The following is a 57671-nucleotide window of genomic DNA, read 5'->3' on the forward strand; positions in this document are numbered from 1 at the left end:
TTTCAACACACAGCCGCCCGAAGGCGGCTGGGCCATGCCGTGGCCGTCTGCCTGCATCAAATCCGTTTCAACACACAGCCGCCCGAAGGCGGCTGGAGCCTCTCTCAAAAGCCTTACTCCATCAGGTTTCGCAGCCCCGATTTCGCTAAGCTCCTAAGAAAAGTGCGAACGCGAGTATAACACAGCCTTTTCTGTTACACCCACATTCGCAATATCCTGATTGTTAAAGAACAATTCCAATTCGCCAACCCCGCCGTATTTTTATGAGAACCGCAGGTTAGCGATTCACACAATCAACGTATCCTTAAACACATCCACCGCTGGTTTCGCGCCGTGGTGTTCCACTTTGCGTCGCCACTTGCTACCCAGATGGTAAAAGCGCAGGCTGTCGGTTTCGGGGTTGTAGGTTTTCAAGAGTTTGTCCTTTAAAACAACCCACTGGTCGGGCGCGATGTCGCATTCGAACACTGAATACTGCACGCGCACGCCGTAGTCCAAACACAATTTCGCCACACGCCGCAGCCTTGCCTGTCCTTCCGTGTCTTCCAGCGAAATATCGTAAGTAATCAGCATCAGCATTTTTTATTCCCATGTGCAGGCTGCTTTAGAGGTCGTCTGAAAGCATCCAACCCATTTTCAGGCAGCCTGCAAACCTATCTCATCAAAAACGGCGGATATTCCACCAAATCTCCGCGCAAGTGCCGCGCCAACAGCATCGCCTGAATATACGGCAGCAACCCAATTTCTACTTCTTCGCCTAAAAACGGATGAACGATTTTCTCCTGCTTTTTCGCCTGCAAGGCTTGGAACAAGAGCTTACGCGCATCGGCTTTCAGGCTTACCGCGCCACTTGCCTCAGTAACAAAATCCTGCGGTTTGATTTGCCCGCGGTTAATCAGCGACAACACCAATCTGTCTGCCCACCATGCGCGGAATTCTTCCAAAATATCCTGCGCCAAACTGTCGCGACCCGGTCGGTCGGCGTGCAGAAAGCCCACCTGCGGATCCAGCCCCACGCCTTGCAGCGCGCCGCTGATGTCCTTGCCCAGAATGCTGTACACAAACGACAACAGCGCATTCACTCCGTCTCTGGGCGGACGGCGGTTGCGCCCGTCAAAAGTAAAGCCGCTTTTTTCGCTCAAAAGCTGCCCGAACACGCCGAAATAACGCGCCGCCGCATCACCTTCGATTCCGCGCACCACGTCCAGCTCCGCCGCGCCCTTCAACTGCCGCAGCGAAATATTCAAAGCATCGACCGCACTTTGAATCGCCGCATTCTCGCCATAATTGCGAATCTGCCGCTGAAGCACCCGCTTACTCGCCTGAATCTTCGCCGCAATGATATTGCGCGCAATCGGCACGGGATTTTGCTCCGACACCCGATACTGCGCCCGACGCAACAGCACATTGCCGCTCTGCCGCCCCTGAAGCCGTCCCAAATAACGCCCGTTTTCGGTAAAAAACGCCAAATTCACATTATTTTCGCCGCAAAACCCCAGCAGAAACGGCGACACCAGCACATTGCCAAAACAGAAAATATGACCGATGGAATGCACCGGCAACTGCGCCACCTTCTTACGCTCCTGCTCCACCACCAGCGTCTCCCGCTCCTTATGCAGATAGCTGCCTTGGGTGGTGATGTAGAGCGTGTTTTGCAGTTTGCGCATGGGAAAACTCCTTGGGTTTTGACCGCACTTTTTTGGGTATTTAACAGGGTTGCTCTACCTGAAAAACAGTAGGTCGGATTCTCAAATCCGACATTTTTAAAATTACCGCAACAATTTTAAATCATATAAATATCAAAAGGTTGTCGGATGTAAGTATCCGAGCTACACAGACTGAAACACAAGGTCGTCTGAAAGTTTGAGACAATTATTTGAACAGCAAAAACCGCGTGCGTGCGTACCGAACACACCCTACATTTTAGTTTTAAAGCTTGCATCGTTCACAGTAGGGTGTGTGGGCGCAGCCACGCACGCGGTTGGAGGAGATACAGGCTACGGCTTGCTGAAATCATTGCTAGATTTGGTTAGACAGAACCCATAGCACAACAAAATACTTTCTATTTAAATCGTATATCTCCCACCTCTAATGGTAATGCTTTTAATATTTCAGCAAGTGCAAGTAGATCATTTGCAGGCTCTTTCCAAACATATGGTTGTAACAGATTAGGTACAACACCTTTTTCTCCATTTTCATCTGAAAAAACCAATGTAATAATTGAGAATTTTTCATCTTGTCGTTTTCTTGAAATTGCATAGTCAATTTCACTAGCTAAATACTTCTCATCTTTATAGTCTGGGGTAATAAAGAATATAGCAGCACACGAATCAGTCATTCCACTTTGTAAAGATCGTTCTAAATTTGCTCCTGCACTCATTGCTTCTTCATCTAACCACGGGGAAAATCCTAATAGTTCAAGTATAGTTTTAAAGCTACGGACTTTATCCTTATTAATGCTTTTGTGGCTTAAAAATATTTTCATGGGTTCCATATTCATCACCATTTTGTGTTGTAAAAAATTTTCTTTCAAATCTCTTTCTAGATCAGTACGCCAATTACTAAAATTATTAGTTTCATCAAACAAAAATATAGCATCTCGTTTTTTAAGATTTAGCAACCTAAATAATTCCTTCCGAATCATATGTGGATTAGTGCGATCCATTTCATTTAAATTTAATTTAATATTACCAATGCCTAATGTTTGTATGAAAGATGTCGGACCCTGATCTATCAATACTACGACATAATATTTATCGAAACTTCCTAATTTATAATGTGTTCCAGCTATAACAGGCCAATATCCTACTAAGTTTGAGAAACAACTTTCTACATAAATCTTATAAGCTGAAAACGCAATATCTTTTAAGTCCTTATCTCCATTTTCTTCTGCAGGAGCATGTTTAAGTGCTCGATTTAAAATAGATTGAAAATCCATACTAGTTACCCTTAGAATTAAAAAATTGAATAATTTGCATATTATAACAAATACTCGTTAAAAATAAGAGATCGAAAGATATCCCCTAATCCCCAAACAACCCCGCCACATATCCCACACTCCTATCCCGTTTTCCCAACAGCTCCGGCTGACAAATCTCCACCAGCGAGCAGGCTTTGCAGCGTTTGCCGTAGTCGGGCGGAGGTGTTTGGCCGCTGTTTAGGAGTTCGCGCACGGCGGCGATGGTAGCGTGTGTTTGGGCGCGCAGGTCGTCTGAAAACACGACGGGGACGCGGTGGCGGGTTTGCATATACCACAGCGCGCCCTCAGAGATGGTTTGCCCTGTCATTTCTTCCAAGCACAAACCTTGGGCGCAAAGCTGAATTTCGTCCATCGGCTCGGGTTTAGGCTTGCCGCGTTTGTATTCCACGGGTTTCAGACGACCTGTTTTTGTTTCCACTTCCACCAAATCCAGCACGCCGCTGATACCCAGTTTCTCCGCCGACACATGCACCGTCCGCTCAAAACGCACGCCCTTGCGCGTTTCCGGCTCGCCCGAATCCACCCGTTCGTGTAGCGCCTTGCCCTGCGCGGTCAAATAGTTCTCCGCCCACGCCTGCTCGTTGTGAATCAAGGCGCATTGGCGCGGACAGAAGGCGTAGTGTTGCAAGGCGGAAAGGGGAATCAGGCGCATGTCCTGACTTTCCCCTTGGGTTTCGGTTGAAAGTGCGGTCATCTTTTTAAGTGTTTTTACAGCAATTCTTCCACACTCACGCCATTCAGGCCGTCTGAAACCACACTGATTTTGTAATCGCCAAAACCGCTTGCCGGCGTACCTGATTCGCCGTTTACGCGTTCGACTTTTACGGCATCAAACAATTTATGTGCAGGCTGGCTGCCGAGTGCGCTATCGTGTTTGAAAACAATCAGTTTGCGTGCCGCCATTTCGCCACGGGCGGCGGAGCGGTCGTGTTCAAACATCAGCGTCAGGGCTTGCCAGAGTTTGGCTAAATCGTCGTCTGAAAAACCGGTTTTGGCAGCAAGGTTGGCGGAGATAAAGCCGTGCACGCGGTAGAGTGCGTAAGGGACGATGTATTTGCGCCCCATGGTGCGTTCTTTTTCCAAGTCTTTTTCGTTGGTTACCGCCATGCGGGTGATGGAAACTTCCAGCGGCACAATCGGGTCGATGGATTGGGCAAACGCCAGTTGTACCGGGCCGCGCACTTGCCCGCTGTTGACTTCGGTCGTCATAACTGCACCAAAGCTGCGAATATCAAAGAAGTTATTGCACATCCAAGCGGTAATTGCACGCGCTTTAGCTTCGTCTTTGGGCAGTTTTTTGGCTTCCGATTCAATACCGAGTGCTTCATAAGCGCGTTTGTTTTGCAGGTTCAGCACGCTTTTTTCTTTGACGTAGATTTCATAGCCTGCTTGGTTTTCTGCGCTGATTTCGATGAAGTTGCGGATTTTCCGTTTCAGGCAGACATCGGTTACCAAGCCTTTGCTGGATTCGGGATCAAGGCGCGGCATATTGCCTGCATCGGGATCGCCGTTGGGGTTGCCGTTAGTTACATCAAAAAAGTAAACAAATTCATAGCGGTTTTGAATAGCAGACATTTTCTGGCTCCTTAGTTTTCAATGGTTTCAGCGGTTTCTTTTTTAGCAAAATAGCTTTGTTTTTGATGGTAATAGCCGATGGCGAAGCGGCCTTGCTCGTCAATGCTCAAATGGCGAGGAAAGGTTTCGGGCAGTTTGGCAATGATTTCGCCCAAATCTTTATCCAAATTCACCGCCATACCGGCTTTGTCTTTACGCAAGCGCGACAAATGGTGTTTTGCGCCCGACAAAAGACGCGGAAAAACCGAAAACGGCACGGCGGAGGCAGAGCCGTAATAGCGGTCGGCAATACCGGCATTTAATTCGCCCAACGCCTGATATTGAATGCGCTCCAACACGGCAAACAGCCGCCCTAAAAGATAGGCGCGATTCGGGCTTTCATTGTTCAAACTCATAGGAACTCCTTCTTCGATAAAACCTTTTCTAAAACGCCGCTCTAATACGGCTTTCATCATTGCCACGCGCAGACTGTTTACATCGCCGTCGGCGCGGATTCGGGTAATCAGTTGCGACAGCAAACTTAAAGGATATGGCGTGCCGCAAATCACGGCGCGGGTCATTTCACCTGCCAATACGGGCGAAATGTTTTCGCTTTTGCCTAAAACCGCCGTCTGCAACAGCAAACGCCAAACAGAAGGCGGCGTTTTCCACGGGCGCGGTTCAATTTTTAAATCCCGCCAGTGCCATGCCAAATTTTCCGCCAACTGCCCAAATGTGGTGTCCAGCCAAAACCGAACAGAAATCCGCGCGGCATTGGGGGCAAGCCCTAAGATATAAAAACGAGTATTGGGAGAGAGTTCGGGCGTAATTTCTTGCAGCGGACGGCCTTTGTTACTTATTTGTTTCAATACGTTGAAAACTTTGGCGCTTTCTTGTTCGTCATCCGGCGGCGTGAACACTTGCGCGAAGAAGCCCTCGGCAGCCTGCGCCGTTGCGCTATCGTCCGCTTCCGCCCAAAAGACCGTACTGGCATCGCCGATGGTCAAACAGTGATTATTTTCGCGGCGCAAGAGATAGTTCAGCGCGGTGGTGTAGGCAAACGCGGATTGTTCGGAAACGGGCGCATTTGCGCCTTGCTCTTTGCCAAAAGAGGCAAAGGCTTCTTTGTTGAACGAAATAATCGAACCACCGGAGCTTTGCCCGCCAAACACGCCTTTAATCGCCGGATGCAGCCGCGCAATCGGGGCTGTATCACCACTAATCAAGCACAAGCCCTCAAGCGCCTCGTCGCTTTTCAGGCAGCCTGCCCACAAGCTTTGCGCGGCTTCGCGTTTATGGATAAGTGCGGTCGGTTTTTCAAGAGAAAATGCGATGTTGGCATCGAGCATTTCGGCAGGCAGATTTTCGGCGGCGAAATGTGCAGGCTGCCAGTTTTGCAGAAAACGGCATAAGGCTTGGAGGCCTTCATCTTCACTGTTTTGCAGTAAATCGAGATGATATTGTTTGAAGGCTTCAAAAGTTTTTTCAGACGGCGTAAACGGGTTTTCTTTTGCTTCGGCTTTGCTTTTATTTGCTTCCACGCCAAGCGCATAAGAAGTTTTATCCCACAGAAAAAATGGCTTTGGTGTAGTACCAGGGCGTTTGAAAGATTGAGGCACGCTCATCAGTTTCGGCTGCGGCTTTTTATCGGCAGTCAGATTCGGCACAACGGTTTTCAGACGACCTTCTTTATCCAACACCAAAATCCAGCCGATTTTCTCCTCGCTAAAGCCATAAGGCGGCACTTTCGGGTTGCCCATTTCATCGGTTTCTGCTGCCAAACGGCGGTAATAGCGGGCAAGGGACGCAAGAATCATGCTTTCACCTCCTCGGCGTAAAACGGCGGCACATCAATCACGCCGTCTTTCATTTGTGCACGGAAAAAATGCGGCGTGTTGCCGTGGTCAAAATCAATATCGTGCAGCATCCAGCCTAAATCGCGGTTTGCCTCGCTTTCCGATAACGCCGACGGCGGTAGCGGATCACCCTCATCAATCAAAGTAAAATCGGCAGGGAATTCACGCACGCCCAAACAAGGCTGCTGAAAGCATTGCCCCTTTTTCGCACGGCGTTTGAACATCTCGATATGCTTGGTAACGGTCTCATCCGCCCCCGCTTTTGCCGTCAGCACCGCATGGGCTTCAATCACATAAGCCACATCTTTAAGCACCGTCGCCGCGCGCTGCTGGCGGTCGTCTTCAATCAGCGTATATAAATCGGCAACGCTCTTGCGCTTCATCGCTCCGCTAACCTTACCTGCCGAAATCTTGCCGCCCAACTCATTGCGCCGCACCGACTCAAATCGAATCGGCTTCAACACATAAATGCGGTCAATCACCCAGCGAATCGCCGGTTTCCAATGCACCGCCGCCAAAACCCCGCGTGCCGCCGACGGCGTGATGACATCATAAGAAACCCGCTCCACCTTCATCTCCGGACGGGTAAAACAGGCGTAATTGCCCCAAACGTGTAGGCGGATTTGGTTTGCCATACAAACTCCTTAACACACAGCCGCCCGAAGGCGGCTGATCGTCACGTTAAATTAACAACTCTAGTTTCAATCCACACATTTTATAATGTGATATATTAGTCTTCTTTAAATTTTATAATTAAATTATTTGGTAATAGTAGCTTTCGCAAAGTTAGTAAGTATTTGAGTGCTAGGATGTGCAGACAAGCTAACTAATTTATTTGTGAGAGCTATTGGAAGTAAGGCATTTTCATACATATCACAATGTAATGATTCAATGACGCTTAAAATCTCATGTAAATTAGGGATGTCATTTCCATCAGGATTCTTTTTTAAATCTTTAACCGGTAAGGATGCTACATACATTTGACCAAATTTAGTTTTAAAAATAATTTTGTGTCCATAATATGAAGTACTGGCATAAGGTCTATTAGCATCCTCATGTCCAGGTGAAATATAAGAATAAATATATTTGTCGTTTAGAATTAAAATAGAACCATTTTCCATCTTACTTTGAATTTGAGATGCGTGTTCAACAAATGCACCACTCTTTTCCAATCCAATCAAAAACAAATTGTGATTTTCAAATAACCAATTATTCAAATCCAGCATAAGTCGGTGCATTCCTGCTGTTACACCAAACCATCCAGTTGGTCGATCAAGAATAAAGATGGTTTCATTAAGAGTTTGACGATTTTTATCCAATAAACTCCTAATAATATGCAAAAGCATGAGATGCTCTACTAATCCCGTAACGTACCCACTAATACCAGATGCACCTAAATCATCATCTATAATTTCATGTAATCTGAAAATATCACTCAGGTATATATCTCCATCATTTGATGAGAAGGTATAATTTTGCATTTCATTTTCTTCTAAAAGAATATTTCTAGTATCGGAATTACAAGGGTGAGAAGCTAAATTCCAATGTTTTTCCTCTACCCCCCTATGGTGTTTATACCTATGAAACACAAACCATGCTAAGGTATCCAATAAACTACTGTTTTCCCCCATATTTTCTGATTTAAGAAATTCAAATAGACTTCTTCTTACCGAACTTGTTAGTGAGGAGCAATCTTTTCTTTTTACACCTTTAGTGCATAGCGGCAATTTAATCCGAGCAATATTCCTTAATTTTTGCATATCTTCAGGGGCTATATGCTTCTGCTGCTTCATATTCTTTAAATCTTCTGTTTTAAAATATAAAGCTCCAAATTGAAAAAAATGTAATGACGCACTTGGATATCCTATTTTCAGTGGTATTTCAGTATATCCTCCATCGATTGCAACAACATGCTTCAAGGAATGTTCACAAGAATTATGAGGAACTGTTAAACTTGATATCGATACCTCAGGCAAAACATCAGGTATATAAAAATTACTCAAAGCTGACTGTACAACCTCATCGTTTATAATATGATGATGAGATGATTTGCTTGCTTTTTCAAAAGGTTTTTTTCCTACGCTAGAGTAGCTCATAATTATCCCAATCTATTTGCCAAATTTATCTATTTGAACAGGTACAACAAACGAATTTGAGTACGTTTTTACTCTTACAAAGCCTTTATCTGTATTCTGGCTAAACCGAATTAAACTATCGCTAAAGTCACTAAAATCATAATATTTTCTCAATTCTTTGATTTCATCTTCATTATTAAGATGAGAAATAAACCAGTTTTGAGTAGCTTTCAAAATATTACTGCTGATAGAACTAACTTCCTGAGTAGCATATACCAAACCTAAATTTAATTTAGCGCCTTCTTTTGCTAGCCGATTATAAATTTGACTTAAATCCTTATCGTCTTTTTTAGGAAAAAGGTTATGTGCCTCTTCAAAATAAAATTGAATGAAATTATTAGGTTGAGCATTAGTAAATCTATTCATAGAATCTCTGAAGATACGACGCGTAATTCTTTCCGAATACATTCTTTGTAATTCTTCATCTCCACTAGATAAATCAGCAATAACAATTTTTCCTTGACGAAGAGCTATTAAGATTTTATCTTCAAATGGTTGGTCAGATATGCTAGTATGTTGGGGTATTATTGGTCTTAATGTGCTATAACCACTATTTTTATAGCCATCAAAACTTTTCTTAGATAAAATTCCCAATAAAGATTTCAAATCTTCATCAAGATATTCATTTCCATTTTTTCTTTTATAATCATCAAGAAATTCCTTTACTGTTTGAGTTACAGTGTTGCCCTCCCTCTCAGATCTAGGTTTTATGTCATTGTGATACAAATCACAAAGCTTAGACCACCATTTCGTAGCTAGATCCAAACTAATTCCTTTATCTAAAGAGTCAGTTGTAACCTCATCAATACCAATTATTTTCAATAAATTTTTATCTATTTTAAATTTAACTTTTTCATTACCTGGCTCTTTGAATCCAGCAGAGGATAAGATGCATTTATAAACTGCTATCTTTCTATCATATCTATATTTAGCAGAATAATTTTTCTCATAATCATGCGGAGTCTCTAAATTTACTGATTTAAATGCTATCATAAATCTTGAATTATCATCAGCAATTAAAGGGTATGATTTAATCAATTCAAATCCAGCTTCAATTTCTTTATAAAAATTAACCTTCATTACTTCAAAACCTTCTTTTTCTACAATAGAATAACGATCGGTTTTATCTTGATATATATCAAATATAGCTGTTCCCTCATCTTGAAGATTGGCATTAGCATATTCACCATTAATATCAAAAATAATCTGCCCGATGGGATACTTGGGTGCATCACCTACAAATTGCTTTAAAATCTCTTCGGGACTTTCATTCTGTTTATCTAACTGATATTGAGCTAATTCACTCATCTGTTCATTAGCCTGAATAATCTTTTTAATACTATTAGATTTACCAGTACGAGTCATACCAAATAAAGCCGTGCGTTTTCCTGCAAAATCTTTTGCTTGTATATAAACAGGAATATTTCCAATATCATTATTAAATCTTTGGCTTGAGCTATAACGGATAGAACCTATTCGAATATCACCATTTCCTCCAGGTACGCTATTTTCTCTGTAATTCGCAATTAAACCTAAAATTTCATTTGATGGTTTAATTACTGAATAATTATGAGCAGCATAGAAATTTTCTACATCAGCACCAAATCTCAAATTCTTTTCAGAATCTAAATAAAATGATCCCAAGATAGAGCAACGTAATCCAGAAAATCCAAATTCATATCTGGAATATTCATCTAACTGGCTTTGTTTAGTGTTTCCAGTTCGAATATGATCCTTATAATAATCAACCATAGAACTTACTATATCTTTATCTGTTGGAAGTTCTGCTGGTTCAATAACTCTCAATAGCAAAGCCTCTTGAAGGTTATCCTTTCCTGGATCACAATCATAATATGCTAAAAGAAAACATCCTTGTGGAACCCCGTTTGCTCGTTCCTTCCATGCATCAGCCATTAGAATTGAGCTACTTGTATAAGAAATCTTAAAAGGTCTACCTACAAATATACCTGTATTCCAACTCCAATTTGTTTCAGGATCACCTTCACGTTCAAATTTACGTTCAAATAAATTAATATTTGCAATACTTGATGAAATACTCAACATTATTTATACCTCTTTATAACTCAAAATAGGGTCTTCAAATCTAATTTTGGCCTGCTCTATATAACTCTCTTGAAGCTCAATAGAAATCCAATTTCTGTTTAATAGTGCGGCTGCAAATCCTGTGGTATTGCTTCCAGCAAACGGGTCTAAAATCAAATCTCCTTCATCTGTTAAATATTGAATAAAAAATTTTACAAGGCCAATGGGCATTCTTGCTGGATGAACTGTTATGTTCTGTCTTTTGCACTCTCTATGAAAAAAATCGTTCGATACTGAATTAGAGAAAGAAAAGGCATTAGGTAACCTAGGTTTTCTATTTTCATCAATACTTTCTATTTCAAATAAATTGTGAGAAATTGCACCACCTCTATCATTTAGGAAACTTTTCTCCCCAATACTATGTTCCGATGGTCTCTTTCCTGCATTATAAGACCCTCTTTTTAATAAACTTTTCATAGCTTCACTGTAGGGTCTTAGTACTTTTCTGTTATCAGCTTTTGGATAGTCTGTTTTTGAAAACCACCATACATGTGTGTAGCTATCAACAGTACGAAGAGGATTAACTGTGACCCATTGTGCAGGAGAAGGTAATCGAGAAGGGTTATAGCAAACAAATTCTTGTATAAGTCTTAAATTTGTCCCTGCAGATTCTGCAATAGACATTAATGCCTTCAAAGCCAACAAGCTTTGAACGGGTCTACCAGGCTCCCAACTATTACCTAATTCAACAACTAATGAACCATTATCAGCTAATTTTTCAGCTAGCAATGGAGTCAACTCTTTAATCCAATTTAAGTATTCTTCTCCTGTTTTATTACCATAACTCTTCTTTTGATTAAGAGGATAAGGAGGGGAAGTAATGATTAGATTTACTTTGCCATTTAGATTGCTAAATGATTTACTCTGCAAAAGATCAAGAGAATCGCCTAAATATAAAGCTCCACTTTTTCTTTCGAAAACTTTGGAGGTATTTCTGGGGAATTTATTTTTTTTCATAACCTTTTTTATTTAACTTATTACATTTAAAAAAATCTTGGGAGGTATGATAGCCTTTTCCTTACACCATATCAATTCTATAGATGTTAATTTAAAATACCAAACTCTCTCTCTTCAAAAACTCCATATCCTCCCAAGAAAGTCCCGCCACGTCATCATACAAATCCCGCCCAATCAGCGTATAAAACTGTTTGCCGAAGTTTTTCTCATTTATCGGTTCGATACGCCCTGCTTTATACAAAGCGGCGAGGGCTTTTTCAGGGATTTGGACGGTGTAGGGTTGCAGTTTGCGTAAGAGTCCGCCGATGTGGTCGGCGTGGTGCAGGCTGCTAATAAGGTTTTCGGCATCAACATCGAACGGAATAATCAGCGGCTGCATGTAGCTTTCGATCATGCAGAATTTGTCGGCGATGGTTTGGAATGGGAAATCGAGGCTTTGCCCTGTATCGTTGTGCATTTTCAGGATTTTTTTATTGTCTAGTTCGCTGCCTTTTAATTGATAAAGTTCGGCGAAGTAAGCTGCGACGGCTTGGGTGGATAAGAGGTCGTCTGAAAAGCTGTCAGCGGTCAGGCGCATAACGGCGGCTTGGGTGGCAAGTTCAGGCGGGGCTTTCCATTGTTCTTCGGGTGCGAATATCCATACAAAGCTGTTTTCAGGCGGCCTTTTGCCTTCGCGGTTGCAGCGTCCGGCGGCTTGGGCAACGCTGTCTAAACCTGCTTCGGCGCGCATCACCAGCGGAAAATCCACATCCACGCCTGCTTCGATTAAGGAGGTGGCGATAACGCGGCAGGGTTCGCCGTTTTTCAGACGGCCTCGGATCTCATCAAGCTTTTGGCTGCGGTGTTTGGCGCACATTAAGGTGGTCAGGTGGAATGTGCCGTCAAGGTATTTGACTTGGTCATACAGGCTGCGGGCGTGGCGGCGGTTGTTGACGATGATAAGCATTTGCGGGTGCTCGCCAAGTTTGGCGAGCAAGTCGGCGTCGGTTTGTGTGCCGATGTGTTGCACGGTGGTGCGGCGCAGTTTATCGAAAAGTGCGGTCGGTTTTGGGGCGATTTCGCGCACGTTTTCAAAGCCGCGATAGAAGCCGTTTTCGGCTTGCACGGCTGGCTGGGTGGCGGTGCACATGACGACAGAGCAATGATAGTTTTGCGCCAATTCTTTGATGGCTTGCATGATGGGCAGCAAAAGATTGAGCGGCAGCATTTGCGCTTCGTCTAGGATGATGACGGAGCCTGCGATGTTGTGCAGCTTGCGGCAGCGGGAGGAGCGGTCGGCAAAGAGGGATTCGAAGAATTGCACGGCGGTGGTCACGACAATCGGCGCGTCCCAATTTTCCGAAGCAAGGCGCAATTTATCTTTGGTGGCGTCGTCTTGCAGTTCGCCGTCGTCGAAGGTGCTGTGGTGTTCCAACACGGCTTGTTCTCCCAATTCGCCAAAGGCTTTGCGAAACTCGGCGGCATTTTGTTCGATGATGCTGGTGAACGGGATGACGTAAATTACGCGCCGCATATCGTGCTGTTTGGCGTGTTCCAGCGCGAACGCCATGGAAGTGAAAGTTTTGCCGCCGCCGGTCGGCACGGTAAGCGTGAACAGCCCTTGCGGTTGTGCCGCTTGTTCTACGGCATGATCGAGAATTTCACTGCGCAAGCGGTTTAAGGCGGCATTGCGTTTTTCAGCTTCAGTTTGCTCTGGAGCTTGGGCGATACGTCGTCTGAAATCGTTGATAAATTGATTGAAATTGTGTTGTAGGGCGTTTAGATCGGGATAACCGCCGCGCTCGCTGGCTTTGTTTTCTAGGCTTGAATAAAAGGCTTCAGTATCAAGATAATCGGCATCCACCAAGCAAGAATAAAGCATTCGGGTGAAGAAGGCGTAGGAGAAAAAAGGATGATGCGCGTCGGCTTTGAGTGGCGGTGCTGACAGGTTTTGAGGGAGTTTGATTTCTTGTTGCCACAGGTTATCGAGGGCGGGAATATCTGCGCCGAATTGCAATGCTAAACGCTGCTTTAACGTACGGCGGTTATCACCTTCGCCATTGCCATTTGCAAGCCCCGCATGATGCCCCGCAATGCAAAACGCCATCAGCTTGCCGATAACATCCCCCCAACGCTTGACAGCAATTTTTGCTCCGGCGGTAGCGTGATCGACTGGAGGGCCGCCATGCAATCGGTGATTAAAGGCTTCTGAATATTTCCCCAAATCATGCAATTTCCCCGTCTGGCAGGCAATCTCCTGCGTACCAAATACCCGAGCAAACTCCGCCGCCATTTCACCAACATTTACCGAATGGCTTTGCAAGGTTTGCCAATGTTCGTAAGGTAAGAGATTGCCGAGTTTGTCTTGCGCGGAATGGGCGTAGTAAATTAGAGATTTCATATTGAAATTCTAAAAAATTCAAACTGATATCATGCAATGATAATATGATATTAAATTTAATATGTAAATAGAAAAAATGCCGTCTGAAACTTTTTCAGACGGCATTGTCATTGATTAATCTTTATAACTTGCTTCTAATATCCTCCACCGCTTTCACTAATGCTTCGGAAAGCAAGGGATCAAAAGAAGAGTGGCCTGCTTGGACGATTCTTAATTCCGCTTCAGGGAAGGCTTGCGAGAGTTCCCACGCGCTTTGCATCGGAGTGCATAGGTCGTAGCGGCCTTGAACGATGATGGTTGGGATATGGCGGATTTTATCGATGTTTGCCAAAATGGCTTTATCGCCCTGTAACCAGCCTTCGTTCACGAAGTAATGATTTTCCATTCTTGCGATGGCAAGGGAGGCTTGTGGGTCTTCATCCACGTCTTTAGGTTCAAACTGAATAAGGTAGCTTTCCCAATCTGCCCATGATTTGGCCGCTTTGAGGCGTGTGGCTTCATCTTCGCTGAACAGCATTTCATGATAGGCTTTAATTAGGGCTTGGCGTTTGTTTTCGGCCACGGGGGCAATGAATTTTTGCCATTGCGCCGGATAAATTTGGCTGACGCCGCCTGCTTCGTTCAACCATGCCATTTCAGACGGCCTGCACAGGAAAATACCGCGCAAAACTAAGCCGCTGACGCGATCGGGATGGGTTTCGGCATAAGTCAGCGACAAGGTGCTGCCCCATGAGCCTCCGAAAACCAGCCATTTTTGGATACCGAGCATTTCGCGTACTTTTTCAATATCGGCAACCAAATCCCATGTGGTGTTGTCTTCGATACAGGCATAGGGTTTGGAACGTCCACAACCGCGTTGGTCGATTATGACGATGCGGAAATGCTCTGGATTGAAAAAGCCGCGACAGGCAGGTGATGCGCCTGCTCCGGGGCCGCCATGCAGGAAAATCACGGGGTGGCCATCAGGATTGCCTGATTCTTCCCAGTAGATTTCGTGAATGTCGGATACGCGCAAAAGGCCGCTATTGCGTGGTTCTTGAATCGGATACATGAGCTTTCTCCTTTGTCTGATGAATATGTTGATTGTAACACTTTGCCTGCTGATTTTTCAGACGGCCTACATAGGTTTATCGCTATAAATGACGTAAAATAGCAATTTTTTGACAGGATTATTTATGGCTGACAACAAACAAACACATGCTGCACCCGAAGGACAACTTTTATTGCGTACGGTAGCCATGCCGCGCGATACCAATCCTAATCAGGATATCTTCGGCGGCTGGATTATGTCGCAAATGGATCTGGGCGGCGGTATTTTGGCGGCAGAAATCGCACAGGGACGAATTGTAACCGTGGCCGTTCAAGAAATGAATTTTATCAGGCCGGTAAAGGTCGGCAACGTTGTATGTTGCTACGGTCATTGCGTCCGCGTAGGCAATACTTCTTTGCAACTAAAAATCGAAGTATGGGTGAAGACTTTGATGAACGATATGGTAACGGAAGACCGCCAACTGGTTACAGAAGCCGTGTTCACTTACGTCGCTATCGATTCACAAGGCAATCCACGCCCTATTCCTCGCGAAAGCAATGCAAAGCTGGCTCATTTGTAAGTTTAAAAAATCAAAACAAGGCCGTCTGAAACCTCAACGTTCAGACGGCCTTTTTTAATACAGAAGCAAAATGTAATAATATTTCTTTTGAGCTAAAGCAAGGTGAAGTATCTGTTTTTTATGTTTAATTCAGGCTGATTGATAAAACAAAGACCGTACACCGGCTCCTTATAACACTGCCCTACCGCGACAGTTTGCGCCACATTTAAAACGGCGTTCCCTCCTCAACCCACTTTAAGGAACATCATGGCTTCGCGCGATTTATACCCACAGGAAATTTTACAGGTTGTTCTCGACAAAAGCTGCGCCAAAGCACAATCCAGCATTCCCACACTGGCAATCTTGAGCGTTTTAGCCGGCGGATACATCGGCTTTGGATATCTTGCCTATTTAAAAGTAGTCAGCGGCATACCTCATGAATGGAGTGGTTTTGCCACTTTACTCGGCGCAGCCGTGTTCCCTATCGCCTTGATTTGTATCCTACTTGGCGGCGGCGAGCTGGTAACCAGTAACATGATGATCATGTCTTTAGGCAGATTGGCCGGACGGATTTCCTCCAAAATGCTGCTGCGCAACTAGGTTATCGTCTGCATGGGCAATTTGGTGGGTACGCTGGCGATGGCGTTTTTCCTCGGATACTATGTCGGCATGATTGAAGGCAGCGTAGCAGAAAAAAACATTGTCGTCGCGGAAGCAAAAGTCCATATGGATTTCGGTCGCGCTTTTGTATCGGCGGTCGCATGTAACTGGATGGTCTGCATGAGCGCGTGGCTGCACTTTGCTGCTAAAAACACAACCGGACGAATGCTGGCCATTTGGTTCCCCGTCATGATTTTCGTATTAAACGGCTTCCAACACCTTGTCGCCAATATGTTCGTTATCCCCGCAGGTATTTTGGCAGGCGCAAACATCACATGGGGACAATTTTTCTTCAATATGATTCCCGTATTTCTGGGCAATGTCGTCGGTGGCGCATCATTTGTTGGTGCATCTTATCTTTATACTTATCGAGACACGCTGAAAGATAGTACCGAATAGCCTGCTTTATAAACAACAAAACCTGCTTTTGAGAAAGCAGGTTTTGTTTCAGACAGCATTGGTATCAAGTTTTAAAATCCATTCGGACACATTATTCAGATAAATCATCCAAACAAAAAAAGAGCCGTTTTTAAAACGGCTCTTTCCAATTCTTTGGTCGGAGTGAAAGGATTCGAACCTTCGACCCCTTGCACCCCATGCAAGTGCGCTACCAGACTGCGCCACACTCCGACTCGATAAGCCGTGAATTTTAGTTTCAAACGCTGATTTTGACAAGTGCTTTTTAGAAAGGGAAATTTACTTGTTTGAAAACATTTGAATTATTTGCAAGCAAAAAAGGCCGTCTGAAATCGTTCAGACGGCCTTTGATTATTCAGTCAAATATCAAGCTTCAACCGGAATAATACCGATTTTGGCCTGCCATTGTTTTGGCGCAATGGCGTGAACCGATTCGCCGTTGCTATCCACCGCAACAGTCACAGGCATGTCTTTGACTTCAAATTCGTAAATCGCTTCCATACCTAATTCTGGGAACGCCAAGACTTTAGATGCTTTAATGGCTTTGGCAACCAAATATGCCGCGCCGCCGACAGCCATCAGGTAAACAGCTTTGTTATCGGCAATGGCTTGACAAGTCGCTGCGCCGCGTTCGGATTTACCGATCATACCCAGGAGGCCGGTTTGTTCCAGCATTTGGCGGGTAAATTTATCCATACGAGTGGAAGTAGTCGGACCGGCCGGGCCAACAACTTCGTCACGGACTGGATCAACCGGGCCGACGTAGTAAATCAGTTTGTTGGTGAAATCTACCGGCAATTCTTTGCCTTTATTGAGCATATCAACCAAACGTTTGTGCGCGGCATCGCGGCCGGTCAGGATTTTACCGTTTAGCAACAATACGTCGCCGGTTTTCCATGTGGCCACTTCTTCTTTGGTCAGGTTGTTGACATCGACTCGTTTGCCGTTGTCAGGGCTGTAAGTCAGATCCGGCCAATCTTCCAAAGATGGGGCTTCCAGTTTGGCCGGGCCTGAGCCGTCCAATTCAAATTCGATGTGGCGGGTAGCTGCGCAGTTTGGAATCATGGCAATCGGTTTGGAAGCCGCGTGGGTTGGGTAGTCAAGGATTTTGACATCCAGCACGGTGCTCAAACCGCCCAAACCTTGTGCGCCGATGCCCAAAGCATTTACTTTTTTGTAGAGTTCCAAACGCAGGGCTTCGGTTGTAGACAATTCTGCACCGGAATCGGCTTTTTCTTTAAGCTCCTGAATATCGATATGGCTCATCAGGCTCTCTTTTGCCATCAACACTGCTTTTTCAGGCGTACCGCCGATACCGATACCCAAGATGCCCGGAGGACACCAGCCGGCACCCATTTGAGGAACGGTTTTCAATACCCAATCAACGATATTGTCTGAAGGGTTGAGCATGGCAACTTTGGTTTTGTTTTCAGAACCGCCGCCTTTGGCTGCGCAAGTGACTTCGACTTTGTCACCTTTCACGATTTCCATATGTACAACGGCAGGCGTGTTGTCTTTGGTATTTTGACGTTTGCCAGCCGGGTCAGCCAATACAGAGGCGCGCAGTTTGTTGTCAGGATAGGTGTATGCACGGCGTACGCCTTCGTTAACCATTTCCTGTACGCTCATCTCGGCATCCCACTGCACATCCATACCCACTTTCAAGAATACGGTCGCAATACCGGTATCCTGACAAATCGGACGATGGCCTTCAGCACACATACGGCTATTGACCAAAATTTGCGCCATCGCATCTTTGGCGGCAGGGTTTTCTTCTTTTTGATAAGCCTTATACAAAGCCTGAATGTAGTCTTTAGGATGGTAGTAGCTGATGAATTGGAAAGCGTCAAAAATACTTTGGATAAAGTCTTCTTGCTTGATGACGGTCATGATTGTGTTCCTTTTCGGAGTCATGGTAGGGAGGATTTGTTTATTTCTTTAAGAGACCGATTTTTTCAGACGGCCTTCAATAGTGTAATAGTGCTTTCAAATGAATGACCCAGACAATATCATTTTCATACCTTATTGATTTAAATGAAATTTAATATCGCATTAAATTACTTGGTTATTGATAATCTATATCCACTAGCCATTCACTTAAATAGAAGTAAAATTACATTGTTTTTAAATGATAATCTTATTGCACGGCCGTCTGAAAATATTTGCCTTAAGTATCTGAGAAAGAAATTTAGTAGCTTGTATTTAAAAGGAAACTAACAAAATTTCAGACAGCCTTTCTTATTTTCCAATACAATACACAATTGTAAAATCCGTGTCATTTTTTGTTTACAATCATTCCTCTATGAAACCTTAGGTTATCCCTATCATCAAAACCACTAAATTCTAATACACTTCGACTCATACAGATAAATATTGATTTTAAAAGAATTTCTGAGTAAATAACTTGGATATTCCCTCACACGCAATAAATGTAATAAAAATACAATTAATTAAATTATCCACTATTCCAACTTCCAATTTCACAGGAACAAACCATGAATGAAAATTTGTTAACCCTGACCATAGACGGCCATGAAGTCAAAGCTTCCGCCGACTCGTCAATCATTCAGGCCTATGCCCGTGCCGGCAGCGCGATTACTGCCAACGTCGGTTGTATGGGGCAAGGCATGTGCGGTTCGTGCCGCTGCATGATACGCAAGGAAGGCGAGCGTGAGGTAACGACTGCGTTGGCGTGTGAAACCAAAGTCGAAGAAGGGATGCAGGTCAGCTTCTTGGACTACTTCATTCCCGAGCATATCCAATATTACGACGTGAGCGAGGTCGGCGACGGCTGGAACTGTTTGGACGATACCGCCAAAGCCTTTCCTGAAGCGCAAAACTGCCGCCATTGCGGCGGCTGTAATCGCGCCTGTCCTAAAGGTTTGCAAGTGGAAAACGGCGTAGCGCAAGTAGTTTCCGGCGATTTCGGCGCGGCTGCTCTGACCTTCGACCAATGTGTGATGTGCAACCTCTGCACCCTCTCCTGCCCCGAACACATCCGTCCGAACCACTTGGGCTTGTTCGCACGCCGTATGAAAGCGGCGCGTACATTACGCCCTGTGGATTTGATGCGCCGCCTGCAAGAAATCGACAGCGGCAAAATGAAAGTCGAATTTGAAGAGGAGGCAATGTGATGGCGAAAAAAATCCAAGGCATAGACTACGAAACCGCCCTTGCCAACCTGCGCGCTTCCTCATTGGAACTGCGTGGCGACCTGCCGGAAAAAAACGAATTGTTGAGCCAGTTTCACCCCGACTATCAGGCCAATGCGCGCGTCAAACTGCCCATCGGTCCGAATACGGGCGATTACTGCCATCCTGATTTGGCGAAACTGCTGATCAGTCATCCGCTGATTGACGACTATGATTTGTCGGGCGCGGAACATTTGAACACCGACGTGCTGGTTATCGGCGGCGGCGGTGCGGGTGCGGCGGCGGCGTTGTCTGCGACCGAAGCAGGCGCGCGCGTGATTATGGCGAACAAGCTGCGTATCGGCGACAGCAATACGGTAATGGCAGAAGGCGGCATTCAGGCTGCAGTCGGCGCGGAAGACAGCCTGCAACAACACTTTGATGACACCATCAAAGGCGGCCACAACGCAGGCAAGAAAGAATTGGTGGCGCAAATGGTTACCGACGCGCCGTCCGCCATCCGCTGGCTGATCGGTTTGGGCATGACTTTCGACCTTGCCAAAGGCGCGGACAGCAACGGCATGTTGAGCCGAAAACGTGCAGGCGGCACGACCGTGCCGCGCATCCTGAGCTACCGCGACTTTACCGGCCTCGAAATGATGCGCGTACTGCGCGAGGCGGTCGAACTCGACGAAAACATTACCCAGCTCAACCGCCACCCCGCCATCGAATTATTGTCGGACGAACACGGCCGCTGCGTCGGCGCGATTTTGTATGATTTGGAAAAAAGCTCTTTGGTATTGGTTCACGCCAAAGCCGTGGTCTTGGCAACCGGCGGCAGCGGACGGCTGCATTTGCAGGGTTTCGCCACTTCCAACCACTACGGTGCAACCGCCGACGGTCTGGTGATGGCATACCGCATCGGCGCGAAACTGCGCGACATCGATTCATTCCAATACCATCCGACCGGCGTCGCCCATCCGCCGCACTTGGCGGGCGCACTGATTTCCGAAGCCGTGCGTTCCGCAGGGACCAAACTGGTCAACGGCTTGGGCGAACGTTTCGTTGACGAACTGCAGCCGCGCGACGTTGTTGCCGCCGCCATTTTGCGCGAGTGCCGCGAAGGCCGCGGCGTAGTACGCGACGGACAGGTCGGCGTGTTCCTCGACACCCCGCGCCTGATTGAAAACGATCCTGATGTGTTGAACCGTTTGGTTACGCTCGGCCACGTCGCCCATAAATGCGGCATCGACCCCGCCGTCGAGCCTGTAATGATTCATCCGACCCTGCACTACCAAAACGGCGGTGTCGAAATCAACGGCGACGGCGCAACCTGCGTCGAAGGCCTCTATTGCGCCGGCGAAGTAACCGGCGGCATCCACGGCCGCAACCGCCTGATGGGCAACGCGCTTTTGGACATCATCAGCTTCGGCCGCCGCGCAGGTAAGGCTGCCGCAAATTGCGGCCTGCCGCTGAAAAAAGTACGCGGCGGTGTCGGACACGTCCACGATCTGCAACGCGAAATGACCCGCGCCGGACTGACCAGCGACATCAAAGCCCCCGTTTTATATCCCGACTACGGCAAATTCGATTTGCGCGAACACGCCGGTTTGCAGGAGCAACAATCATGAACCAAGCCAATCAAAACTTACTGCACTCGTCCCGTCAAGTCGGCGCGGATTTGGCCGCGTGGCGCAAAGTCGGCGGCGGCGAAGGCCTGCTGGCGGCACTTGCCGATCCTCAAAGCATCGTTTCCAAGCTGCAAGACGCCAACCTCTGCGGCATGGGCGGCGCAGGTTTCCCGACCTGGCGCAAATGGGAGGCGGCCGTTGCCGCACAAAGCAAACACGGCGACAAATACGTCGTCTGTAATGCCAACGAAGACGAACCGGGTACGTTCAAAGACCGCGTGCTGCTGGCGAAAACGCCGCACCAAGTCATCGAGGGCGTACTGATTGCCGCCGTCGCCTGCCGCGCCAACAAAGCGATTATGTATGTCAACCCGCACCAGACCGAATCCATTGCCGCCATCGTACCCGCCATCGAGCAGTGGAAAAAAAGCGATTTGTTCATCCGCATCGAAAACTATCTGGGCAAACCTTTAGACCTGAAATTGGTCGAAACTTCAGGCCGCTACATCGGCGGCGAAGAAACCGCCGTGATTTCATGGTTGTAAGGCGGTTTCCCGTTCCCGCGCCGCAAGCCGCCGTTCCCTGCTGAAAGCGGCGTAGAAGGCGAACCGACCTTAATCAACAACACCGAAACCTTCGCCAACATCCCGCAAATCCTTGCCAAAGGCGCGGAATGGTACAAATCGCTGGGTCTGGGCGATGCTGCAGGCACGAAACTCTACTCGCTCTCCGGCGACGTATTGAATCCGGGTCTGTACGAACTGCCGATGGGTACGACCCTGCAATCGCTGATTTTCGACCACGGCGGAGGTATGCTCGAAGGACGGACGTTTAAAGCTGTATTTACCGGCGGTCCGTCAAACACGCTCCTGACCGTAAAAGATTTGGATGTGCCTTTGGACTTCGTGTCCGTGCGCGAACGCAAATCCAGCCTCGGCACGGGCGCGATGATTGTGATTTCCGAAGGAACCAGCGTCGTGCGCAAAGTGGCTGAGTATGTGGAATTTTTTGCGTCCAACTCATGCGGACAATGCCCGCCATGCAAAGGCGGCACGTTCCAACTTTCACGCCTGCTCAACCGCGTGGATACCGGCATCGGCACTTCAGACGACCTCCGCGCCTTGCAAAGCCTGTGCCAACTGTTGCCACGAAGCGGCCGCTGCGGCCTGATTGACGGCGCGGTTACCGTGTTGCAAAGCTCGCTGCGCACCTTCCCCGAAGAATACGGCCTGCCGGCGGAGCAGGATTAATCCGATACGGCGTTTCAGACGACCTTTTCTATATAGGAGGTCGTCTGAAAAATGCTCGTAGGTTGGGACATGAACCAACATTTAATTCTTTGTTGGGTTTCACAACCGAACCTTCCCAAACTACTTACCAAATGCTTCGCCAGCAGAAAAAAACGATACGGTGTATCTTGAGGTTTTGCCCTCTCCCTAACCCTCTCCCACGGGAAGAGGGGACGGATTACAGAAAATCCGATAACGGTTGATTTCAGCACCATTATTCCCTCTCCCGCGGGTAGAGGGGACAGATTGCGAAAATCTGATAACGGTTGATTTCAACGCCATTATTCCCTCTCCCCGTGGGAGAGGGTTAGGGAGAGGGCAAAACGTAAAAGCTCAAGAAACGTCGTCTGAAAAAGATGGCAACACAAAAATACGCATGACACAAACACCCAAAAGAAAAACATAAAAACAACCACACCCAAATACGTTTCAGACGACCTCTCCCCGCCAAAATCAGGCACACGTCGTCTGAAATCCGATTTCCCCGATACCTCAAACTAGGAGACTCAACATGGGCTTCAAGCCAATTCCTGCTGCGGTCGCACTTGTGCTGACGCTGCTTATCTGGTTCGTTATCCCCGTTCCTCAAGGCGTATCGCCTGACGCATGGCATCTTTTGGCATTGTTTGTCGGCATCATTGCCGGCATCATCGGCAAAGCCATGCCTATCGGTGCAATGGCGATTTTGGGCATTACCTTGGTCGCGCTGACCGGCGTGACCAACGAAAAAGCCGCCGACGCAACCAAAGACGCTTTGAGCAGCCTCAACAACTCACTCATCTGGATGATCGGTATCGCCATCATCATCTCGCGCGGCCTGTTGAAAACCGGCTTGGGTATGCGTATCGGCTACCTCTTGATTTCCCTCTTCGGCAAACGCACGCTGGGCGTAGGTTACAGCTTGGCATTGGCCGACTTGGTCATCGGTCCGGTAACGCCGAGTAATACCGCGCGCGGCGGTGCGATTGTGCATCCGATTATGAAATCCATTGCCTTAAGCTTCGACTGCGATCCTGAAAAAGGCACGGAAGGCAAAATCGGTAAATACCTTTCTTTGGTCAACTTCCACTCCAACGTGATTACCTGTCTGATTTTTATCACTGCTACCGCACCCAATCCGCTGGTAGTCGAATTGGTTGCCAAAGCCACCAATTCGCAAATCCAACTCTCTTGGGGTACTTGGTTCTTGGCGATGGTCGTACCCGGCCTGCTTGCTATGCGGCTGATGCCGCTGGTGCTGTATTTCCTGTATCCGCCTGAAATCAAACAAACCCCTAACGCCACTGCATTGGCAAAAGAGCATTTGGCTGCCATGGGACCGATGAAGCGTGAAGAAAAAATCATGCTGGGCATTTTCCTGGTTCTGCTGCTGTTGTGGGCGGGTATTCCCGAGATGCTGTTCGGCGTGAAAGTTGATGCTACGAACGGTTTATAAAATTCCGCCCACTCGTCCCAATCCCGAGATGCTGTTCGGCGTGAAAGTTGATGCTACCGCCACCACCTTCCTCGGCTTGAGCCTGTGTCTTTTGACCGGCGTACTGACTTGGGACGACGCGCTGAAAGAAAAAAGCGCGTGGGACACCATCGTTTGGTTTGCGGCCTTGGTGATGATGGCAAACTTCCTCAATAAACTGGGCCTCATCAGCTGGTTATCCGACTCCATGCAAAGCGGTATCGCCCACATGGGCTTGGGTTGGGAAGCCGGTTGTGCCCTGTTGATGCTGGCCTACCTCTACGCCCACTACGTTTTCGCCAGCGGCACGGCACACGTTACTGCCATGTTCGGCGCATTCTACGGCGCAGGCTTGGCCTTGGGTGCACCACCGATGTTGTTTGCCCTGGTTATGGCATCCGCTACCGGCATCATGATGTCGCTAACCCACTACGCCACTGGTTCCGCTCCTGTCATTTACTGCTCCAACTATGTGACCATGACCGAATGATGGAAAGCCGGCTTCATCATGAGCGTGCTCGAAATCCTGATTTTCGGCACTGTCGGTATATTGTGGTGGAAAGTTTTGGGCTACTGGTAACCCTCTGGCTTATTTAAAACACAGGCCGTCTGAGAACTCCAATTTCAGACGGCCTTTTGTTACAATTCCATTTTTACCGAACACACTCAATTACCGTGAAAATACTCATCCTCGGCAGCGGCCAAGTCGGTTCGACCGTCGCCCAAAACCTTGCCTCCGTTCCCAGCAACGACGTCACTATTATCGACATCGACGAAAAAGCGCTCAACCGTATCAGCAGCCGCCTTGATGTCCAAACCATCGTCGGCAACGGCGCATCGCCCTTTACCCTCGAACAGGCAGGTGCGGCGGACTCCGACCTCCTGCTTGCCCTGACCCGCAGCGACGAAACCAACATCGTTGCCTCCAAAATCGCCGCCGACCTGTTCAACATCCCCAGCCGTATTGCACGCGTACGCTCAAGCGAATACCTCGAATATCCGGTTGCCGGCAGCGACAAACCCGAAGAAGGCAGCCTCAACATCTTCGGCATTACCGAAACCATCAGCCCCGAACAGCTAGTTACCGAACAACTCGTCGGCCTGCTCAACTACACCAGCTCATTGCAGGTACTCAGTTTCGCCAACGATAAAGTGCGCATGGTGATTGTTCAAGCCCGCAAAGGCGGGTTGCTGATCGGGCGTGAAATTGCCGACATCAACCAGCACCTGCTCGAAGGCGTTGACTGCCAAATCTGCGCCATCTACCGCAACAACCGCCTGATCGTCCCCACCCCGCAAACCGTCATCATCGAAGGCGATGAAGTCCTGTTTGCCGCCGACATCAACAGCGTTGAAGCCATCATGCGCGAATTGCGTCCGAAAGAAGCGCGTACCCGCCGCATCATGATTGCCGGCGGCGGCAACATCGGCTACCGCCTCGCCAAGCAGCTCGAATCCAAATACGACATCAAAATCATCGAATACAAACCCCACCGCGCCGAATGGCTGGCCGAGAATCTGGACAACACCCTCGTCCTGCAAGGTTCAGCCACCGACGAAACCCTGCTGGACGAAGAATACATCGACGAAATCGACGTCTTCTGCGCGCTGACCAATGATGACGAAAACAACATCATGTCCAGTCTGTTGGCGAAAAACCTTGGTGCCAAACGCGTAATTACCATCGTCAACCGCTCAAGCTACGTCGATTTGCTCGAAGGTAACAAAATCGACATCGTTGTTTCTCCCCATCTGATTACCATCGGCTCCATTCTGGCCCACATCCGCCGCGGCGACATCGTTGCCGTCCATCCTTTGCGCCGCGGTACGGCCGAAGCCATCGAAGTGGTGGTACACGGCGATAAAAACACTTCCTCCATCGTCGGCCGCCGCATCAGCGGCATCAAATGGCCGAGCGACTGCTACATCGCCGCCATCGTCCGCGGCGAAACCGGCGAAGTCATCATGGGACACCACACCGAAACCATCCTGCAAGACGGCGACCACATTATCTTCTTCGTCTCACGCCGCCGCGTCCTGCCGGAGTTGGAAAAACTCATTCAAGTCAAAATGGGCTTTTTCGGTTAAACCTGAAATCCGTTTGCTTGAAGCCATAAAAAGGCCGTCTGAAAAGGTTTTCAGACGGCCTTTATTTATTGTTTTATTTATGCTTTGGCAACACTGTTTTTACGGCCAAACCAAACAAAACCAATCACACCCAATACAATCATCGGTACGCTCAACCATTGACCCATGGACAAGCCCAAGGTCAACAGACCGAGATAGTCGTCAGGCTGGCGGGCAAATTCGGCAATAAAGCGGAACAAACCGTAACCGCCCAAGAACAATGCTGCTGTTTGACCGGCCGGACGCGGTTTTTTAGAAAAAATCCAAACAATGACAAACAGGCAAATGCCTTCAAGGGCAAATTGGTAAAGCTGAGACGGATGGCGCGGCAGCATACCGTATTGTTGCAGCCATTCGGCCCACAAAGGATTGTGCGCCGCAGCTTCCGCATCTTCGTAACGCGCTTGCGGGAAACCCATCGCCCAGAAAGCATTGAGTTCGGTCACGCGACCCCAAAGTTCGCCGTTGATAAAGTTGCCGATACGGCCGGAAGCCAAGCCCAGCGGTACGAGCGGCGCAACGGTATCCATCAATTTCAAGATACTGATGTTGTGCTTGCGGCCAAACAGCCACATGGCAACGACCACGCCCAAGAAGCCGCCGTGAAACGACATGCCGCCTTCCCAAACTTTGAAAATATCCAAAGGGTTGGCAAGATAGTCGGAAAATTTATAAAACAAAACGTAGCCGATACGGCCGCCCAAGATGACGCCCAGGATACCCCAAGTCAGGAAATCGTCGAGTGTTTCTTTAGTAAACACAGAATTGCCCTGCGCGATACGACGGCGGCCCAAAATCGTAAACAGGATAAAGCCGACAATATAGCTCAAGGCATACCAGCGGATGGCAAGCGGGCCGATGCTGATCAGCACCGGATCAAACTGGGGATGTATCATCATAATGTGTGTTCCTTATCTCAAAGGCCGTCTGAAAGCCTGAACTTTCAGACGGCCTGTATGCAGTATCGGACGATTTAACGCAAATCGCCAACCACATTCAAAATAGCAGACAACATTGCCTCACCCAAGCGCAGCGAGCGTTGACCGTTCCAGCCGAAATCGTCGTCCGGCAGGTTGGCATTGTCTTTAAACGGCATTTCCAAAGTATAGGCAAGGCAGTTGAAATGATTGCCGACCCAGTTGGTCGCCAAAGTCATGTTTGCCTGACCCGGCGCATCTTTGTCATAGCCGTAATCGTCTTGGAAATCTGGGCTGGCATTGAGCAACGCCAGTTTGAATTGATCTTCTAAGGCTTCGATGCGCTCGTTGTAGTTCGGCACGCCTTCGGTACCGGCCACAAAGACAAACGGCAGACCTTCATCGCCGTGAATATCCAAGAACAAATCCACACCGGTTTCCATCATTTTTTCGCGGACGGTAAAGACTTCAGGACTTCGCTCCAAAGTCGGGGTTTCCCATTCGCGGTTGAGGTTGGCGCCGGCGGCATTGGTGCGCAGATTACCCAAAACCGAACCGTCCGGATTCATATTCGGCACAATGTAGAAAGTCGCGCGGTCAAGCAGCATACGCGCGGTCGGATCTTGCGGATCAAGCAGGCGGCCCAGCAAACCTTCGACAAACCATTCCGCCATGGTTTCGCCCGGATGTTGACGGGCGATAATCCAGACTTTCATATCGCTTTCGACTTGGTTGCCGATGGTCAGAAGATTGATGTCGCGGCCTTGAACAGTGCTGCCCAAATCGTCGATACGGCACAAGCCGCTGCCCTGCGCATCGCCCAAAAGGTTCAAATGCTGCTCGTGGGAATAAGGCTCGAAATAAGCGTAGTAAACGCTGTTGGACAAAGGCGTATGGTTGATGGTCAACACGCCGTTTTCGTAGCTGGTCGGCACGCGGAACCAATTTTGGCGGTCGTAAGAGGCGCAAGCCTGATAGTCCTCCCAGCCCAAAGGATACGCAGCGTCCGCCGCATTTTCAAAATGCATCACGCAGTTTTGATAGGCCGCACCCTGCAAACGGAAGTAAAACCATTGGGCAAACTCCGAAGCATTGTCGGGACGCAGGGCGAGGCGGATATCGGCAGGGTTGCTCAAGTCTTTGATAACGACCGAACCGGCATCGAATTGGGTGCTGATTTTCATCATGGGTATCCTTAGTAATCGGCGAAGAGGCCGAAGCAAACCGTCATTTTACCGTTTGCATGAGGCTGGTTTCAACCATTTAACTGATTTAACAGGATTTCAAGCGCTTGGAAATATTGTTTCAGACGGCCTTTGGGATTAAGATAAGGCCGAAATCATGAAACAAGGTTGAAACCATGACCCAGCAACAATCTGTCTCCCCTGCCATCAAGGCGCGTGTCCTTGCCGAATCTTTACCTTATATCCGCCGTTTTTCCGGCTCCATCATCGTCATCAAATACGGCGGCAACGCCATGACCGAACCTGCCTTAAAAGAGGGTTTCGCACGTGATGTCGTCCTGCTCAAACTAATCGGCCTGCATCCCGTCATCGTTCACGGCGGCGGTCCGCAAATCAATGAAATGTTGGAAAAAGTCGGTAAAAAAGGGGAGTTTGTTCAAGGTATGCGCGTGACCGACAGCGAAACCATGGACATTGTGGAAATGGTTTTGGGCGGGCACGTCAATAAAGAAATCGTTTCCATGCTTACCACCTTCGGCGGTCGCGCCGTCGGCATTACCGGTCGGGACAACCACTTCATCAAAGCGGAAAAACTCCTGATCGACACGCCAGAACAAAACGGCGTGGACATCGGCCAAGTCGGTACAGTGGCAGACATCGATACCCGTTTGGTGGAAGGCTTGGTCGAACGCGGCTGCATTCCGGTCATCGCACCCGTCGGCGTAGGTCAAAACGGCGAAGCGTTCAACATCAATGCCGACTTGGTTGCCGGCAAACTGGCGGAAAAACTTCAGGCCGAAAAACTGCTGATGATGACCAATATCCCCGGCGTACTGGATAAAGAAGGCAAATTACTGACTACCCTGACACCAAGCCGCATTGACGAACTGATTGAAGACGGCACGCTGTACGGCGGTATGCTGCCTAAAATTGCCTCTGCCGTCGAAGCTGCCAAAAGCGGCGTCAAAGCCACGCATATCATAGACGGTCGCGTTCCCAACGCCCTGCTTTTGGAAGTGCTGACCGATGACGGCGTAGGCTCAATGATTTTGGGCGAAGGCTAATCCGCTATTCAGACGGCCTTATGCCTTATTTAATCAGCTTTTCACCCTAAAAAGGGTAAAAAATGTTACACTATACAGCTTATGTTTGTTTGAGCGATATTGACGTGAAACAAACTTACAGTCAGTTTCATACCGACTCCGATACCATACTTGGCAAAGACGGTATAATGTCTGCATTCATCAGACTTTGGCAATCATCCTTAAGGCCGTCTGAAACGTAACAAAGCTACTTTTCTTTTACCATCCTATTTGGAGATATTCATGAGCGCAATCGTTGATATTTTTGCACGCGAAATTTTGGACTCCCGCGGCAACCCTACCGTAGAGTGTGACGTATTGTTGGAATCCGGCGTCATGGGACGCGCAGCCGTACCTAGCGGCGCATCAACCGGCCAAAAAGAAGCTTTGGAACTGCGTGACGGCGACAAATCCCGTTACTTGGGCAAAGGCGTATTGAAAGCCGTTGACCACGTCAACAACCAAATCGCACAAGCCCTCATCGGTATCGATGCCAACGAACAATCTTATATCGACCAAATCATGATCGAATTGGACGGTACTGAAAACAAAGGCAACTTGGGTGCCAACGCCACTTTGGCCGTTTCTATGGCCGTAGCACGCGCAGCCGCTGAAGATGCAGGCCTGCCTCTGTATCGATACTTGGGCGGTGCAGGCCCAATGGCTCTGCCTGTTCCAATGATGAACGTTATCAACGGCGGCGAACATGCCAACAACAGCCTGAACATCCAAGAATTCATGATCATGCCTGTCGGCGCAAAATCTTTCCGTGAAGCCCTGCGTTGCGGCGCCGAAATTTTCCACGCACTGAAAAAACTGTGTGATGCCAAAGGCTTCCCAACTACCGTGGGCGACGAAGGCGGTTTCGCACCTAACCTGAACAGCCACAAAGAAGCCCTGCAACTGATCGTCGAAGCAACCGAAGCCGCAGGCTACAAAGCAGGCGAAGACGTATTGTTCGCCCTGGACTGCGCATCCAGCGAGTTCTACAAAGACGGCCAATACCATCTGGAAGCCGAAGGCCGCTCTTACACCAGCGCAGAATTTGCCGAATACTTGGAAGGCCTGGTTAACGAATTCCCAATCGTTTCCATCGAAGACGGCATGGACGAAAACGACTGGGAAGGCTGGAAACTGTTGACCGAAAAATTGGGCGGCCGAGTTCAATTGGTCGGCGACGACTTGTTCGTAACCAATCCAAAAATCTTGGCTGAAGGCATCAAAAAAGGTGTGGCAAACGCATTGCTGGTTAAAGTAAACCAAATCGGTACTTTGAGCGAAACCCTGAAAGCCGTTGACTTGGCAAAACGCAACCGCTACACCAGCGTGATGAGCCACCGTTCCGGCGAAACCGAAGACAGCACCATTGCCGACTTGGCCGTTGCCACCAACTGTATGCAAATCAAAACCGGCTCCCTGTCCCGTTCTGACCGCATGGCGAAATACAACCAATTGTTGCGCATCGAAGAAGAATTGGCCGAAGCCGCCTACTACCCTGGCAAAGCCGCATTCTACCAACTGGGCAAATAAGCAGAATATAGGATATTGATTGTATGAAGTGGGTGACTTTTGTTTTAACCTTCGCACTTTTGTGCTGTCAGTACAGCCTTTGGTTTGGCAAAGGCAGCGTCGGGCATACGGAAGAATTGCAGGAGCAGCTCGTCCGTCAGGAGGAAAAAAACCAAACGCTCACTTTACGCAACAATTTCCTCAATGCGGAAGTTGAAGATTTGGCACACGGACAAGAGGCCATCGCCGAAATTGCCCGCGTCGAATTGGGCTATGTCCAAGACGGCGAAGTGTATTACCGAATCATCGACCGCCGCTAAAGCCTGCAAAACAAAGGCCGTCTGAAAACATATGTTTCAGACGGCCTTTTTTATCGCAATCGCTATATAATCACATATCCCAAAATCAAATTACACCCATCATGTATGACGTAAACACCCACGATGTCCGCCGATTCTTTGCCCACGTCTGGCAACACAGGCTCGCGCCGCTCCAATTGGACGGCCTACAACAAAAAGCTTTGCGCATTATCGAAGCCCATCCCGAATACGGACACTATCTCAAAGACATCGAACAATATTTAGATAAAGAATGGTTGCCCGAAGACGGCGAAAGCAACCCATTCCTGCACATGTCGCTACACCTTTCCCTACAAGAACAAAGCGCCATTGATCAGCCCTCGGGCATCCGTGCCATCCACCAACAACTTTGCGCCCGTTACAACGGCGACTGGGTCAAAGCCGAACACGATATGATGGAAGCCTTGGCAGAAACCATCTGGGAAGCACAACGCTACGGACGGGGCCTTGATGTCAACGCCTACATGACCCGCTTGCGGAAATTGGTCGGCTTAGGTCAAGAAGAAAAAGCCCGCCTCAATCCCCATGAAGTCGGCTTGATGGATACAAAGTAACTTCTTTTCAGACGGCCTCAACCCATACAAATCCTTACGCTTGCCAAAGCCAACGTTTCCATCTTTCATGCTAAATTACTTTTTTGAAATCCGCATCACAAGGAAAACAAAATGCTCCGCCCAGCCCTTACCGCCCTACTGCTAGCCGCCTCCCTGCCCGTTGCAGCAGAAAGCCTCAACTACAACATCGTTGAATTTTCCGAATCTGCGAATATGGAAGTGCCGCGGGATACCATGACCGCGCATTTCAGCGTCAACGCCGAAGGCAAAGACCGTCAAGCCGTCAACCAAGCCTTCATGAAAAAATTCAACCAGTTCAACAAAATCTCCCAAAACAGCAAATTTAAAGCCGAGCTGATGGAGCGCAACGCATCCCCGCGCTATCAATACACCAACGGCAAACGCACCCAAACCGGCTGGGAAGAACACGCCTACTTCAAAGTAGAAAGCAAAGACTTTGAAGCACTCAACCGCCTGATTGCCGACAGCATCAATATCGCCGTTTTGGAAAGCTCCTCATTTTCCGTATCCAAAGAAAAACGCGAAGAAACCGTCGACCAACTGAGCAAAGCCGTCATCCTGCGCTTCAAAGACCGCGCCCAAAATCTCGCCCAAACGCTCGGCTTCTCCAGCTACAAAATCGTTAAACTCAACCTGGGCCATATCGGCAACCGCCAAGTCGGCGGCGACTTTGCACACGCCAAAATGCTGCGTGCAATCCCCGCCGCAGAGATGGCGGCAGGAATAGAAGATGGCATACCTGCCTCCCCCGGTTCGGAAGAGATCAGCCTGACCGTCAGCGGCTCGGTGCAAATGTAGGATTTTCTTTTAAATCATTTAAAAGGCCGTCTGAAAGTATATTTTTCAGACGGCCTTTGTATTTGTTCAATGATTAGAACGGAATATCGTCGTCGATATCATCAACCGGAGCAGTCGGTTGTGCCGGAGCAGGACGACGGGCTGGGGCGGCTGGGGGTTCTTGAGCCGGAGCAGATTGGTATTGCTGTTGTGGCGCTTGTTGGTAGCTGCTTTGGCTTGAATGACCGCCTTGGTTGTAGCCGTCATCGTATGGTGCGCCGCCGCTGTTGTCGTTGCGGCCGCCGAGCATTTTCATTTCGTTGGCGATGATGTCGTAAGCTGTACGCTCGATGCCGTCTTTGCCTTGGTATTTACGGCTTTGGATACGGCCTTCCAAATACACTTGGCTGCCTTTACGCAGGTATTGACCGGCGATTTCGGCGAGTTTGCGGTACATGGTGATGTTGTGCCATTCGGTACGTTCTACGCGTTGACCGTTGCGATCGTTCCACGTTTCACTGGTGGCAACGCTGAAGTTACAGACGGCCTCGCCGTTGGGCATATAGCGGACTTCCGGGTCACGGCCGAGGCGGCCGATGAGGATAACTTTATTCAATGACATTTTACACTCCTGTGATAATTTTTTCGGCGGCCTCTTGGTCGAATCCTTTTTGCAAGGCCTTGATATAAATGGTTTGTTTGTCTGCGCTAAAGCTGATGCTTTCAACGCCTTCAATTTCGGTCAATTTTTGGTAGAGCAAATCCGGATTTTGTTGCCATTCGGCGTTAAGCGGATAGCTGAGGTTTTTGACAGGTTTCGGTGCCGGCGAAATGACTGCCAATAACAGCCACAGCAACATCAATACGCTACAAAAGGCAAATACGCCTACAAAACCGTATTTTTGGAACAATAAACCACCGGTTGCGCCGCCGACAAACAAGCCGACCGACTGCATGGTGTTATACACGCCCATCGCGGTGCCTTTCAAATCGGACGGAGCGATTTTCGACACCATAGACGGCAGGCTGGCTTCCAATACATTGAAACCAATAAAATAAACAATCAGATAAGCGGTAATCAACCATACCGAGTGCATTCCAAACAGCAGACCGATTTGCGCCGCGGCAATGCAGACGATACCCAGGATAAACACTTGTTTGAGTTTGTTGCGCGTTTCGCCGACGATAATCAGCGGCACCATAATAATCAGGCCGGTAATGGTTGACGGCAGATAGACTTGCCAGTGATGGATTTTTTCCAAACCCAACTGCGTCATGGCAAACGGCAATGCGGTAAATAAAGCCATTTGCGCCGTATGCAAGGCAAAAATACCGAAATCGAGATTGAGCAGTTGGCGGTTTTTCAATACCTCGCCCATACGCGAAGGCTGCGCCTGCGTATCTTCGTGCATTTTGGATACTTCAGGATCAGGCGTCATCCATGCAACCACGCCGATACTGATTACAGTCAGAATACCGGTCAGCGCAAACAGGCCGGATACACCGATAAAGCTGGCAATCATCGGCGCAAGCACTAGGCTGACGGAAAAGGTCAAGCCGATACTCAGGCCGATCATCGCCATCGCACGCGTCCGCACTTCGTTACGGGTCAAATCCGCCAGCAAAGCCGTTACCGCCGCACTGACGGCGCCCGCGCCTTGAATGGCACGCGCAGCAACCAACATCTGCAGGCTGTCGGCAACTGCGGCCAAAAAACTACCCGCCGCAAACACAATCAGGCCGGCATAAATCACTTTTTTACGGCCGAACTTATCGGAAGCCATGCCCAAAGGCAGTTGTAGCAAAGCCTGTGTCAGCCCGTAAATACCCATCGCCATACCGACCAGCGCTTTATTGTTTTCTGCGCCGGGCAACGAAGCGGCATACATCGCCAAAACAGGCAATACCAAAAACATCCCCAACATACGCAGTGCGTAAACGCCGGAAAGTGTGGTACTGGCACGCCACTCGTGCGGAAACATTTGAATGCGGTTATCTCTTGCCATAAATAATGTTTCAGACGGCCTTAAGTTTGCGAAAGACCGTCTGAAAGTGTGAATTAACAGATTTTCTGATTATACAGGATTCAAAGGAATTGCATGGGGTCAAATCGCAAGCCGTTTATCGCAAACCTGCTTCATCGGTATAAAACGGTTTCAACTGAAAACCAACGTCACGCAAAATCTGCCCTATCCCATTTATCCAGAATCAACCCCACTGCCATCTATTTCTCCACGCGCCTAACACGGCATTCGGATATTTGTTACTGCCCAAGCTGCCGTTAAACCTTGCCAAAGCGCGGACAATATTGCCTTTTTCGATATTGTTGTAATGGCGAAGAATGGTGCAACCATAGCGCAGATTGGTGCGGATATCGAAAAGGTTGTGCGACGGATTGCCGATATAGTTTTTCCAAAACGGCATCACCTGCATCAAACCGCGCGCACCCACGCCGCTGATGGCATATTGGCGAAACGCACTTTCCACTTCAATCAAGCCCAAAATCACTTGAGTATTGAGTCCGGCACGACTGCTTTCATATTGAATATTAACCAACAGGCGGCGGCGCTCGCCCTCATCGGGAATAAAGCGTGCCAATCGAGAAGACATCGCTGTCAACCAACGTTCCCCTTCCCTCGAATCGGCAAACACCAGCCTCGCAGGGCTGGCGCTATTAATCGAACTGCGCATCACGGAAGCCACATCATCGGCCAGCGTTTCTTCACGTTGAGCCCCCGCCCATGCGGTCGCAGGCGTCAAAAGCATGGCTCCGCCGACTTGCAACAGGCGGCGGCGCGATAAAAATAAGGAATCTTGGTTTTCCGATTTCATGTGTTTTCTCTTTTTAGGCCGTCTGAAAAGTTCAGACGGCCTTTGATATACTTGCTTAAAGTCAGCATTATAAAATACATCTATGAGCAGAATCAAAGAGCTGTATACCTTTTATTGTCAAGTAATACCGCCTCAAGTAACATTTAGGTTTTTCTAATCAACCGGTATTTTTTATGACCACCACTCCCGCCAACGTTTTAGCCTCCGTCGACTTGGGTTCCAACAGTTTCCGCTTGCAAATTTGTGAAAACAACAACGGCCAGCTGAAAGTCATCGACTCGTTCAAACAAATGGTTCGCTTTGCCGCCGGCTTGGACGAACAAAAAAACCTGAGCGAAGCCTCTCAAGAACAAGCCTTGGAATGTTTGGCAAAATTCGGCGAACGCCTGCGCGGATTCCAACCTGAAAACGTGCGCGTGGTGGCCACCAACACTTTCCGTGTCGCCAAAAACATCGCCCAATTCCTGCCCCGTGCCGAAGCGGCGCTGGGTTTTCCCATCGAAGTCATTGCCGGCCGCGAAGAAGCGCGTCTGATTTACACCGGCGTAGTGCATACCCTGCCGCCCAAAGGCGACAAAATGCTGGTTATCGACATTGGTGGCGGCTCGACCGAATTTGTCATCGGCTCGGATTTGCAACCGCTCACCACAGAAAGCCTGCCTTTGGGCTGCGTAACGTACAGCATGCGTTTTTTCCAAAACAAAGTGACCGCCAAAGATTTCCAAGCCGCCGTTTCCGCCGCGCGTATCGAAATCCAGCGCATCAGCAAAATGATGAAGCGTACAGGTTGGGATTTCGCCATCGGCACGTCCGGTTCGGCAAAATCCATACGCGACGTTTTGGCGGCCGAATTGCCGCAAGAAGCCGACATTACCGCCCAAGGCATGCGTTATCTTGCCGATAGGATTATCGAAGCCGGTTCGGTTAAAAAAGCCAAATTTGAAAACCTCAAACCCGAACGCATTGAAGTTTTTGCGGGCGGATTGGCCGTGATGATGGCGGCTTTTGAAGAACTCTCGCTGACTAAAATGACCGTTACCGAGGCCGCACTCCGTGACGGTGTGTTCTACGACTTAATCGGCCGCAGCCTCAATGTCGATATGCGCGAACAGACAACGGCAGAGTTCCAAAAACGCTACCACGTCAGCCTCAACCAAGCCAAACGCGTTGCCGATACCGCGCAAGCCTTTATGAACAGCCTGTGCCACGCCAAAAACGTAACCGTTCAAGAGCTTGCCCTGTGGAACCAATACCTCAGCCGCGCAGGCCGTTTGCATGAAATCGGCTTGGATATTGCCCATACCGGTTATCACAAACACTCCGCCTACATTCTCGAAAACGCCGATATGCCGGGCTTCTCACGCAAAGAGCAAACCATTTTGGCGCAACTGGTTATCGGCCATCGCGGCGACCTCAAGAAAATGGCGGACATTATCGGCAACAACGAAATCATGTGGTGTGCCGTATTGTCCCTGCGCCTGGCCGCCCTCTTCTGCCGTTCGCGCCTGCCGCTTGATTTGCCGCCGCAAACCCAGCTTCGCGTCGATGAAAACAACCACAGCTTTATCTTGCGCATCAACGCCCAATGGCTGGAGCAACACCCCCTTATCGCCGATGCGCTGGACTACGAAAGCGCTCAATGGCAAAAAATCGATATGCCTTTCTCGGTTCAAGCACAATAAACCGCACTCCGTTATAATAGGCAGCTTTTCAAAATCCAAACCGCAGGCCGTCTGAAAATGACAGCCTGCCATACATCAAGGAAAACCATGAGAAAACCCCAACGCGGCTACGCCCGCCAAGACCGTGTCAAAGAACAAATCATGCGCGAGCTTGCCGAACTCGTCCGCACCGGCCTGAAAGACCCGCGCGCTGGTTTCATCACCATCAACGAAGTCGAAGTCACCCGCGATTACAGCCACGCCACCGTGTTCTATACCGTCCTCGACGACAGCACACGCGACATTACTGAAGAAGCTTTGGAACATGCCAAAGGCCATTTGCGCAGCGAATTGGCCAAACGCATCAAACTCTTCAAAACGCCCGAGCTGCATTTCAAATACGACGAATCACTCGAACGCGGCATGAGCATTTCCAGCCTGATCGACCAAGTGGCGGCGGAAAAACCGGTTGAAGACTGATTGATTAAAACACGCAGGCCGTCTGAACCCTTTCAGACGGCCTGAACATTAATATTCCCTAATTAATATGACCAATAAACCCACCAAACGCTCGATCAACGGCGTCCTTCTTCTCGACAAACCCGAAGGCCTTTCCAGCAACACTGCCCTGCAAAAAGCGCGGCGTTTGTTCCGTGCCGAAAAAGCCGGGCATACCGGCGTACTCGATCCTTTGGCCACAGGGCTTCTGCCTGTTTGCTTCGGCGAAGCGACCAAGTTTGCCCAATATCTGATTGATGCAGACAAAGCCTATACGGCCACGCTGAAACTGAGCGAAGCCAGCAGCACAGGCGATGCAGAAGGCGAAATCATTGCCACCGCACGCGCCGATATTTCATTGTCTGAATTTCAGACGGCCTGCCAAGCGTTAACAGGCGACATCCGCCAAGTGCCGCCTATGTTTTCCGCCCTTAAACACGAAGGCAAACCGCTGTACGAATACGCACGCAAAGGCATCGTTATCGAACGCAAAGCGCGCGATATTACGATTTACTCCATTGATATTACTGAATTTGATGCACCCAAAACCGTGATAGACGTACGTTGCAGCAAAGGCACTTACATCCGCACCCTCAGCGAAGACATCGCCAAACACATCGGCACATTCGCCCACCTGACCGCCCTGCGCCGTACCGAAACCGCAGGCTTTACCATTGCCCAAAGCCACACGCTCGAAGCTTTGGCAGAATTGGACGAAGCCGAACGCGATGCCTTGTTGCTGCCTTGCGATGTCTTGGTACAACATTTCCCCAAACTGAAATTAAACGACTACGCCGTTACCATGCTCAAAAACGGCCAACGTCCCCAGTTTACCGAAGACATTTCCGCCGAGCAGCCCATCCGTGTGTACAGCAGAGACGGCACATTTATCGGACTGGTGGAATATCAAAAAGAAATAGGCCGTCTGAAAGCCTTGCGCCTGATGAATACCGCCGACAAATAACTTCCTGCAAAGAGAGCCAATCATGAAAGTCTATACCGCCGCCCAGATGCGCGAACGCGAACAAGCAGCCGTCGATAAAGGCACAAGCTTCGACCAACTGATGGAAAACGCCGGCAGCTCTGCCGCGCAAGACCTGATGCGGCGCCATCCTCAAGCCGGACGCGCCCTGATCGTTTGCGGCAAAGGCAACAACGGCGGCGACGGACTAGTCATGGCAAGATATATGCAGGCGCAAGGTTGGCACATCGACATTCTGTTTTCACTCGGAGAAAACCTCTCCCCCTTGGCTCAAACCAATCGCGAACGCCTCAACGGTTTGCCCCATATTGAATTGATATCCGCACAAGAACTGGAAGGCCGTCTGAAAAAAGGTTACGACATCATTATCGAAGGCATATTCGGCACAGGCTTCAGCGGCGCGCTTCCAACCGAAATCGCCGCCCTCTGCCGCCAACTCAATCATTCAGACGGCCTGAAAGTCGCCCTCGATATTCCCACCGGCCTCAACTGCGACACCGCCGAAGCCGATCCCGACACATTCCGCGCAGACCTGACCTACACCTTTGCCGCCTACAAACCGGCACACTTAAGCGAGTCCGGCAAAACCTATTGTCAAGAAACCGTCTGTTTGCCTATTGGCATTGATTAAATGCCTATAAAAAACAACAGGGTGCAATTTTGCACCCTGTTATTTTTGCTTACTTCCAAATCTGCGCCAATTTAATCCCCAGCGCCGTCAAACCAAACGAACCGAAAACATGCAGACAGGTTGCCATCAAAGCCATGCCCCAACGTTGCGCCTGCATCAAACCCACCATTTCCACTGAAAAACCTGAAAATGTGGTCAAGCTGCCGAGAAAGCCGGTAATCCAAAGCAAACGCCATTGCGGATCGGTTAAGAGTTCCGCCAATACACCGATCAGCAGCGCGCCCAGCCAGTTTGCCGCCAAAGTACCGATAGGAAAAGGTGCAGAAGACACCAGCACCAAGCCAAACAGCCAACGCAATACAGCCCCGACAGCGGCACCGCAAACAATGGGAAAAATATAAGCAAACATAACAAGTTAAACATTCAATTCAAAAAACAGGCCATCCGGTCATTAGGCCGTCTGAAAACCAAGCAAGGATATCTTCATATCTTATTGCCAAATCTTAGGCGCGGATTTCAAATACCTGTCGTCATCGAAAGTACAAATCCATTGCGGCTTGAGCGCGATAAAAATGGCTGTTGAAATACCGCTCAAAAATGCCTCCGCCCAAGCGATTAAGAAGAAAACAGGAAAAGCGGTTCTCCATAATACCGCCGTATCAAACACATCTACCCAGTCCAACAAACCGACCAAAACCACACCGGTAAACACCATTCCGACCGCCGCAGCCCAAAAACCATTCAGAAAAATAAAGATAAAGATATTGGCAGGCAAACGCGATACCCAATGGAGGAAACCCAAGTTTACCAACAAAGGCGGAAGCAATACGGACAAGGCATTAATGGGGAACATATGCCAATCGCCCCAAAGCCACAAATACGGAAAAAACAGTAAAACGCCAAGGCAGAACGCGGCAGAGGTGCCCAGCATTAAAGCCGTCAGGTTTAAAGCAAGCAGATGATAGCTCATGCCGGCCAGTTGTCCGCTTTCCGGGGAAGCATTCAAACTCCAAGCCAGCGGCAACACCACGGCAGCCACCAAGAATGCGGAACGATGCTGCGATACCGACACCCATGCCTGCTTTGCACACAAAGCAAAAATCACCAGCAACACAGGCCATGCCGCCATCACGACACCAATGGGAAACCATCCGTTTTGAAAAATCATCATCTCATCCGCAAAATGTTCAGACGGCCTATTATACGCGTCTCAAGCCACAGCTTTGACAATCCTGTTTGCCTTTGCCGTTAAAGCTTGTTTCGGCTGGTTTTGTTTACCCGAAAAAAGCGTTAAAATAACGGACTTTGCCGTTTAATTAAGGGGATGGACGCATGCTTTGGACAATATTGGCTTTAATTCTGCTGGCTGTCATAGCCGGCTTGTTCTGGTGGCGCCAGAAACAAGAGCAAAAGTGGCGCCATGAATTGGCCCGACTCAGTGGCGACGAACAAGAAATAAACGAAGAAGACAGCCCGGTCGGTTTTTTCGACCAACTGGACAGCCTGAAACGTTTGTTCAGCATGAACAAGCGCACTGCCGACAACCATAAAATTGCCCGCATCCGCCTGCTTTCCGTGCTCGAACACAATAAAATGAAACGCGCCGAAACAAACGAAGAGCACGCAGTAGAACCGTTTACCGAAGAGCTGGAACACATCACAGCTACCGAAGAAGAAATCAAAGTTGCACCTAAAACCCGCAAATCTGCCAAACCGGAACGTATTCCTAAAATCACGCCGTTTGCACAAATGGAAACGCCCGAATACAGCCCATCTTTGGTGCAAAACAGCAATTTTGAAGAAATCACATTAGAAGAAGCCACACGTTCCCTGCATGAAGCAGCGGTTGAAGAATGGAACGAGCATTTGGCCGAAAAAAATGCGCCAATTTACAAAGACGAAGTCGAAACCCCATTATTGCGCGCTTCATCCCTGCCGATGACCGGCATGGAAATCATCGACTATAACGACCCCATCTTGCGACGCACACGCGAGCGTGCCTTGGCGCGCGCCAATAATGTCCGCGTGGCAGAAGCCAATGCACCACATATCGAAACCGTTCAGACGGCCTTAAGAACTGCCGAAAAAGAAGCCATCCTCCCCTATACTTCCATGCAAGCATTCCCTTCTGAAATCCAAGCGGAAGATATTCACGACAACCTTGCCCGCCGCACCGCCGCCCGCCACAAACTGGCCGAGGCCGTCGCCCCATTACGCGGCTACTCTCCACGCACCATCGAAAATGACGAAATTTTGGCCAACTTGGGACAAATCAGCCGTCCTGCCAGCTTGCGCCGTCAAGTTCGCTATACCGAAGCGGCCGCCGAAAGATGGGCGCGTAAACAAGCTGCCACGGAAGCTGTTGCACCACGACCTGCCGCACCGGCAACGCCGTCCCGTCCGAAACCGGCTGCGCCTGTTAAAAAATCCCCTTATATCTCCCGACCTGCCACGCCAAACGCAACCGTAGTCGAGCCGCCTGCCGTACCGGTTGTCCCTATGGCTAAAACCGATATTCCTGAGCCGCCCGTTTTCCAAACCTCGATTGCGCCAATTGATATCCCCGAGCCGCCTGCTTTTGAACATAAAATCCAAGTACCAATTTTTGATGCACAAGTCAATGCACATGTCAGCAATCAGCCTGAACGCAGTATCCGTGATTATTTAATCAGCGAATCTGCCGTCGAAGAAGCGGAATTCGATAGTGAGCCGGAAGCTCCTGTACAACCGGACACAGAAGCTATTCAAGCGGTTGAAACCATTAAACCCGTTGAATCTGTTGAAACAATCGCAAGGCCGTCTGAATATACACAGACAGCCGTTGAAACGCCTGTTCAAACCGTAGAACCAAGCGTTCAAGAGAGTACGCCAAGCGTAGTTCATCCAACTTCGGCAACACTTACCGATGCACGCCTGCCGACTACCGCCCTGCTTCTGCCGCCGCAATTTGACCCAAGCGCATCGCAAACTGAAGAACAGTTGTTGGAAAACAGCATTACCATCGAAGAAAAACTGGCCGAGTTCAAAGTTAAAGTCAAAGTGATGGATTCCTATTCCGGCCCGGTCATTACGCGCTACGAAATCGAGCCTGATGTCGGCGTGCGCGGCAGTGCCGTTTTGAACCTCGAAAAAGACTTGGCGCGCTCGCTTGGTGTGGCTTCTATCCGCGTGGTGGAAACCATCCCCGGCAAAACCTGCATGGGTTTGGAATTGCCTAATCCGAAACGCCAAATGATCCGCTTAAGCGAAATCTTCAATTCGCCTGCGTTTACCGAATCTAAATCCAAACTGACTCTCGCACTCGGCCAAGACATTACCGGCCAGCCTGTTGTGACAGACTTGGCCAAAGCACCGCATCTGCTGGTTGCCGGTACGACCGGTTCGGGTAAATCCGTAGGCGTGAACGCCATGATTCTGTCCATGCTCTTCAAAGCAACGCCTGAAGACGTGCGCATGATTATGATTGACCCGAAAATGCTGGAGCTGAGCATTTACGAAGGCATTCCGCACCTGCTCGCCCCCGTCGTGACCGATATGAAGCTGGCAGCAAACGCCCTGAACTGGTGCGTCAACGAAATGGAAAAACGCTACCGCCTGATGAGCTTTATGGGCGTGCGCAACCTTGCCGGTTTCAACCAAAAAATTGCCGAAGCCGTCGCGCGTGGCGAAAAAATCGGCAGCCCGTTCAGCCTCACGCCTGAAAACCCTGAGCCATTGGAGAAACTGCCGTTTATCGTGGTCGTGGTAGATGAGTTTGCCGATCTGATGATGACTGCAGGCAAGAAAATTGAAGAACTGATTGCCCGTCTTGCCCAAAAAGCGCGTGCAGCCGGCATCCATTTAATTCTTGCCACCCAACGCCCAAGCGTGGATGTCATTACCGGCCTGATTAAAGCCAATATTCCGACACGCATTGCCTTCCAAGTGTCCAGCAAAATCGACAGTCGCACGATTCTCGACCAAATGGGTGCGGAAAACCTGCTCGGCCAAGGCGATATGCTGTTCCTGCCGCCCGGCACCGGTTATCCGCAACGCGTACACGGCGCGTTCGCATCCGACAATGAAGTACACTGCGTAGTGGAATACCTGAAACAATTCGGCGCGCCTGACTATATCGACGATATTTTAAGCAGCGGTTCGACCGAGGACTTTACTGGCACCAGCCGTAGCAACGACAGCGACCTTGACCCCATGTATGACGAAGCCGTTTCCGTTGTCTTAAAATCGCGTAAGGCCAGCATTTCTAATATCCAACGCCAACTGCGCATCGGCTACAACCGCGCCGCCCGCCTGATTGACCAAATGGAAGCCGACGGTATTGTTTCCCCGGCGGAAAACAACGGCAACCGCACCATCTTGGCGCAAAGCAGCGAGCATTTAGATTAACTTATCTCCATCAATAAAAGGCCGTCTGAAAACTTTCAGACGGCCTTTTTAAATCAGATAATGGGTTCAGAGATTCCAATTAAATAAACAAGCAAATAAGTAATCTGTAAACGGCATTTCTTACAAAACCAAATGCTTTTACATTAACGGCATTTGCTTCATCACTATTAAATAAACCCAGCCTCAATAAACAAAACTCGACCTGCCAGATATATCCCTATTCATTTGTCGCCATTTTCAAACGGCCTTTTATCAAGACCGGAAAAAACAGGTAAATCCGTTTTTCGATTAGAAACAATATTATCGATTAGAAACAATATTATTATGATTCATGCCTTCGGCAACACCCCACCCTTTACGAGGAAAAATAAATGAAAAAATATTTTGCAGAATTTTTCGGCACTTTCTGGCTGGTATTCGGCGGCTGCGGCAGCGCAGTTTTGGCAGCAGCTTACCCTGAGCTTGGCATTGGCTTTGCCGGTGTCGCTTTAGCATTCGGTTTGACCGTACTGACCATGGCTTACGCCGTTGGCCACATTTCCGGCGGCCACTTCAACCCTGCCGTTTCCGTCGGCCTTTTCATCGGCGGCCGTTTCAACGGTAAAGACCTGTTGCCTTACATCGTATCCCAAGTGATCGGTGCGATTGCCGCTGCGGGCGTTCTGTATCTGATTGCTTCCGGTAAAACCGGTTTTGATGCTGTTGCTTCCAGCTTTGCCAGCAACGGTTTCGGCGAGCACTCTCCTAACGGTTACGACATGATGGCCGCTTTGCTGATCGAATTCGTCCTGACCGCATTCTTCCTGATCATCATCATGGGTTCTACCGACAAACTGGCTCCAGTCGGCTTTGCCCCTATCGCCATCGGCCTGGGTCTGACCCTGATTCACTTGATCAGCATTCCTGTCACCAATACTTCCGTTAACCCTGCACGTTCTACCGGTGTTGCCTTGTTTCAAGGCGGCTGGGCTGTTGAACAGCTGTGGTTGTTCTGGTTGGCTCCTATTGCCGGCGCAGCAGTTGGCGCAGCTATTTACCGCTTCGTTTTGGCTAACGACGACAAATAATCTTGACGGAATGACATTCCCGGTGCGGCTGACACTCTAAACTGACCGCACCCAAGTTGCAGAGACACAAACGCACCGCTTGACTCAGACGGTGCGTTTGTTTTTGCCATGTTACAATACTTTCTTTTCTCACATTCTCAAACCATCATGCAAACCTTACCTTTTCAAACCGATATCGCCGCCAGAATGCTGGTCAATACCGAAAACGAAACCATCCATCCCGATGCCGTATTCGTACAAACGCAAAACAGCTACTGGATTGCTTGGCACGATCAACAAGCCGCCCTGCTTGCCCCCGACACACCACCCGATATCCCCTGCTTTTGGGTAGAAGGCGCAGAAAGCTTGGGAGAGCTGGTAAGCATGGTAGAAAACGGCGAATTTGACGAAGTTGAAGAATTTGACGGCGATGATGATGCTTGGCAAGAAGCACTCGGATGCGGCCATCATCATGAAGGACGCTGCGGATGCAGTCATTGAGATGCACAAAACGCCTGATTCCGGCACTTTCCCTTTGTCTGACGCTTAACGGCTGCGTTGTAGGTGCGGCTGTCGATTTGGCTGCTACAACCATCCTGACTGCCGGAAAATTGGTTGTCAAAGGAACGGGGGCAGTGATTGATGCCGCCATTCCCGACGGTAAGAAAGACAAGGATAAAGAAAAAGAGAAGGAAAAGAGCAAAGAAAAGCCAAAATCGGAAGAAATCATCTATAAGGAAGAGTCCTCCAACGAAGTAACGCAATAATCCTTCAGACGGCCTCAGTAAGGTAACCAATCCTACTGAGGCCGTCTGAACATTCATCCTTACATATAGCCCTGTTCGCGCAAAGAGCAGGTTTCTTTTGCCGTCACGATAAAATGGTCCAACAGCGTAATATCGACCAAACTTAAAGCCTGTTTCAAACGCTCTGTAAACTGTACATCAGATTCAGACGGCCTTGCCGAACCGCCCGGATGGTTGTGTGCCAAAATCAAACTGTCGGCATATTCATCCAATGCCAATTTGACGATTTCACGGATATAAACCGTATTTTCCGCTACCGTACCGCGCGACAATTCCCGTACCGCAATCAATTGATTTTGACGATTGAGCAGCAAAGCAACACTGACCTCGATTTTTTCATGCCCAAGGTGCAGGCGCAGATAATCCGCAACCGATTTCGGGTTTGACAAAACAATCTGCTCCTGCAAATCTTCACCCAAAATCCGCCGCCCGATTTCTTTGACCACTGCAAACTGAGTATAACTCGCCAAGCCCATGCCCTTATAAGCAGAAAGTGTTTTGGCATCCGCACTCATCAGTTTCCCCAAGCTGCCAAACTCACTCAACAAATAACGCGCTAAATCGACCGCGCTCATACCGCGCGTTCCAACACGCAATAAAATTGCCAGCAACTCCGCATCACTCAACGCCGCCGCACCATGCGCCAAGAGCTTCTCGCGCGGCCGCTCCCCCTCGGGCCATTCTTTGATACTCATATTTTCCCTTTTATTTTGCGGCTGACGTAGATTAGCCATAAATTCCACACCAATCCCGCAGGATTTTAAGCTGTTGAGACGGTGTGCCGAAGTTAAATCGAAATTCGCATTCTTTCAAGAACAGCGGGAAAGATTTGCGATCGATTCCGTTGTATTTTCGTAAGACACGTTTTGCCTGATTCCAAAAATTCTCAATGCCGTTAATGTGGTTCTGGCGGTCTGCAAATTCCTTGGAATGGTTGATGCGGTGATGGATAAAACCGCTCACGTCCAACTTGTCGTAGCTGCTCAGGCTATCCGTGTAAACAATGCTGTCTGGCATAATTTTCTGTTTGATAACAGGCATCAAAGTATCAGACTTGGCATTATCTACGACAACGGTATAGACCCTTCCGTCTCGTCTCAGAATAGCAAAGCAACACTTTCCCTGCCGCACCGCGACCACGTCTGCCTTTACGCCGTCCGCCGAAATAGCTTTCGTCCAACTCGACAGGGCCCTCAAAAACCTCATCGGCAACCAAGGCCAGATAATGGCTGATAACCATACGAATTTTGCGGTAGAACAGAATAGCGGAGTTGGGCTGAATGCCCAAAATATCGGCAGCGGAACGGGCGGTAACTTGGAGTACAAAAAATTCAAGTAGTTTCTTTTGAACTCTCTTGCTTAATTTACAATTGGTTATCTGCATTTTCGTAGCCTAGCATAACTGCTAATCTACGTCAGTCCCTTTATTTTTTATATAGCGGATTTAGTTTCAATTTTGAGCAAACCGCCCCGCCCGATATAAAACGTAATCCATTATGGTTTTAGCAAATAAATGCAATTTGCGTATTTTATTCTATTTTGAATAATTATTTAAGACATATAAATAACAATTAAGCCACTTTGTGCAGAAAAACAACGTTACCCATTTTTACTATCGTGTTTCCCTGCCTGCCTTTCCTTTCATATTTGTTTCAAATCAGCCGATACAAGCAATTTCATATTGCCCCTATGAGGCTTAGGCTAATATAATATCGAGTTTGCCGAGAGCAAAAGCTTAGGCTTAAACTGCTTTCTATCCACGCTGCCCGTGCGCTTTACAAGAGTTTCAGACGGCCTCCGTCCGACTCCCGCCAGCAATCAAACAGCTTTTTATCACCCATTCGAAAATCCGTTTTGCCGGTACTCGTCTTTCTTTTTGGAGTATTGCCATTATGACCGCAACCACTGCGTCTTCAGCCAAACCTTATCTGCAAATCCAAGGCTTGGTGAAAAAGTTTGGTGACAATTACGCTGTCGATAACATCGACTTGGACATTTACCAACATGAAATCTTTGCCCTTTTGGGCAGCTCAGGCAGTGGCAAATCCACGCTGCTGCGCATGTTGGCAGGCATGGAAAGCCCAAATCAGGGCAAAATCATTCTCGACGGCCAAGACATTACCAAGCTTGCTCCGTACGAGCGCCCAATCAACATGATGTTCCAAAGCTATGCCCTGTTCCCGCACATGAGCGTTGAGCAAAACATCGCTTTCGGTCTGAAACAAGACAAAATGCCTAAAGGCGAAATCGACGCCCGTGTGGAAGAAATGCTGCGCCTAGTGCAAATGACCAAATACGCCAAACGCAAGCCGCACCAACTCTCCGGCGGTCAGCAACAACGTATCGCTTTGGCACGCAGCCTGGCGAAACGTCCTAAAATCCTGCTGCTTGACGAACCTTTGGGCGCACTCGATAAAAAACTGCGCCAACAAACCCAACTGGAATTGGTCAACACGCTGGAACAAGTCGGCGTAACCTGCATCATGGTTACCCACGACCAAGAAGAAGCCATGACCATGGCTACCCGTATCGCCATTATGTCTGATGGCCAATTGCGCCAAGTCGGTACGCCTAGCGACGTGTACGATTATCCTAACAGCCGCTTTACCGCCGAATTTATCGGCGAAACCAATATTTTTGACGGTGTCGTCATTGACGACCGCGCCGATTTCTCCATCGTCAAATGTGATGGCTTGGAAAACCACGTCCGCATCGACCACGGTTTGGGCGTTCCGAACGACCATGAAATTTGGATCAGCATCCGCCCTGAAGACATTGATTTGCACAAAGAAAAACCAGAACACTTAGGCGCGCACAACTGGGCTCAAGGCACAGTCAAAGAGATTGCCTACCTGGGCAGCTTTGCGATTTACCACATCAAACTCGCCAACGGCCGTGTCGTCAAGAGCCAAGTTCCCGCACCTTATTGGTATGTGCGTAACATTACGCCGCCGACTTGGGATGAAACCGTCTATATCAGCTGGCCTGAAAACCAACCGACACCTCTGTTCAGTTAATTTGAGGGAAATGCGATGAACCTTAAAAAACTGAAAAATAAACTGTTCCGCCGCCCTGGACAGCGTGCAGTGATTGCCGTGCCGTATATCTGGCTCTTGGTGCTGTTTCTGATTCCGTTCGCCATCGTCTTGAAAATCAGCTTTGCCGAACAAGAAATCGCCATTCCGCCATTTACGCCGTTGACAACGATTGATGAAGATTTAGGCCGTCTGAACATTGCCATCAGCTATCAGAACTACGCCGACATCTTCCAAAATTTTTGGAATACGCTCAATCCGTTTGGCGACAGTGAAAACAGCAATATCTATCTGATGACCTACTGGTCTTCGATTAAGACTGCGCTGACAACGACTATCATCTGCCTGCTGATTGGTTATCCGACCGCTTATGCCATTTCACGCGCCAATCCGGCTGCGCGCAACGGCCTGCTGTTGGCAATCATGCTGCCTTTCTGGACCTCTTTCCTGTTGCGTGTTTACGCATGGATGGGTTTATTGGGACACAACGGCATCATCAATAATTTCTTAATCAAATATGGAATCATCAGCGAGCCTTTAGACCTGTTCTACAATTCTTTCTCGCTGAATTTGGTGATGGTTTACGCCTATCTGCCGTTTATGATTTTGCCGCTGTACACACAACTGGTAAAACTGGACAACCGTCTGCTCGAAGCTGCTTCCGACTTGGGCGCAGGTCCGATCAAATCCTTCTTTACCATTACCCTGCCTTTATCCAAAACAGGCATCATTGCAGGCTCTATGCTGGTCTTCGTGCCGGCCGTCGGCGAATTTGTGATTCCTGAATTAGTGGGCGGTTCTGAAAACCTGATGATCGGTAAAGTATTGTGGCAGGCATTCTTCGACCAAAACAACTGGCCGCTGGCTTCTGCCGTCGCCGTCGTTATGGTTGCCCTGCTGGTTGTACCGATTGCCCTGTTCCAGCACTATGAAAATCGCGAATTGGAAGAAGGAGGCAAATAATGCAGAAAACCAAATTATCCTGGTTCTTGAAACTGATGCTCCTGCTCTCGCTGGCATTCCTCTACATTCCGCTGGTGGTTTTGGTCGTCTATTCTTTCAATGAATCCAAACTGGTTACCGTTTGGGGCGGTTTCTCAACCAAATGGTACGGCGCATTGATGGAAAACGACACCATCTTGGAAGCGGCCTGGCTGTCATTGCGTATCGCCATCGTTTCCTCGCTTGCCGCCGTAGCACTCGGCACATTGGCTGGTTACGCCATGGCGCGTATCAAGCGCTTCCGCGGCAGCACCCTGTTTGCCGGTATGATTTCCGCACCTATGGTAATGCCTGATGTGATTACCGGTTTGTCCATGTTGCTGTTGATTATTCAGGTGCAAATGTTCCTGCAAGGCAGTGAATTGCTGCAATCGCTCTACTTCGATCGCGGTTTCTTCACCATCTTCCTCGGACACACCACGCTTTGCATGGCGTACATTACCGTCGTTATCCGCTCGCGCTTGGTGGAATTGGATCAATCCTTGGAAGAAGCGGCTATGGACTTAGGCGCCCGTCCGCTGAAAATTTTCTTCGTAATTACCCTGCCGCTGATTGCCCCTGCGATTGCTTCCGGCTTCCTCTTGGGCATTACCCTGTCTTTGGACGACTTGGTGATTACCTCCTTCCTGTCAGGTCCGGGTTCATCAACATTGCCGCAAGTGATTTTCTCCAAAATCAAACTTGGCCTTGATCCTCAGATGAACGTTTTGGCAACCATCCTGATCGGTATCATCGGTACGCTGGTGATTGTCGTCAACTACTGGATGATGCGTCAGGCAACCAAACGGGAACGCGAGGCTGCCGAAGCCTACCGCCAAGAAAAATTGGCAGCCGAGAAAGCCGCCTAATATGCAGACAGGCTGTCCGATAAAGCGTCGGAACAGCCTGTTTTATTAACTGCACTTATCCTTTCAGACGGCCTAAATCTAAACCCACATTTAAGGCCGTCTGAAAACCAATTTCAATGAAGTGAAAACTAACCTAAAGCTCAAATCATGATTAATCCCAGCTTCAAAGAATATCTTCCTTCCTACTATGTCAGCACGGCCAATCCCCATCCGTCTTATCCGACGCTTGAAGGCCGTCTGAAAACTGAAACCTGCGTTATCGGCGGCGGCCTGTCCGGCTTATGCACCGCCCTACCGCTTGCCGAAAACGGCCATGAAGTCATCGTACTTGAAGCCGCCCGTATCGGTTTCGGCGCATCAGGCCGAAGCGGCGGACAAGTCATCAGCGACTTTGCCTGTGGCATGGAAGAAATCGAAAAACAAGTCGGTTTAGAACAGGCCCAATGGTTCTGGCAGCAATCTCTGCAAGCCGTTGAACTGGTTGACTCGCGTATTCAAAAACACAATATCCAATGCGATTGGCAACGCGGCTACGCTACCGTCGCCGTCCGTCCTCAGCATTGGGAAGAATTGCAACAATGGCATGAGCACGCCCAAAAACATTATGGCGCAAGCCATTACCAGCTTTGGGATAAAGCCACTCTGAAGCAGCAACTTGCCAGCGATATGTATCAAGGCGCGCAATTTGATCCTTTATCCGGCCACTTGCACCCGCTCAATTACACCCTAGGCATTGCCAAAGCGGCAGCCGATGCAGGCGCACAACTTTTTGAGCAATCCCCGATGACGCGTATCGAGCCATGCGATAACGGCTGGCTGGTACACACGCCCAATGGCAACGTTGAGTGCAAAAACCTCGTTTATGCCGTCAATACTTATGCCGGTTTACATCCGAAATTCAAAGTATTGGAACAAAAAGCCATTGCAGTCAGTACCTTTATCATCGCCACCGAGCCTCTGGGCGAACGCGCCAAAGACCTGATCCGCAACAATATGGCCATCTGCGACAACCGCCACGTCCTCGACTACTATCGCCTCAGCACTGACGGCCGCCTGCTCTTCGGCGGCAAAGACAACGAGTTTATCGATGACCCTGACCGCATGACCGAACTCGTCCGCCAAGACATGTTGAAAGTTTTCCCGCAACTTGCCGATGTCAGAATCGAGCATTCTTGGGGCGGCGAATGCGACATTACACGCAACCTCGCCCCACATTTCGGCCGCCTCGCCCCTACCGTTTTTTACGCCCAAGGCTATTCCGGACACGGCATGGCGATTACCGGCATTGCCGGTTTGGCAATTGCCGAAGCCATCATGGGCGATGAGGGCCGTCTGAAACCTTTTGAGCAACTACGCCACAGCAACATCATTACCCAGCCTTTCCTGCGCAAACTCGGCTCTTTCCTCGGCTCAAAATACTATCAATGGAAAGACAGCCACTAAACCCAAGCAACAAACATATTTCAGACGGCGGCAGATTCAAGTAAAATTCAGGCCGTCTGAAAGCTTAGATACGACAAAATTCAATCATTCATCAGCAAGGAAACCATCATGAGCAACCATCATAAACTCATCATCCTCGGCTCCGGCCCTGCCGGCTATACTGCCGCCGTCTATGCCGCCCGTGCCAACCTCAACCCTGTGATCATTACCGGCGTTGAGCAAGGCGGACAACTGATGACCACCACCGAAGTGGATAACTGGCCTGCCGATGCCGAGGGCGTACAAGGTCCTGAACTGATGGCTCGTTTCCAAGCTCATGCCGAACGCTTCGGTACTGAAATGATTTTTGACCAAATCCACACCGTTGATTTGCAAAACCGTCCGTTTACCCTCAAAGGCGATATGGGCGAATACACCTGCGATGCGCTCATCGTTGCCACCGGCGCATCCGCCAAATATTTAGGTTTGCCAAGCGAAGAAACCTTTGCCGGAAAAGGCGTTTCCGCCTGCGCAACTTGCGATGGTTTCTTCTACAAAAAACAAGATGTTGCCGTAGTAGGCGGTGGCAATACCGCAGTAGAAGAAGCCCTCTACCTTGCCAATATCGCCAACACCGTTACCCTGATTCACCGCCGCGACAGTTTCCGTGCCGAAAAAATCATGGTGGATAAACTGATGCAACGCGTCGAAGAAGGCAAAATCATCCTCAAGCTCAACAGCTCGGTTGATGAAATCTTGGGCGACGAAAGTGGCGTTACCGGTGCACGCCTGAAACACAATGACGGCCGTACTGAAGAAATCGCCGTCAAAGGCGTTTTCATCGCCATCGGCCACAAACCAAACACTGATATCTTCAAAGGCCAACTCGATATGGATGAAACCGGCTACCTGAAAACCAAAGGCGGTACCGGTGACAATGTCGGCGCAACCAATATCGAAGGCGTATGGGCGGCAGGCGACGTCAAAGACCATACCTACCGTCAAGCTATCACCAGCGCAGCTTCCGGCTGCCAAGCCGCGCTTGATGCCGAACGTTGGCTCGACCGCCACGGCGTATAAGCCTCTAAGCTACGCCCTATTCTTTAAAACATAATAAAAGGCCGTCTGAAATCTCAGACGGCCTATAATCTATCTACCACACTCAAATATTCATTTTAAAAGCAAATTTATATCAAATAAGAACTTTTGCTTTATAATAACGACAAATACCCAACAAACAGGGAACAAACATGAAAAAAACACTAATGACACTTATCCTTTGCGCACTGACTCCTGCCGCCCTGGCTGCCGATACTTACGGCTACCTGGCCATGTGGCAAAACCCTGCCGACAGCAATGAAGTGCTGCAAATCAAAACCACCAAAGAAAATGCCACCCAACTGGATGCGACAGCCGAACTCGAAACATTCTGTAAAGGCCAAGATGCCTTAGCCGGTATCAGCGCAGGCCAAGCAACAGGCTGTAAAACGGTTGTCCCTCTGCACAACACCTGTATCGCTGTTGCCTATCCTAAAGCCATGGGCAAATTGACTGCTCAAAACGTAGTAGCCATTACCTCCCCTCGTTTCAAAACCGTGCATCAAATTGCCTTGAACCAATGTATCAAAAAATACGGCTCACAAGGACAATGTGCTTTAGAAACAGTCTATTGCACTTCCGAAACCTACTATCAAGGTACGGTCAAAACCCTTTGGGAAAAAATCAAATCCATTTAAGGCCGTCTGAAAATAAAACCGGCTTGCCCGATATTCTCTATCACGGCAAGCCGGTTTTTTATTCTGGCTTTTATTTGCTGTTTTTTTCCAACAATTTGGCCACAACGCCTTCAGCCTGTTTCACCAAATCAGGATTGGTTCGGAAGTGGTTTTCATCATTCAAAGAGTAGCTGACAGTCGAAACCGCGTACTTCGTGCTTCTCAACACAAATACACCTTTACGCAAGATTTCATTATTGCCTTTGGTTTTATAACGCAGATTATACGGGCAAGAAGAATCATACAGTTTGCCACGGTTATCCGCTGTCACAATCGTGCTGCCGATACCGCGTTTTGCCAAAGCTTTAGACAAAGCACGATCCAAATCATGCGGCCTTACTTTTGCATTTTGAATGATGCAGACATGTTTGATGCTGGTCAGCTCTTCAGGTTTCAATACTCGTTGTTCCGTAGTGGAACACGCACCCAACAACAATACGGCAGAAGCCGCCGCTAAAATCATAGTTTTCATCTGTTTTCCTTTTTAAAATTTTCAAACAATAAATATTCAGACGGCCTTTATAAAAAGGCCGTCTGAAAAAATCAACGTACGTTTTTCATTAAACGCTGTTTCTCACGCTTCCAATCCGCTTCTTTCAGGCTTTGGCGTTTGTCATGCTGTTTCTTACCCTTGGCCAAACCGATTTCCACTTTGATTCTACCTCGGGTGTAATGCAGGTTTAAGGGCACAATCGTATAACCGGCACATTCGGTTTTGCCGATTAACTTGTTGATTTCCGATTGTTTCAACAACAACTTACGCGGACGGACAGGATCGGGTTTGACGTGTGTCGAGGCAGTGGGCAATGCGGTAATGTGGCAACCCACCAAATAGAATGCGTCTTTTTTCCAGTAGATATAGCTTTCTTTTAATTGAACGCGTGCAGCGCGGATGGCTTTGACTTCCCATCCCTCCAATACTATACCGGCTTCGATTTGGTCTTCGATAAAGAAATCGTGAAAGGCTTTTTTATTATTGGCAATACTCATTGTGCTGATTCTTTACAAACTTTTCAGACGGCCTATTTTATCAGGCATGCTTAAAAAATAAAACGGCAAACGGTTTTGAAACGTTTATTCGCTTAAAACATGGCGGCGGTAAAAACGGTCGATATCGGCAATGGCTTTTTCATCTTCAGGGCGTAAATCCAGTTTCAAATCGGCAAGGCGGATCAAGATTTGGTCTTCACGCTCGGCAACGGCGCAGCTGACCTCGCCTTCGCTGCGAAAATGACGGATAAGCTCGTCCAACTGGTTTAAAGCATTTTGATAAGATGAATTTTGATTCATAATTTTTGACCCGAACGCCCATAAAAAATGGCGGGAAACCCCGCCATGATTTTACGGCTTACGCCGCGCATTTGATTAAGCAGCTTGAATATTAGCAGCTTGTTTGCCTTTAGGGCCGGTGGTTACGTCGAAAGATACGCGTTGACCTTCTTTCAGGGTTTTGAAACCATCCATGTTGATCGCTGAGAAGTGAGCGAACAAATCTTCGCCACCTTCATCAGGAGTGATGAAACCAAAACCTTTAGCGTCGTTAAACCATTTTACGATACCGGTTGCCATTAGAAACTTCCTATACTTAAAAATTAACAAAATCAGCAAAACAAGGCATACAGCAAACTAAAACGTTCAGCGTTTCTCCCCCGTATTGCATACGCGGTCAAGTGCCAACTTCTGCTTAACTGTCTTTTTACATTTGTTAAGACAAAACGTCAAGCTATGTTTTCAAAAAAGTGGGAAAATAGAAAAAAATTGCCGAAATACAACAGAAAACGGTTTACACTCTAAAACAGGCCGTCTGAAAACTGAAACCTAAAATTATGAACCATCCGAATACCGACCACCAATCCGATACCCTGCTCAGCGATATCAACACACAGCCGCCGAAACGTTACGGCGTATTTTTATTGAACGACGATTACACCACCATGGAATTTGTCGTCGAAATCCTGACCGAAGTCTTTATGCTTGCACAGGAACAAGCAGTGGCCGTCATGTTGTTGGTGCACCACGAAGGCAAAGGCCTGTGCGGCACCTACACGCGCGATATTGCGCAGACCAAGCAGCATCAGGTCATGGAACGTGCTAAGGCTGAAGGGCATCCGCTCAAATGTATAGTCGAAGAGGTTTAAATCATGCTTTCACCCGAATTGGAACACATCCTGCAACTGCTCTACCGTGAAGCACGCAACGCCCGTTATGAGTTTATCAGCTTGGAACACCTGCTTTTGGTGTTGATAGAAGAAGATGCGGCTGTGCCGAACGTCTTGAAACTGTGTGGTGCAGATTTAAAAGTCCTGTCCGAGCAGCTTGCGGCCAGCGTTGCTGAAAACACGCCGCAAATTCCCGATCATCTTCTAGATACGGTCGAAACCCAGCCGACATTGGGCTTCCAACGCGTCATCCAACGGGCAATGGTGCATACCCAGTCTGCCGGCAAAGCCGCAGTAGAGCCTTTAGATATTTTGGTTGCCATGATGAGCGAATCTGAAAGCCATGCCGTTTATTTCCTCAAATTGCAATCCATTACGCGCTTTGAAGTCTTGCGTTGCATTGCCCATGGCTCGCCCGATGACGAGGATGGCAATGATTCAGACGGCCTGGGACGCGAAGGCGAGGAAGCGGAACAGAAAACCGGCTCCCTTTCCGACTACACCGTCAACCTCAACGCCGAAGTCAAAGCCGGCCGTATCGACCCTTTGATTGGTCGCAAACACGAAATGGAACGACTGGTGCAAATCCTGTGCCGCCGCCGTAAAAACAATCCGCTTTTGGTCGGCGAAGCAGGCGTGGGCAAAACCGCGCTGGCGGAAGGCTTGGCGCATCAAATCGTCAACGGCGACATTCCCGACGCGCTCAAAGAGGCTGAAGTTTATGCGCTGGATATGGGGTCGCTTTTGGCGGGTACGAAATACCGCGGCGACTTTGAAGCGCGGGTCAAATCCGTCTTGAAACAGCTCGAAAAAATCCCGCACGCCATTTTGTTTATCGACGAAATCCACACCATCATCGGCGCGGGCAGCACCAGCGGCGGCACAATGGACGCATCCAACCTACTCAAACCCGCGCTGGCGAAAGGTTCGCTGCGCTGCATCGGCGCGACAACCTACGACGAATACCGCACCATTTTCGACAAAGACCACGCCCTAAGCCGCCGCTTCCAAAAAATCGACGTGGTCGAACCCACCGTCGCCGAAACCGTGCAAATCCTGCGCGGCTTGAAACCTATGTTCGAAGGCTTCCATCAAGTACGCTACACGCAAGGCGCACTCGAAGCCGCCGCCGAACTCTCCGCCCGCTACATCAACGAGCGTTTCCTGCCCGACAAAGCCATCGACGTAATGGACGAAGCAGGCGCGGCGCAACGGATTTTGCCCAAATCCAAACAGAAAAAAGTCATCGGCAAAGCGCAAATCGAAACCGTCATCGCCAAAGTCGCGCGGATTCCCGAAAAAACCGTGTCGCACGACGACAAACAAGTGCTGCAATTCCTCGGCCGCGATCTGAAAAACATGGTTTACGGTCAGGAAAACGCCATCGACGCGCTGGTTGCCGCCGTCAAAATGTCGCGCTCCGGCCTCGCCCTGCCCGACAAACCCATAGGCAGCTTCCTCTTCTCCGGTCCGACCGGCGTCGGCAAAACCGAAGTCGCCAAACAACTTGCCTACTCGATGGGCGTACCGCTGCAACGCTTCGACATGTCCGAATACATGGAGCCACACGCCGTATCGCGCCTTATCGGCGCGCCGCCGGGCTACGTTGGCTTCGACCAGGGCGGTCTTTTGACCGAAGCCGCCAACAAACATCCGCACTGCGTATTACTCTTGGACGAAATCGAAAAAGCCCACCCCGATATTTTCAACGTCCTCTTGCAAGTCATGGACGCAGGCAAACTGACCGACAACAACGGCAAGAGCGCCGATTTCTGCAACGTCATCCTGATTATGACCACCAACGCAGGCGCGGAAAGCCTCAGCCGCCCCAGCCTCGGCTTTACCGCCAAACGTGAACGCGGCGACGAAATGCAGGCAATCAACAAACTCTTCACGCCCGAGTTCCGCAACCGCTTGGACGCG

General features: G+C 48.9%; 50 protein-coding genes, 1 tRNA gene and 4 pseudogenes (1 of these 55 running past the window's edge). 28 read left to right on the top strand and 27 right to left on the bottom strand.

Going from position 1 to position 57671, the window contains the following annotated elements; all coding sequences use genetic code 11:
* Nucleotides 1–285: 285 nt before the first annotated feature.
* From cas2 to pip, 12 genes are all read right to left on the bottom strand, one after another.
* Nucleotides 286–579, bottom strand: coding sequence for a CRISPR-associated endonuclease Cas2 (gene cas2 / locus HMPREF2872_RS09990; RefSeq protein ID WP_070633335.1), 294 nt, complete (start codon nt 577–579; stop codon nt 286–288).
* A gap of 74 nt (nt 580–653) precedes the next feature.
* Nucleotides 654–1667 (bottom strand): type I-C CRISPR-associated endonuclease Cas1c, encoded by a 1014-nt coding sequence (gene cas1c / locus HMPREF2872_RS09995; protein ID WP_070633336.1) that lies wholly within the window; start codon nt 1665–1667, stop codon nt 654–656.
* Nucleotides 1668–2062: 395 nt separating this feature from the next.
* Nucleotides 2063–2938 (bottom strand): toll/interleukin-1 receptor domain-containing protein, encoded by an 876-nt coding sequence (locus HMPREF2872_RS10000; protein ID WP_070633338.1) that lies wholly within the window; start codon nt 2936–2938, stop codon nt 2063–2065.
* 85 nt (nt 2939–3023) lie between these two features.
* On the bottom strand, nt 3024–3674 hold the full coding sequence (cas4, locus tag HMPREF2872_RS10005) for a CRISPR-associated protein Cas4 (RefSeq protein ID WP_070633340.1): 651 nt from the start codon (nt 3672–3674) through the stop codon (nt 3024–3026).
* A 14-nt stretch (nt 3675–3688) separates the two neighbouring features.
* A complete protein-coding gene (gene cas7c, locus HMPREF2872_RS10010; RefSeq protein WP_070633342.1) occupies nt 3689–4555 on the bottom strand; it encodes a type I-C CRISPR-associated protein Cas7/Csd2 in 867 nt (288 codons plus the stop codon).
* 11 nt (nt 4556–4566) lie between these two features.
* Complete coding sequence (gene cas8c, locus HMPREF2872_RS10015) at nt 4567–6351, bottom strand: type I-C CRISPR-associated protein Cas8c/Csd1 (RefSeq protein ID WP_070633344.1); 1785 nt, start codon at nt 6349–6351, stop codon at nt 4567–4569.
* Nucleotides 6348–7025, bottom strand: coding sequence for a type I-C CRISPR-associated protein Cas5c (gene cas5c, locus HMPREF2872_RS10020; protein WP_070633346.1), 678 nt, complete (start codon nt 7023–7025; stop codon nt 6348–6350). Before cas5c ends, cas8c begins: the two co-directional genes overlap by 4 nt.
* 123 nt (nt 7026–7148) lie before the next feature.
* Complete coding sequence (locus tag HMPREF2872_RS10025; protein ID WP_070633348.1) at nt 7149–8486, bottom strand: DNA double-strand break repair nuclease NurA; 1338 nt, start codon at nt 8484–8486, stop codon at nt 7149–7151.
* 12 nt (nt 8487–8498) lie between these two features.
* On the bottom strand, nt 8499–10589 hold the full coding sequence (locus HMPREF2872_RS10030) for an ATP-binding protein (RefSeq protein ID WP_141752884.1): 2091 nt from the start codon (nt 10587–10589) through the stop codon (nt 8499–8501).
* Nucleotides 10590–10592: 3 nt separating this feature from the next.
* Nucleotides 10593–11585, bottom strand: a complete 993-nt coding sequence (locus HMPREF2872_RS10035; RefSeq protein ID WP_070633350.1) for a DNA-methyltransferase — start codon at nt 11583–11585, stop codon at nt 10593–10595.
* Nucleotides 11586–11676: 91 nt separating this feature from the next.
* Entirely contained in the window at nt 11677–13965 is a 2289-nt protein-coding gene (locus HMPREF2872_RS10040; protein WP_070633352.1) for a CRISPR-associated helicase/endonuclease Cas3, read from the bottom strand.
* A gap of 121 nt (nt 13966–14086) precedes the next feature.
* The gene (pip, locus tag HMPREF2872_RS10045) at nt 14087–15016 is read right to left on the bottom strand and encodes a prolyl aminopeptidase (protein WP_070633354.1); all 930 of its coding nucleotides are present in this window, start codon (nt 15014–15016) and stop codon (nt 14087–14089) included.
* A 124-nt stretch (nt 15017–15140) separates the two neighbouring features.
* Between pip and yciA the strand changes: the two genes are divergently transcribed.
* Nucleotides 15141–15575: an acyl-CoA thioester hydrolase YciA gene (gene yciA, locus HMPREF2872_RS10050; protein WP_070633356.1), complete on the top strand. Its 435-nt coding sequence runs from the start codon at nt 15141–15143 to the stop codon at nt 15573–15575.
* Between the two features lie 246 nt (nt 15576–15821).
* A pseudogene (locus HMPREF2872_RS10055) lies at nt 15822–16613 on the top strand (formate/nitrite transporter family protein).
* A gap of 154 nt (nt 16614–16767) precedes the next feature.
* Here HMPREF2872_RS10055 and HMPREF2872_RS10060 read toward each other — a convergent pair.
* A tRNA-Pro gene (locus tag HMPREF2872_RS10060) sits at nt 16768–16844 on the bottom strand.
* 153 nt (nt 16845–16997) lie between these two features.
* Entirely contained in the window at nt 16998–18521 is a 1524-nt protein-coding gene (locus HMPREF2872_RS10065; RefSeq protein ID WP_070633357.1) for a fumarate hydratase, read from the bottom strand.
* Between the two features lie 605 nt (nt 18522–19126).
* Here HMPREF2872_RS10065 and HMPREF2872_RS10070 point away from each other — a divergent pair.
* From HMPREF2872_RS10070 to trkA, 5 genes and pseudogenes are all read left to right on the top strand, one after another.
* The gene (locus HMPREF2872_RS10070; protein WP_070633359.1) at nt 19127–19765 is read left to right on the top strand and encodes a 2Fe-2S iron-sulfur cluster-binding protein; all 639 of its coding nucleotides are present in this window, start codon (nt 19127–19129) and stop codon (nt 19763–19765) included.
* A complete protein-coding gene (locus tag HMPREF2872_RS10075; protein WP_070633361.1) occupies nt 19765–21393 on the top strand; it encodes an FAD-binding protein in 1629 nt (542 codons plus the stop codon). The genes HMPREF2872_RS10070 and HMPREF2872_RS10075 overlap by 1 nt, the downstream gene beginning before the upstream one ends.
* Nucleotides 21390–22643: pseudogene (locus tag HMPREF2872_RS10080) on the top strand (NADH-ubiquinone oxidoreductase-F iron-sulfur binding region domain-containing protein). Before HMPREF2872_RS10075 ends, HMPREF2872_RS10080 begins: the two are co-directional and overlap by 4 nt.
* Before the next feature lie 550 nt (nt 22644–23193).
* Nucleotides 23194–24715, top strand: a pseudogene (locus HMPREF2872_RS10085) (DASS family sodium-coupled anion symporter).
* Nucleotides 24716–24810: 95 nt separating this feature from the next.
* The gene (trkA, locus tag HMPREF2872_RS10090; RefSeq protein WP_070633363.1) at nt 24811–26223 is read left to right on the top strand and encodes a Trk system potassium transporter TrkA; all 1413 of its coding nucleotides are present in this window, start codon (nt 24811–24813) and stop codon (nt 26221–26223) included.
* 77 nt (nt 26224–26300) lie between these two features.
* Here the strand turns inward: trkA and lgt are convergent, their stop codons facing one another.
* Nucleotides 26301–27161, bottom strand: a complete 861-nt coding sequence (lgt, locus tag HMPREF2872_RS10095; protein WP_003746206.1) for a prolipoprotein diacylglyceryl transferase — start codon at nt 27159–27161, stop codon at nt 26301–26303.
* A gap of 74 nt (nt 27162–27235) precedes the next feature.
* A complete protein-coding gene (locus HMPREF2872_RS10100) occupies nt 27236–28366 on the bottom strand; it encodes a M14 family metallopeptidase (RefSeq protein ID WP_070633364.1) in 1131 nt (376 codons plus the stop codon).
* Nucleotides 28367–28539: 173 nt separating this feature from the next.
* Here HMPREF2872_RS10100 and argB point away from each other — a divergent pair, with 173 nt between their 5' ends.
* From argB to HMPREF2872_RS10125, 5 genes are all read left to right on the top strand, one after another.
* Nucleotides 28540–29427, top strand: a complete 888-nt coding sequence (argB, locus tag HMPREF2872_RS10105) for an acetylglutamate kinase (RefSeq protein ID WP_070633366.1) — start codon at nt 28540–28542, stop codon at nt 29425–29427.
* A gap of 261 nt (nt 29428–29688) precedes the next feature.
* Nucleotides 29689–30975 carry a phosphopyruvate hydratase gene (gene eno, locus HMPREF2872_RS10110; protein WP_070633367.1) on the top strand — a complete coding sequence of 429 codons (1287 nt, stop codon included), beginning with the start codon at nt 29689–29691 and terminating at the stop codon, nt 30973–30975.
* 23 nt (nt 30976–30998) lie between these two features.
* Nucleotides 30999–31274 carry a cell division protein FtsB gene (gene ftsB / locus HMPREF2872_RS10115; protein WP_003679613.1) on the top strand — a complete coding sequence of 92 codons (276 nt, stop codon included), beginning with the start codon at nt 30999–31001 and terminating at the stop codon, nt 31272–31274.
* Nucleotides 31275–31375: 101 nt separating this feature from the next.
* Nucleotides 31376–31867, top strand: a complete 492-nt coding sequence (locus HMPREF2872_RS10120) for a DUF1841 family protein (protein ID WP_070633369.1) — start codon at nt 31376–31378, stop codon at nt 31865–31867.
* Nucleotides 31868–31978: 111 nt separating this feature from the next.
* Nucleotides 31979–32686 (top strand): SIMPL domain-containing protein, encoded by a 708-nt coding sequence (locus HMPREF2872_RS10125; protein WP_070633371.1) that lies wholly within the window; start codon nt 31979–31981, stop codon nt 32684–32686.
* Between the two features lie 73 nt (nt 32687–32759).
* On the opposite strand, the gene HMPREF2872_RS10130 is transcribed toward HMPREF2872_RS10125, so the two are convergent.
* From HMPREF2872_RS10130 to HMPREF2872_RS10140, 3 genes are all read right to left on the bottom strand, one after another.
* The gene (locus tag HMPREF2872_RS10130) at nt 32760–33287 is read right to left on the bottom strand and encodes a single-stranded DNA-binding protein (RefSeq protein WP_049332709.1); all 528 of its coding nucleotides are present in this window, start codon (nt 33285–33287) and stop codon (nt 32760–32762) included.
* Nucleotide 33288: 1 nt separating this feature from the next.
* Nucleotides 33289–34671 carry an MFS transporter gene (locus tag HMPREF2872_RS10135; RefSeq protein ID WP_070633373.1) on the bottom strand — a complete coding sequence of 461 codons (1383 nt, stop codon included), beginning with the start codon at nt 34669–34671 and terminating at the stop codon, nt 33289–33291.
* A gap of 202 nt (nt 34672–34873) precedes the next feature.
* Nucleotides 34874–35497, bottom strand: coding sequence for a lytic transglycosylase domain-containing protein (locus tag HMPREF2872_RS10140; protein ID WP_070633375.1), 624 nt, complete (start codon nt 35495–35497; stop codon nt 34874–34876).
* A 173-nt stretch (nt 35498–35670) separates the two neighbouring features.
* On the opposite strand from HMPREF2872_RS10140, the gene ppx reads away from it, so the two are divergent.
* From ppx to HMPREF2872_RS10160, 4 genes are all read left to right on the top strand, one after another.
* On the top strand, nt 35671–37179 hold the full coding sequence (gene ppx, locus HMPREF2872_RS10145) for an exopolyphosphatase (RefSeq protein ID WP_003685647.1): 1509 nt from the start codon (nt 35671–35673) through the stop codon (nt 37177–37179).
* An 87-nt stretch (nt 37180–37266) separates the two neighbouring features.
* A complete protein-coding gene (rbfA, locus tag HMPREF2872_RS10150) occupies nt 37267–37638 on the top strand; it encodes a 30S ribosome-binding factor RbfA (protein WP_003685554.1) in 372 nt (123 codons plus the stop codon).
* 67 nt (nt 37639–37705) lie between these two features.
* Nucleotides 37706–38620, top strand: a complete 915-nt coding sequence (gene truB / locus HMPREF2872_RS10155) for a tRNA pseudouridine(55) synthase TruB (RefSeq protein WP_070633376.1) — start codon at nt 37706–37708, stop codon at nt 38618–38620.
* A 22-nt stretch (nt 38621–38642) separates the two neighbouring features.
* The gene (locus HMPREF2872_RS10160; protein WP_070633378.1) at nt 38643–39269 is read left to right on the top strand and encodes an NAD(P)H-hydrate epimerase; all 627 of its coding nucleotides are present in this window, start codon (nt 38643–38645) and stop codon (nt 39267–39269) included.
* A 49-nt stretch (nt 39270–39318) separates the two neighbouring features.
* Here the strand turns inward: HMPREF2872_RS10160 and HMPREF2872_RS10165 are convergent, their stop codons facing one another.
* Together HMPREF2872_RS10165 and HMPREF2872_RS10170 are read right to left on the bottom strand one after the other, a co-directional pair.
* Nucleotides 39319–39678 carry a CrcB family protein gene (locus HMPREF2872_RS10165; RefSeq protein ID WP_070633381.1) on the bottom strand — a complete coding sequence of 120 codons (360 nt, stop codon included), beginning with the start codon at nt 39676–39678 and terminating at the stop codon, nt 39319–39321.
* Between the two features lie 81 nt (nt 39679–39759).
* A complete protein-coding gene (locus HMPREF2872_RS10170; protein ID WP_070633502.1) occupies nt 39760–40437 on the bottom strand; it encodes an energy-coupling factor ABC transporter permease in 678 nt (225 codons plus the stop codon).
* A gap of 164 nt (nt 40438–40601) precedes the next feature.
* Between HMPREF2872_RS10170 and HMPREF2872_RS10175 the strand changes: the two genes are divergently transcribed.
* From HMPREF2872_RS10175 to HMPREF2872_RS10190, 4 genes are all read left to right on the top strand, one after another.
* Entirely contained in the window at nt 40602–43655 is a 3054-nt protein-coding gene (locus HMPREF2872_RS10175; protein WP_070633384.1) for a DNA translocase FtsK, read from the top strand.
* Nucleotides 43656–44026: 371 nt separating this feature from the next.
* Nucleotides 44027–44722 (top strand): aquaporin Z, encoded by a 696-nt coding sequence (gene aqpZ / locus HMPREF2872_RS10180; protein ID WP_070633386.1) that lies wholly within the window; start codon nt 44027–44029, stop codon nt 44720–44722.
* 147 nt (nt 44723–44869) lie between these two features.
* Nucleotides 44870–45202: a general secretion pathway protein GspG gene (locus HMPREF2872_RS10185; RefSeq protein WP_070633504.1), complete on the top strand. Its 333-nt coding sequence runs from the start codon at nt 44870–44872 to the stop codon at nt 45200–45202.
* The gene (locus HMPREF2872_RS10190) at nt 45190–45468 is read left to right on the top strand and encodes an NF038104 family lipoprotein (RefSeq protein WP_070633387.1); all 279 of its coding nucleotides are present in this window, start codon (nt 45190–45192) and stop codon (nt 45466–45468) included. Before HMPREF2872_RS10185 ends, HMPREF2872_RS10190 begins: the two co-directional genes overlap by 13 nt.
* Before the next feature lie 59 nt (nt 45469–45527).
* Here HMPREF2872_RS10190 and radC read toward each other — a convergent pair whose 3' ends face one another.
* Together radC and HMPREF2872_RS11485 are read right to left on the bottom strand one after the other, a co-directional pair.
* Nucleotides 45528–46202: a RadC family protein gene (gene radC / locus HMPREF2872_RS10195; RefSeq protein WP_070633389.1), complete on the bottom strand. Its 675-nt coding sequence runs from the start codon at nt 46200–46202 to the stop codon at nt 45528–45530.
* A gap of 31 nt (nt 46203–46233) precedes the next feature.
* Nucleotides 46234–46891 (bottom strand): annotated as a pseudogene (locus tag HMPREF2872_RS11485) (IS1595 family transposase).
* A 508-nt stretch (nt 46892–47399) separates the two neighbouring features.
* Here HMPREF2872_RS11485 and potA point away from each other — a divergent pair.
* The 6 genes from potA to HMPREF2872_RS10230 all read left to right on the top strand — a co-directional run bounded on the left by potA (nt 47400) and on the right by HMPREF2872_RS10230 (nt 53550).
* Entirely contained in the window at nt 47400–48524 is a 1125-nt protein-coding gene (gene potA, locus HMPREF2872_RS10205) for an ABC transporter ATP-binding protein (protein WP_003746147.1), read from the top strand.
* Between the two features lie 15 nt (nt 48525–48539).
* Complete coding sequence (locus tag HMPREF2872_RS10210; protein WP_049352799.1) at nt 48540–49505, top strand: ABC transporter permease subunit; 966 nt, start codon at nt 48540–48542, stop codon at nt 49503–49505.
* A complete protein-coding gene (locus HMPREF2872_RS10215) occupies nt 49505–50392 on the top strand; it encodes an ABC transporter permease subunit (protein WP_063076460.1) in 888 nt (295 codons plus the stop codon). Before HMPREF2872_RS10210 ends, HMPREF2872_RS10215 begins: the two co-directional genes overlap by 1 nt.
* A 147-nt stretch (nt 50393–50539) precedes the next feature.
* A complete protein-coding gene (locus HMPREF2872_RS10220; protein ID WP_070633394.1) occupies nt 50540–51835 on the top strand; it encodes an NAD(P)/FAD-dependent oxidoreductase in 1296 nt (431 codons plus the stop codon).
* A 108-nt stretch (nt 51836–51943) separates the two neighbouring features.
* Nucleotides 51944–52894: a thioredoxin-disulfide reductase gene (trxB, locus tag HMPREF2872_RS10225; RefSeq protein WP_070633396.1), complete on the top strand. Its 951-nt coding sequence runs from the start codon at nt 51944–51946 to the stop codon at nt 52892–52894.
* Nucleotides 52895–53064: 170 nt separating this feature from the next.
* Nucleotides 53065–53550: a DUF4189 domain-containing protein gene (locus tag HMPREF2872_RS10230; RefSeq protein ID WP_049352801.1), complete on the top strand. Its 486-nt coding sequence runs from the start codon at nt 53065–53067 to the stop codon at nt 53548–53550.
* Nucleotides 53551–53620: 70 nt separating this feature from the next.
* Here HMPREF2872_RS10230 and HMPREF2872_RS10235 read toward each other — a convergent pair whose 3' ends face one another.
* The 4 genes from HMPREF2872_RS10235 to HMPREF2872_RS10250 form a co-directional block, all read right to left on the bottom strand.
* Entirely contained in the window at nt 53621–54061 is a 441-nt protein-coding gene (locus tag HMPREF2872_RS10235) for a hypothetical protein (RefSeq protein WP_003682952.1), read from the bottom strand.
* Between the two features lie 71 nt (nt 54062–54132).
* Nucleotides 54133–54579, bottom strand: a complete 447-nt coding sequence (smpB, locus tag HMPREF2872_RS10240; protein WP_070633398.1) for an SsrA-binding protein SmpB — start codon at nt 54577–54579, stop codon at nt 54133–54135.
* Between the two features lie 84 nt (nt 54580–54663).
* The gene (locus HMPREF2872_RS10245) at nt 54664–54879 is read right to left on the bottom strand and encodes a hypothetical protein (protein WP_003679564.1); all 216 of its coding nucleotides are present in this window, start codon (nt 54877–54879) and stop codon (nt 54664–54666) included.
* Between the two features lie 75 nt (nt 54880–54954).
* Nucleotides 54955–55158, bottom strand: coding sequence for a cold-shock protein (locus HMPREF2872_RS10250; RefSeq protein ID WP_003682902.1), 204 nt, complete (start codon nt 55156–55158; stop codon nt 54955–54957).
* A gap of 257 nt (nt 55159–55415) precedes the next feature.
* On the opposite strand from HMPREF2872_RS10250, the gene clpS reads away from it, so the two are divergent.
* Complete coding sequence (gene clpS, locus HMPREF2872_RS10255; RefSeq protein WP_003679561.1) at nt 55416–55727, top strand: ATP-dependent Clp protease adapter ClpS; 312 nt, start codon at nt 55416–55418, stop codon at nt 55725–55727.
* A 3-nt stretch (nt 55728–55730) separates the two neighbouring features.
* Nucleotides 55731–57671: the 5' portion of an ATP-dependent Clp protease ATP-binding subunit ClpA gene (gene clpA / locus HMPREF2872_RS10260; protein ID WP_070633400.1), read on the top strand. 339 nt of this gene lie beyond the right edge of the window; only the first 1941 of its 2280 coding nucleotides appear in the window; the start codon lies at nt 55731–55733; the stop codon falls past the right edge of the window.

Origin of the sequence: Neisseria sp. HMSC069H12 (assembly GCF_001812735.1) — a bacterium.
In the GTDB taxonomy this organism is placed as follows: domain Bacteria; phylum Pseudomonadota; class Gammaproteobacteria; order Burkholderiales; family Neisseriaceae; genus Neisseria; species Neisseria subflava.

Bases quoted from the DNA above. Each gene is read 5' to 3' on its own strand.
- cas2 (WP_070633335.1), bottom strand. From the start codon at position 579: ATGCTGATGCTGATTACTTACGATATTTCGCTGGAAGACACGGAAGGA.
- cas1c (WP_070633336.1), bottom strand. From the start codon at position 1,667: ATGCGCAAACTGCAAAACACGCTCTACATCACCACCCAAGGCAGCTAT.
- HMPREF2872_RS10000 (WP_070633338.1), bottom strand. From the start codon at position 2,938: ATGGATTTTCAATCTATTTTAAATCGAGCACTTAAACATGCTCCTGCA.
- cas4 (WP_070633340.1), bottom strand. From the start codon at position 3,674: ATGACCGCACTTTCAACCGAAACCCAAGGGGAAAGTCAGGACATGCGC.
- cas7c (WP_070633342.1), bottom strand. From the start codon at position 4,555: ATGTCTGCTATTCAAAACCGCTATGAATTTGTTTACTTTTTTGATGTA.
- cas8c (WP_070633344.1), bottom strand. From the start codon at position 6,351: ATGATTCTTGCGTCCCTTGCCCGCTATTACCGCCGTTTGGCAGCAGAA.
- cas5c (WP_070633346.1), bottom strand. From the start codon at position 7,025: ATGGCAAACCAAATCCGCCTACACGTTTGGGGCAATTACGCCTGTTTT.
- HMPREF2872_RS10025 (WP_070633348.1), bottom strand. From the start codon at position 8,486: ATGAGCTACTCTAGCGTAGGAAAAAAACCTTTTGAAAAAGCAAGCAAA.
- HMPREF2872_RS10030 (WP_141752884.1), bottom strand. From the start codon at position 10,589: ATGTTGAGTATTTCATCAAGTATTGCAAATATTAATTTATTTGAACGT.
- HMPREF2872_RS10035 (WP_070633350.1), bottom strand. From the start codon at position 11,585: ATGAAAAAAAATAAATTCCCCAGAAATACCTCCAAAGTTTTCGAAAGA.
- HMPREF2872_RS10040 (WP_070633352.1), bottom strand. From the start codon at position 13,965: ATGAAATCTCTAATTTACTACGCCCATTCCGCGCAAGACAAACTCGGC.
- pip (WP_070633354.1), bottom strand. From the start codon at position 15,016: ATGTATCCGATTCAAGAACCACGCAATAGCGGCCTTTTGCGCGTATCC.
- yciA (WP_070633356.1), top strand. From the start codon at position 15,141: ATGGCTGACAACAAACAAACACATGCTGCACCCGAAGGACAACTTTTA.
- HMPREF2872_RS10065 (WP_070633357.1), bottom strand. From the start codon at position 18,521: ATGACCGTCATCAAGCAAGAAGACTTTATCCAAAGTATTTTTGACGCT.
- HMPREF2872_RS10070 (WP_070633359.1), top strand. From the start codon at position 19,127: ATGAATGAAAATTTGTTAACCCTGACCATAGACGGCCATGAAGTCAAA.
- HMPREF2872_RS10075 (WP_070633361.1), top strand. From the start codon at position 19,765: ATGGCGAAAAAAATCCAAGGCATAGACTACGAAACCGCCCTTGCCAAC.
- lgt (WP_003746206.1), bottom strand. From the start codon at position 27,161: ATGATGATACATCCCCAGTTTGATCCGGTGCTGATCAGCATCGGCCCG.
- HMPREF2872_RS10100 (WP_070633364.1), bottom strand. From the start codon at position 28,366: ATGATGAAAATCAGCACCCAATTCGATGCCGGTTCGGTCGTTATCAAA.
- argB (WP_070633366.1), top strand. From the start codon at position 28,540: ATGACCCAGCAACAATCTGTCTCCCCTGCCATCAAGGCGCGTGTCCTT.
- eno (WP_070633367.1), top strand. From the start codon at position 29,689: ATGAGCGCAATCGTTGATATTTTTGCACGCGAAATTTTGGACTCCCGC.
- ftsB (WP_003679613.1), top strand. From the start codon at position 30,999: ATGAAGTGGGTGACTTTTGTTTTAACCTTCGCACTTTTGTGCTGTCAG.
- HMPREF2872_RS10120 (WP_070633369.1), top strand. From the start codon at position 31,376: ATGTATGACGTAAACACCCACGATGTCCGCCGATTCTTTGCCCACGTC.
- HMPREF2872_RS10125 (WP_070633371.1), top strand. From the start codon at position 31,979: ATGCTCCGCCCAGCCCTTACCGCCCTACTGCTAGCCGCCTCCCTGCCC.
- HMPREF2872_RS10130 (WP_049332709.1), bottom strand. From the start codon at position 33,287: ATGTCATTGAATAAAGTTATCCTCATCGGCCGCCTCGGCCGTGACCCG.
- HMPREF2872_RS10135 (WP_070633373.1), bottom strand. From the start codon at position 34,671: ATGGCAAGAGATAACCGCATTCAAATGTTTCCGCACGAGTGGCGTGCC.
- HMPREF2872_RS10140 (WP_070633375.1), bottom strand. From the start codon at position 35,497: ATGAAATCGGAAAACCAAGATTCCTTATTTTTATCGCGCCGCCGCCTG.
- ppx (WP_003685647.1), top strand. From the start codon at position 35,671: ATGACCACCACTCCCGCCAACGTTTTAGCCTCCGTCGACTTGGGTTCC.
- rbfA (WP_003685554.1), top strand. From the start codon at position 37,267: ATGAGAAAACCCCAACGCGGCTACGCCCGCCAAGACCGTGTCAAAGAA.
- truB (WP_070633376.1), top strand. From the start codon at position 37,706: ATGACCAATAAACCCACCAAACGCTCGATCAACGGCGTCCTTCTTCTC.
- HMPREF2872_RS10160 (WP_070633378.1), top strand. From the start codon at position 38,643: ATGAAAGTCTATACCGCCGCCCAGATGCGCGAACGCGAACAAGCAGCC.
- HMPREF2872_RS10165 (WP_070633381.1), bottom strand. From the start codon at position 39,678: ATGTTTGCTTATATTTTTCCCATTGTTTGCGGTGCCGCTGTCGGGGCT.
- HMPREF2872_RS10170 (WP_070633502.1), bottom strand. From the start codon at position 40,437: ATGATTTTTCAAAACGGATGGTTTCCCATTGGTGTCGTGATGGCGGCA.
- HMPREF2872_RS10175 (WP_070633384.1), top strand. From the start codon at position 40,602: ATGCTTTGGACAATATTGGCTTTAATTCTGCTGGCTGTCATAGCCGGC.
- aqpZ (WP_070633386.1), top strand. From the start codon at position 44,027: ATGAAAAAATATTTTGCAGAATTTTTCGGCACTTTCTGGCTGGTATTC.
- HMPREF2872_RS10185 (WP_070633504.1), top strand. From the start codon at position 44,870: ATGCAAACCTTACCTTTTCAAACCGATATCGCCGCCAGAATGCTGGTC.
- HMPREF2872_RS10190 (WP_070633387.1), top strand. From the start codon at position 45,190: ATGCAGTCATTGAGATGCACAAAACGCCTGATTCCGGCACTTTCCCTT.
- radC (WP_070633389.1), bottom strand. From the start codon at position 46,202: ATGAGTATCAAAGAATGGCCCGAGGGGGAGCGGCCGCGCGAGAAGCTC.
- potA (WP_003746147.1), top strand. From the start codon at position 47,400: ATGACCGCAACCACTGCGTCTTCAGCCAAACCTTATCTGCAAATCCAA.
- HMPREF2872_RS10210 (WP_049352799.1), top strand. From the start codon at position 48,540: ATGAACCTTAAAAAACTGAAAAATAAACTGTTCCGCCGCCCTGGACAG.
- HMPREF2872_RS10215 (WP_063076460.1), top strand. From the start codon at position 49,505: ATGCAGAAAACCAAATTATCCTGGTTCTTGAAACTGATGCTCCTGCTC.
- HMPREF2872_RS10220 (WP_070633394.1), top strand. From the start codon at position 50,540: ATGATTAATCCCAGCTTCAAAGAATATCTTCCTTCCTACTATGTCAGC.
- trxB (WP_070633396.1), top strand. From the start codon at position 51,944: ATGAGCAACCATCATAAACTCATCATCCTCGGCTCCGGCCCTGCCGGC.
- HMPREF2872_RS10230 (WP_049352801.1), top strand. From the start codon at position 53,065: ATGAAAAAAACACTAATGACACTTATCCTTTGCGCACTGACTCCTGCC.
- HMPREF2872_RS10235 (WP_003682952.1), bottom strand. From the start codon at position 54,061: ATGAAAACTATGATTTTAGCGGCGGCTTCTGCCGTATTGTTGTTGGGT.
- smpB (WP_070633398.1), bottom strand. From the start codon at position 54,579: ATGAGTATTGCCAATAATAAAAAAGCCTTTCACGATTTCTTTATCGAA.
- HMPREF2872_RS10245 (WP_003679564.1), bottom strand. From the start codon at position 54,879: ATGAATCAAAATTCATCTTATCAAAATGCTTTAAACCAGTTGGACGAG.
- HMPREF2872_RS10250 (WP_003682902.1), bottom strand. From the start codon at position 55,158: ATGGCAACCGGTATCGTAAAATGGTTTAACGACGCTAAAGGTTTTGGT.
- clpS (WP_003679561.1), top strand. From the start codon at position 55,416: ATGAACCATCCGAATACCGACCACCAATCCGATACCCTGCTCAGCGAT.